The organism is Tsuneonella flava (genome assembly GCF_002870965.1).
In the GTDB taxonomy this organism is placed as follows: Bacteria; Pseudomonadota; Alphaproteobacteria; order Sphingomonadales; family Sphingomonadaceae; genus Tsuneonella; species Tsuneonella flava.
The window spans coordinates 1-57,671 of record NZ_PHSO01000011.1; the positions used below are offsets into that span (position 1 = coordinate 1).

Here is a 57,671-nt window from a genome sequence, read left to right on the forward strand (position 1 = left end):
GCCATAGGCGCTGACGGGGGACACTCGCCCAATGATTCAGCGGGTGCGGCTGAATCAACTTTCGCAACGACCAGCGCCGCTCAAACCGATCAGCAAGCTGCGGGTGCCGACACAGACTGGCTGGCAATTGGTGATGGTCCAACCGAATTCCTGTTTCCGGAAGTGGATCACAACCCGCGGGCACCATCGATCCGCGTCGTAATCCGCCATCGTGCCGACGAAACGGTTGAACTGATGGCCAATGGCAAGCCAGTCGACAAATATGCACTGGATGGGACGAAGGTGTCTGCGACGGGAACCTACGCCGTCACGATCTGGCGTGGAATTCCGCTGGGACAGGAAACGACTCACCTCACTGCCGTTGTCCGCGGCGGTGACGGCTCTGTCTCAACCGAACTTAGCCGCGACGTCGCTTTCGTTTCGGCCCCGTGGGATGCCGAACTCGTAACCGAACGCTCGCATCTGGTGGCAGACGGTAAAAGCCGCCCGATGATCGCCGTGCGACTGACCGATCGGCAAGGCCGCCCGGTGCGTTCGGGTGTATCGGGCAGCGTCACTATCAACGCCCCTTATCAAAGCGCCGCAATGCTCGATCAGATGCAGCTTCGCCAGCTCACAGGTCAGGGCACCGCCTCGCCCAATTGGGTGATTAAGGGCGACGACGGCATTGCGCTGATCGAACTCGCACCAACGATGGTCAGCGGGCCACTCCATCTATCGTTCAGCTTCACCGACCGCGACATCTCGCGCCAGCGGGAATTGGATGGATGGATCGTGCCCGGCGATCTCGACTGGACGGTGATTGGCCTTGCCGAAGGATCGCTCGGCGCAAAATCAATCGCCGACAACATGGAACGCACCGGCAGTTTTGACAGCGATCTGGGCGATGATGCCCGTGTTGCGCTTTATGCCAAAGGCCGTGTTCTGGGCCGCTTTCTGGTGACACTGGCATACGACAGCGCCAAACAGAAGGACGATCAGCGCCTGCTCGGGACGATCGATCCGAACGCCTATTACACCGTTTATGCCGATGGCAGCGACCGGCAGTTCGATGCATCGAGCCGTGAAAAACTGTACCTGCGGATCGAAACAGCGACATTCTATGCGCTCTATGGCGATTTCATGACCGGGTTCGACCAGACGGTGCTGGGTCGCTACCAGCGTACAGCAGCGGGCGCGAAGGCAGAGGGGCGCTTTGGCGCGCTACATGCACAGGGCTTCGCCGCTGAAATCGCAACCCGTTATACGCACGACGAGATCCAGGGTAACGGCCTGACCGGCCCCTATCGTCTCAGCAACCGCAATATCGTCGTGAATTCCGAACGGGTCGCTATCGAAGTGCGCGATCGCCTGCGTTCTGAAATCGTGATCAAGCGTCAGGAACTGACCCGCTATATCGATTACGACATCGACGTACTGGCCGGAACGATCAGCTTTAAAGAACCGGTGCTGAGCCGCGATTTCGACCTCAATCCGCAATTCATCGTCATCGATTACGAAGTCGACGACACCAGCGGGAATTCCGCCATGAATGCGGGTGTCCGCGCCGATTACACCATTGGCGGAGATATACTGCGGATCGGCGTAACCGGCCTTACCGACAAAGGTGATGGGGACCGCACCGATCTTGGCGCAATCGATCTTCGTGCTCGTTTCAACGGCACCACTGAAATTCGAGCGGAATACGGGGCCAGCCGCACTGCGAACACAAATGCCAGCGCATGGCTGATCGAAGCGGAGCACCGCACTGGCGATCTCGACGTGCTGGCATATGCGCGCTCGCTCGACAGTGACTATGGAACCGGCCAGCAAACCGGGGCCGAACTGGGGCGTCGCAAATTCGGCATCGACGCCCGCTATGCCATCACGGAGCGTTTCTCACTCACGGGTAGCACCTGGCATGATGATAGCCTCGCGGACGACAGCAGCCGTCAGGCGGCACAGATCACTGCAGGATATCGTACCAACAGTAGTGAAATACGCCTTGGTCTCGCGCATATGGCTGACACTCTGGCCGATGACACCCAAGCCAAATCCACTCTGCTAGAAGGCGCACTTTCGCACCACCTGCTCGACAACAAACTTGAAGTCAGCGCATCGACCAGCATTGCAATCGACAAAGACGAATCGATTGATTTGCCTGCACGTCATCGCCTGCTGGCGCGCTATTCACTGACGCAGTGGCTCCGCCTTGTCGGCAGCTACGAAATTGCCGATGGCGATACAATCAAGGCCCGTACATTTAATGGCGGTGTCGAAGTAAGCCCTTGGCTAGGTTCCCGCATACTTGGCACGCTGGGCCGACAGGATATCTCCGAACAGGGCAAACGCACTTATGCCGCCTTCGGAATGGCGCAGAACGTGCCTGTTACGCGCACACTTTCCGTCAATGCCACGATCGATGGCAACCGGACCCTGGCCGGCGGCGATCTCTCGCAACTTGTGAACGACGGTTACCCCGCATCAAGCGGCGGGCGCCTCGACAGCACCGACGCTCAGTTCGAAGACTTTACAGCGATAACTCTGGGGACATCGTGGCGCGATGGCCCGTGGGCTGCAACGACCCGTGGGGAATACCGCGATGCGGAATTCTCTACCCGCAAGGGACTCACAGCCGGTTTGTTGCGGCAGTTGAGCGAAGGTGTCGTGGTTGGTTCGGGCCTCACATGGACGAGCGCTGAGGGAGTTGGAGGAACCAGCACTCAAGTGATGGATGCCGCCGTATCGCTCGCCTATCGTCCGGCTGAATCGGAAGTCGCCATGCTTGGGAAGCTGGAATATCGCAGCGACATCGTAGAAAATGCCATAGAAGGCGATGCTGGAATGGCCGGAACAACAGCACTTACCATCAATGGTAATGCCCGTTCACAACGACTGCTCGCCAGTTTCTCAACCAATTGGACGCCGTACCAAAACGATAATGGGCACCTTGTTCGCCGCACGGAAGTCGGCCTGTTTATCGGCACACGTTACAACTTCGACCGGTTCGACAGCGTTGATGTCGGCAGCACGACATTTCTGGGAGGGCTTGATGCCCGGTTTGGAGTTGGAGATTACCTCTCGATTGGCGGCAGCGCGACTATTCGCAGCAGCCTCGACGATGCCAGCACAACTTTCTCGTTTGGGCCGCAAATCGGACTGGTCCCGACAAAAGATGCGCTGATATCGATTGGTTACAACATCACCGGGTTTCACGATCACGACTACTCGGCTGCGCGAAATACCGATCAGGGGTTCTATGCCTCTATCCGGATGAAGTTTGATCCCGACAGCTTCTCCTTCCTCGGCCTCGGGCGGAACCAATGACCTTTATGCGTAAAATTCAATCGCTGGCCGCATTCCTATTGGTAACGCTGGCCGCTCTGATGCCTTCCACCGCGTCGGCCCAGTCCAGCACCATGAGCTGGTCAGGCGCGGGGGTGGGGAATGGCAAAAAGGTGCCCAACCCCACCACAACAATCGCGAGCGATGGGACAAGCGTTGCGCTGAGTTACGCCACAACAACCAACGGCGGCTCTTTCGTGCCCGTCTATGACAATTCGTTTCTTACGTATTCGTCAGGGCGCTTCGGAAGTAGCTCCGGCGGTGTGTTGATCGCATTTGATAACGACAGCTGGGATCCTGCCGACAAAGTCGTAACCACAATTACAGTCGGTCGTGCCGTGACCGGATTGAGTTTTTCGATCAACGACATCAACCGCGGCACCGGCTCTGTTGGTTCGTGGGGCACGACATTTCGTGATGTCGTCATGGTCGAATATGATACCGGAAGTGGATCCTTCCAAAGTATTACAAATAGCTCTTCGCTGTGGTCGGCAGGAAGCGCCATCACGCAGAAGGGATCGACTTTCATCGGCGAGCAAACGTCTGATCAAACCTCGACCAGCGGCACACTTGACCTCCACTTCGGCGACGTTTCTGTAAAACGGATACGGATCACCTTTAACAGCGATACATCTGGCTGGTTCGATGCCGCTCAACCCGAAAGTCAGCAGATTGCTATATCTGCCCTCGCCTTCGACGCACCGGGTGCGGATCTCTCTCTCAGCAAAACACGCGTTTCGGGTATTCCAACAAATGGTGGATCGGTTACCTGGCGCCTGACTGTCAGCAACTCTTCGAGCTCATCCCTTTCGGCAAGTGGGGTTACGGTAAAAGACTATCTTCCCGCAGGTTTCACTTTCTCTTCCGCCAGCGGGACGGGAACCTTTGATCCGCAGAGCAATGTCTGGCGTGTCGGAAAGCCGATCGCACCGGGACAAGACGTATCGCTGGATATCACCGGCACAATCAGCGCCACGCCCGGTGCACCAATTACCAATTCCGCTGAAATCATAACCAGCAACGGGCCCGATAGCGATTCCACTTCTGGTAACGGCGCCACCACCGAGGATGATTACGCGAGCACCACGTTTACTGTCGCTGGAACGCGGGCAGCTGGCATAGCTCCCGCTCTCACTTGCCCGGCGGGCTCGGTTCTGTTCGACTGGGACTCAAAGAGTTGGGCAGCGGGGAGCACCAACAATTTTTTCCAGCTCGATGTAATCGGCCCAATCGGTTTCCAGATTTCCAATCCCGGAGACTGGCTGAGCGATCGGGCGTATGGAGGGCAAGCACCTGCCCTTCAAACGCTCAATAATGGCGGGAAGGTAGGCGAACGACTGCTGTTCGAATGGGTCGACTTGCCCAACCGAAACGCACAGGTCGTCACGCAAATCACTTTGCCTACGGTCATGCGGGGCGCGCAATTCATGATTGCCGATGTCGACTACTGGAACGGGCAATTCGCTGACTACGTCGAAGTTGAAGGGCTGTATCAGGGGGCCGCAGTCATCCCAACGCTAACCAATGGCGCCACCAATTATGTAATTGGCAACAGTGCTTATGGAGATGGATTGTCTTCTGACGGTGCAGTTGACGGCAATGTGATTGTGACATTCCACCAGTCGATCGATCAGATAATCATCCGATATGGCAATTATTCACTCGCCCCCTCCAATCCGGGGCAACAGGGTATTGCCATTCACGATATCTTGTTCTGTCGCCCGACCACCACGCTGGCGACAAGCAAAACCAGCAGAATCTTAAATGATCCAATCAACGGGACCAACAACCCAAAGCTGATTCCTGGCGCGACTGTCGAATATTGTGTTCTGGTGAAGAATACCGGCGACATTGTCGCAAACAATATTCGTGCAAACGACAGCATTCCAGATGAGTTAACCTATGTTTCCGGGAGCATGACATCGGGAGTAACATGTGTCAGCGCCACAACTGCGGAAGATGATGACAGTTCCAGTGCCGATGAGAGCGATCCGATCGGGGCTTCGATAGAGGGCGCAAATATCACGATGACCGCTGACAGTTTGGATAGCGGAGCAACGATGGCAGTGAAATTCCAGACGAAAATCAACTGAGCACGCCTCGCTGCTGATCGAAACCTGGCATTTACACTCTTTCGATATTTCCGGCCACCGATCCGGTTTTTGATCAGTTGTGAAAATGGGGAACGGAATTCCGCCTTCCCTGCGCGAAAGGCCATCATGTCACTTAATCAACTGCAGTTGATTGTCGCCGGGCTGGCTTGTGCGCTTCTGTACATCGTTTTTGCCCTGTTGCGGAAATCAGGTACCTTGAATTGGCTACCCAAGCTCCCACCCCTGCCCAAACCCAGACTGGCAAACTTTACCGTCCTGCTCCAGCGCATATCGAAACGCAGGAAAAAGGATGAGGAAGAGGTCGTCGTCAGCCCCCAACGGCTCCAGCGGCTTAAATGGACCGAACCGGAAGCCCCGCAAAGTGATGAGGACCCCGTTCTTACGGATGCTGTCTCTCCAGCAAAATCAGAGCAATCGTTTCCAGCTGAACGGTTTGATCATTATTATGAAGATGTTGAGAGGCGAGTTGAGCTGATCTTGGCGAAAGTGGAAGCCGGACATCTGTCGATCACCGAATTCGAACAATGCATACGCCTCGACATGGTCGATGTAAGACGCGACCAAGCCGAGCTGATGGAGTGGGAGAGTCAGTGCCACTTGCCAGACGGGCAGTTCGAGAAGGCACTGAGTTCAGTGGAAAGTGCGGCGGAATTGCTCGGACAATGTCTCGATTGGGCGATCAGCCTCCCAAAAACATAGAATATTCCTTATATATCAATCACTCGCATGCAATTCACCTCAGTCAACTAACTCTTAGTGAATTGCCAGTAATAACGATTGCACGAACCAGGTTCTGGTTTGGGGCTCGGCAGGGGTGCGCGTCATAACGACTGGCGGCGCACCAAATCCCCTGTCGCAGTTGTTGTTGGGGCAATGAGATGACGACACGGATCAAGCGAACGCGAACGATAACGAGCAACCAGAGCGGCAGCCTGCTTCCTATAGGCGCACTGGGCCTGCTGATCCTAGCCGGATTGATTGGTGGCGGCGTGGATATGAGCCGTGCCTATAAGGCGCAAACCCGCCTGCAAGCAGCATGCGACGCGGGCGTGCTGGCCGGTCGCAAAGCTGTGATGACAAAGGGGTTCGACGATTTCGCCAAGGACGAGGCGAAGGCCTATTTTCAGAACAATTTCAACTCTGCAGAGCAAGACGCGGTTGGCACTGTCTTCACTTCCAAATCCGACGACGACGGTAATACAATCGAAGGCGTGGCTTCGACCAATATATCATCTGTCATCATGCAGATCTTCGGCTTCAAGACGCTAGCGGTCAGCGTCTCATGCTCGGCCTCGATGGGTGTCGGCAACAGTGACGTAACGATGGTGCTCGACAGCACCGGATCCATGGACAATAGAATTGGATGGGGCGGCGACAAGAAAATCGACATGCTGCGCGACGCGATGAAGAACTTCTACGATACTGTCCAAAAATCAGTATCGGGTTCGAATGCACGCGTTCGCTATGCATTTGTACCCTACAGTTCATCCATCAATGTCGGGCACTTGCTATACGACAAAAATCCGAACTGGCTGGTCGACGATTATTGGGTTCAGTCGCGCAAGCCGCAATACGAGCGGATTTTCGACCATTGGGGCGATCCTGTTTTCAGCAACCAAACAGGTGAAAGCTCCGAGATCATAGATTCGACTCAATACTACAGCTCGACTGAGCACAAAAATCGCAACGATTGCAAAGCCAGCTTGCCCGCAGACACCAATTGGCAAAACAGTGGTGGCACCACGACAAATACTGATCCCCCATCTGTCAATAGTGCGGGGCAACTGGTTACCACCACCACTACAGCGCAAAAGCAGACGCGCAAGAGTTACACGTGCGAAGAGCGAACTTCCGGGGCATGGTGGTGGACCAAGAAGTATTATGTGGCGGTTGTATTAAATTACTCGCGCTACCTTTACGATCACGTCTATAAAATTCAGGATCCGGTGTATGTCGATGGCCCCAATCAGGTGGGTTGGACGTATCAGCGGCTGAAATACGATGTTCGTGATTACAAAGCCTTCAAGACCGTCACCACAAAGACGGGTGAGGGCTATCGGGGCAAAGCGGTCGATGTATCTTCCAAATGGGAGGGCTGCATTGAGGAACGTAAAACAGTTCCTGCATCGGAATTCGGGTTTGAGAAGTCGATAGGCATCACCCCAAGCGATGCGCTCGATCTGAACATCGATGCAGTGCCGGACCCATCTGATGACAACACGCGCTGGGCACCTATGTGGCCGGAGGTCGCATATCGTCGTACCGTTAAGGAAGATTCAAACACGCCGACGAGCGCCGATGTCTCCTCATACGGCCAACCTCAAAAGCCTTATTACACGTATTGTCCGTACAAGTCCCAGCTACTCAAAACCATGAGCAAGTCTGATTTTTACGACTACGCGGATTCTCTCATCGCGGAGGGCAGTACGTACCACGATCTTGGAATACTGTGGGGCGCACGCGTCAGTTCACCTCAGGGCATCTTTGCAGATACTGTGAACGAGTCCCCCGCCAATGGCGGCAATGTGTCGCGCCATATGATCTTTATGACCGACGGCGCGATGGTCCCCAATGTGGACATTCAGAGTGCCTATGGCATCGAGTATCTCGATCGCCGGGTTACCGGCCATGATGGCAACAGCGTGCTCACCGCTCGCCACACATCCCGCTTTCTCACTTTATGTCAGGCTGTGAAGGCGAAGGGCATTCGCTTGTGGGTGATCGCATTTTCAACTGGCCTGACCAACGACCTGTCGAACTGCGCGTCGGACAACAGCGCCTTCACCGCCAACGATGCCGACGAACTGAACCACGCATTTCAGGAAATCGCCAAACAAGTGGGCGAATTGCGGGTGACACAATGATTGAGCCTGCCACCCATCGCCTCACCGGCAGGATGCGCGAATTGCATGCGGACGATCGCGGCGTGACGATCATTGAATTCGCTCTGCTTGCACCTGTGTTTCTTGTCATGCTCGTCGGTACGCTCGATCTGGGGCAGATGATCTATGGTAACGCTGTGCTGAACGGCGCAGTGGAATCGGCCGCGCGCAGTTCCTCGCTCGAAACCGGCGACATTGGTGCGGCCGATCAAATGGTGGAAGATCAGGTTTCCTATGTCTTGCCCGGCGTAGACGTGAAGTCGACCCGCACCAGCTACTATGACTTCGCGGATATTGGCCGGGCAGAGCAATGGAACGATGCCAACGGCGACGGCACCTGCAACAATGGCGAAGCCTATGTCGATGAAAATGGCAACAGCTCGTGGGATGAAGACATCGGCGTCTCCGGCAATGGTGGCGCCAACGATGTAGTCATCTACACGGTGAAGGCCACTTACGATCCGATCTTCAAGGTGCCGTTCATGCCGGAATCATGGGCCAAACGCACGCTGACATCATCCGCGGTCCGCAAGAACCAGCCATTCGCCGACCAGACCGAATATGGCTCCACTGCCGGGACTTGCGACTAATGGCCGGTCAAATCACACGTCTGTGCCGCCGCTTTTCGCGTCTGAAGCGGCGATTTGTGGCAGAAACCGCTGCGGTAGCCGCGGTCGAATTTGCGATTATGTTCCCTGTGTTCATCACCCTGGGCCTGGTCGGCACCGAAATCGCGTATATGTCGACTGTGAACATGCGCGTTAGTCAGATCGCTCTGTCGCTAGCCGATAATGCGTCGCGTATCGGGCAAACCGATAACAGCAGCGTGAGCCCCAACGTGAAAGAAAGCGATATCGATTCAATCATGGCCGGCGCCCTGAAGCAGGGCGAATCTTTCGATCTTGAGCATAACGGTCGACTGATTCTGTCGAGCCTCGAACTGGATAGCGCGACGGGCAAACAATACATCCGATGGCAACGATGCAGGGGTGATCTGGCCCGCGAATCGACCTATGGCAACGACACCGACAAGAATGGATTGAACGGCACCGCCATCGACGGTGTCGGGCAATCCTCCGACAAAATCCGCGCCGGTCCGGATTCGGCGGTGATGATTGCCGAAGTCTATTATGATTACAAAGGGTTGTTCGGTAACTTGCTACCTACGAAACCGACATTTCGACAGGAAGCAATCTTTACAGTCAGGGATGATCGCAATTTGACGCCGGGTGTCACAGGCTCCGGTGGACTTTCCATTTGTAAATAAAGATTGCCAAGCCAGAAATGGTTGCGCGCTACCGCTCTTTGACTGCCCGGCTTATTACAGGTCAGCGGCATCCGGCGGTTCCGGTTTTATATCAAATGGCGGAGCGGGAGGGATTCGAACCCTCGATACGGGGTTACCGTATACACACTTTCCAGGCGTGCGCCTTCGACCACTCGGCCACCGCTCCGCATGCCTGATCGGCTGAAGGCGGGCACCTAGCGGCAGTGAGGGGCGCTGACAAGCACCACAATCCAGTTTAGTCACGGCAACGATGACAGGCACGTTCCGCACACCACCCTCCCCGGCCGAATTCGAAGCAATCGCTCTGGCTGCATTGAATCGGATTCCTGCTCCGTTTCGGGATCACCTGGGCGATATTGTCCTGTTAGTGGAGGAGTTTGCCGACGCGGAAACGCTGACCGAACTCGGCATCGACGATCCCTATCAACTGACCGGACTGTTCGAAGGGATCGGGCTGACCGACGCCAGCATTTCGGACAGTGGCCAGATGCCAAATCGCGTCAGATTGTTTCGGCAGCCGATTCTCGATGAATGGATTGCCAATGGCGAAGACCTTGAACACCTCGTCGCACATGTCGTGATCCACGAAATTGGGCATCATTTCGGACTATCTGACACCGATATGCATGCACTGGAGGAACAGGCGCGACAGATCTAAACCTTGTCTTTACGGGCAGGCGTGGCACATTCGACGGATGCTCATTCGCACTGCACTCGCTGCGCTTTTCATGCTCCAGCTTACCAGCCCGTCTCTGGCGACTGAATCCGATTCGTCTGCCCCGCCCGGGCCGAGCGAAATCGTCGCTCAGGCGCCGCCGAGCGATTGGGTGCCGATCCCGGCAAGCGACCTGCTGGTTATGACACTTGCCCCGGACGCCAAGGGCAAAGCACGACACGTTGTTATTCAGTTGATGCCTCGCCCGTTCAGCAAGTCATGGATCGCCAATATCCGCACACTGGCCCATGATCGCTGGTGGGATGGCCTCGCCATTACTCGGGTTCAGGACAATTACGTTGTCCAATGGGGCGATCCGAATGGCGAAGACGCCGCAAAGGCGAAAGCTCTGCCTACGGGACTGACACCCACCAGCGGAGCTGACTACACTGTAAGCATCGCCGCGCTGCCGCGGCCCAAAGATGCCCCGCCACCGATAATAACTTGCAGAGAGGGGCATAAATGCCCCTACTCAGATATGAGGAGGATATCCGGCGAACGAAATGAGCTGCTCAATACAGCTCTGGCGAAAGACGCCTATGCTCCGCGCGCAACTTTCCGCCAGGGTTGGCCCATAGCAATGGATATCAGCGCGATGCGCGCATGGCCGGTCCATTGTTATGGGATGGTTGGAGTAGGCCGCAATTACGCGCCCGATGCCGGAACCGGCGCGGAACTGTACACGGTGATCGGGCAAGCACCACGCCACCTCGACCGGAACATCGCTCTGGTGGGCCGCGTTATCGAAGGAATGGAGAATCTGTCCAGCCTCCCCCGCGGCACTGGTGCATTGGGATTTTATGAAGACCCGACGATGCACATAAAGATTGAGAGTATCCGACTCGCAAGCGACTTACCGGCGAACGAACAACCGCGTTTCGCATATCTCGATACCGACAGCATGACGTTTGCCCGCTATGTCGATGCGCGGGCCAACCGGCGCGATCCGTTTTTCATCGTGCCAGCAGGCGGTGTAGATATCTGCAACGCACCTGTGCCAGTACGACGCATAGCCGGGGAGCAATAATCGGCGGAATCTAACCCGGCAGACCGCCCGTCTGTCGCAATGCCTCGCCCAGCGCGAGCGCAGCCGATGACGCGAGATTCATCGAACGCACTTCGGCGCGCATCGGAATACGCACCCGCGCATGACATGATTGGGCAACGGTGTACGGCACTCCGGCGCTTTCCTTGCCGAACAACAGCACATCGTCCGCTTCGAACGCGAAGTCGTAGATCGACTGGCTTGCCTTGGTCGTGAACAGGATCAACCTGCTCTGCCCAAGCGAGGCGTGAAACGGCGTCACGCCACTATGGCGCGTCACTGAAACGTGATCGATGTAATCCATCGCCGCGCGTCGAACTCTGCGGTCATCCCAAGCGAAGCCCATTGGTTCGATCAGATCGACCGCCGTCCCCATACACGCACCGAGGCGCATCACCGCACCGACATTTCCGGCAATTTCAGGTTCGAACAAGGCAATACGCATATGATTACGCAGACGTTTTCAGAGCTTCTGCATCAATTCGATGCGATTGCCGAACGGGTCGCAGATATCGCCACGCACATAGCCATCCAGCGGAGATCCTTCCGAAAAGTCAATTCCATGCCCAGCCAGAGATTCCCGCAGCGCAGCAAGATCATCGACCAGCAATGCAGGATGCGCTTTTCGGGCGGGGCGAAACGGTTCCTCGACGCCGAGGTGGATGCTTACGCTATCTCCGGCAAACCAGCACCCACCCCGTTTCGCAAGGTCTGCCGGTTTCGGCACCTCGGCAAGTCCCAGAACTGCACCATAAAAGGCCAGCGCTTCGGGCTCACCATCACGCGGCATGGCAAGCTGCACATGATCGAGACCGACAATTCCCATCGCTTTAAATCCGATCTGCCTGCGCCACCGCATCGCTCGCGCGAAGGGCACTGACTGTCCGTGTCAAATGCGCCAGATCGGTAAAGTCAGCAGTCACTTCGTAAGTAACGAAAGGGCTTTCGGTTTGCGTTTGCGACAGGGTCACCACGTTCGCGTGCCCTTTGGCGAATATGGATGCCATTTCGGCCAGAGTGCCAGTGCGATCGTACAGCGTAACCCGTATGCCACCGACTGCACCCTGACTACGTTTGCCCCATTGAAGATCAACCCAATCGGCATCGACACCGTTCGCCAGTTCGAGACAGTCGATGGTGTGCACCTCGACCGTCTCGTTGGGACGGCGCAGGCCAACGATGCGGTCGCCGGGGACAGGGCGGCAGCATTCGGCCAGTGTAAACGCTACACCGGGAGTCAGGCCACGGATCGAAACAGCCCGTTCCTGACGCGGACGATGCTCAACTTCCGGCAATTGTGCTGTGCTTCCCGGCATCAGCGCTTCCATCACTTCCCGATCGGGCAATTTGGCAGACCCGATGGCGATCATCAGATCTTCTTCGTCTTCCAGCTCAAGCCGCGCGAGCGCCTCGCGGATGGCCTTCTTGCCGATCTTGGCAGGCATCTGCGCCACGATTTCATCGAACAACTGCTGCCCGAGAGCGGCGATCTCCGCCCGTTCCTTCATCCGCACCGCACGACGGATCGAAGCCCGCGCCTTACCCGTGACGACAAAGCCGAGCCACGAAAGCTGCGGCTCCGCACTCTTCCCCTTAATGATCTCAACCACATCGCCGTTGTTGAGCGGCGTGCGTAACGGCATGTGCCGCCCATTGATCTTCGCCCCGACGGTCTGCGCGCCGAGATCGGTATGCACTGCAAAGGCGAAATCGACTGCTGTCGCACCTTTGGGCAACTGGAACAGCGCACCTTTGGGTGTAAACGCGAAAATGCGATCCTGATAGATTGCCAGCCGGGTATGCTCTAGGAGCTCTTCAGGGTCGTTGCTCGCATCGACGATTTCGATAAGGTCGCGCAGCCAGCCGACCTGACCATCAGGACGATTACCCTGTTTGTAGGCCCAGTGCGCCGCGAGCCCGAATTCGTTGGTGCGGTGCATTTCACGAGTTCGCACCTGCACTTCCACCCGCATTGAATTCTGATAGATCAACGCAGTGTGCAGACTGCGATAACCATTCGTTTTCGGGGTTGAGATGTAGTCCTTGAACCGCCCCGGAATGAACTGCCAGGTGCGATGCAATACACCCAGCGCACGATAGCAATCGTCGACATCGTGCGTGATAACGCGGAACGCCATGATGTCGGTAACCTGCTCGAAGCTGACGTGGCGCTCTGCCATTTTCCGCCAGATCGAATAGGGATGCTTTTCACGTCCCGACACCTCAACCTGCAACCCTGCTGCGGACAGCGCCTGCTTGATTTCCAGCGCAATGGCATCGACCTGCCCACCATCCTGAGCCCGGATCTGCTCCAGCCGCCCCGTGATGGTGCGATAGCCTTCCGGCTCAAGCTGCTCGAATGCCAGCAACTGCATCTCGCGCATATATTCATACATACCCACCCGCTCTGCTAGCGGGGCATAGATATCCATCGTTTCGCGCGCGATCCGCTGTCGCTTCTCCGGCGATTTGATGAAGTGCAGCGTCCGCATATTGTGCAGCCGGTCGCCCAGCTTGACCAGCAGTACGCGGATATCCTCGCTCATCGCCAGCAGGAACTTACGCAGGTTTTCAGCCGCGCGTTCGTTTTCCGGCATCGCTTCGATCTTGGACAGCTTGGTCACGCCATCGACCAGTCGGGCCACTTCACTCCCGAAATTTGCCTCGATATCTTCGATTGTTACCAGCGTATCTTCAACGGTATCGTGCAGCAGTGCCGTGATAATAGTCTGTTGATCGAGCTTGAGATCGGTCATCAACCCGGCAACTTCGACCGGGTGGCTAAAATAAGGATCGCCGCTGGCGCGCTTCTGGCTGCCATGCTTTTGAACCGTATAGACATAGGCGCGGTTCAGCGCGGCCTCGTCCGCATCGGGATCGTAGGCTTTGACTCGTTCGACCAGTTCGTATTGACGCAACATTGCCTATAGGATGTGCGAATTGCTCGCACGAGAGCAAGCGGAAAGATGGCGCGCCCGCAACTATTTGCGCGCGCGCCGCCTAAACGGTCGAAAGATCAGTCTTTCAGCACGACCTTATCGACCGAGGCTTGTGTGACAGAATGGTAGCCAGCTCTTGTCTTGGCGTAGATGCGCTTGGCGATCGGTTGCCCCCATTCACCCTGCTCCATCAAAGTAGCGAATAGCGGACGGACGAATTTTGTCCGCCCGACATGCGAGAGGAAGCGATCCGCCTGTTCAACCGCAGGATCGAAACGATTGGCCAGCGCCAGATCGAGCCACAGGAACAGCTCTTCGTTGTTTCCGCTCGCGGAGAGGCCCAGCGCTTTGTCGAGAGCCCCGAGTTGATCCGCACTGCGCTTTTGCGGCAGGCTTTGCAGGAAGCGCTGGCGCTCCGCCGATGTCCAGCCGTCCCACGTGCTCCGCCCCGGAATTGTGCCCGCATCGGCATATGCCTTCGCAGACGCATCGACCGTTGCAAACGCAGCAGAGTCAGGTCGCAGCACGTTGGAAGGTAAGCCCGGATCGAAAATCCATTCGTGCAGCTTCAGCTTGTCCGCTTCAGCTTTGCTGGTGACGAGATGCGCCAGCATATCGTCGTAGATCATCTGCGATGTGGCGGGCTGAAACGCGTGCTTGTCGAACCATTGACGCAGCCATGCGTCGAACCGTTCGCGGCCCACCGCGTGTTCCAGCGTCCGCATGAATGCCGCGCCTTTGTTATATACGATCGCACTGCCCGCGCTGTCGGTTCCGTCAGGTTGATGCAGCGCCGTACCGGGCGCATCGCTGCCTACGCGATCAAGTGTTTCGATAATCGCTGTGTAATCGAGCGATGCCTCCTGCTGAGCGCGCTTTTTGCCATAGATTTCCTCTACGATGCGATTTTCGAAATAGCTCGTCACGCCTTCGTTCAGCCAGCCATCGCCCCAAACGGCGTTGGTGACCAAATTTCCCGACCACGAATGCGCCAGCTCGTGCGCGATCAGCCCTGTCAGACTGCGATCACCGGCGATGAATGTCGGGGTCAGGAATGTCAGCGTCGGGTTTTCCATCCCACCATAAGGAAAGCTGGGCGGCAACACGATCATATCGTACCGCCCCCAGCGATAGGGGCCGTAGAGTTTCTCTGCTGCACTCACCATCGCTTCGGTATCGGCCAGTTCGCTGGCTGCTGCGTCGAGCACTTTGGGTTCGGTCCAAACCCCTGTGCGCGGGCCAAGCGGGCGGAATGCAATATCCCCTGCCGCCACCGCGATCAGATAGGGTGCGACCGGCTTATCCATTTCATACGTAAACGCGCGACGATTGCCCAGATCCTCTGTCTCACCGACCTTAAGGCCCGACATGACGACAGTCAGCGGTTTCGGCGCAGTCACCCGTGCGCGCCACGTCTGGCGAATGCCGGGGCTATCCTGCGTTGGAATCCATGTGCGGTTGAGGATCGCCTGCCCCTGACTGAACAAGTACGGATATTTGCCACCCGCCGTCTGTTCCGGCGACAGCCATTGCAGCGCGTCTGCATCGCTGGCGGAATACGCGATCCTGACAGTCCGATTTTCACCGCCGGGACCAATTTGAATGGTCAGCGGCGCGCCTTTCTCGCCATCGGACTTTCCGACCGTGAACGGCAACGCCTTGCCCTGCCCGTCCGTCACACTGGCAATCGTCAGCCCCTTGTCATCGAGCACCAGCTCTTTCGCGCCAGGGGCGGCAAGCACCGACAAAGTCGCCGTGCCGCCTACCGATTTCGCTGCAAAATCGAGCGCGAGATCGAGATCGACATGCGTCACACGCGCCACCTGCGGCTGAGCATATGTCGAAGTGTCGAGCGCGTCAGGCGTCGTCAGGACAGGCGCAACCATCGGCGTGGTTCGCGCGCTGTCGATATTCCCTTCCATCGGAACGGTGGTGCAGGCGGTGGTGGTCAGCAACAAGGCAACTGCGGAAATGGCAAAACGCATCAGTAACTCCGATCTATCGGGCGGTCTGGATATCAACGGACGGGCAAGCGGTTGGTGCCGTTTGCATCAGCTCCACGTTGCCTCGGGGGGCAGGCTCATCAGAATGGCATCGATATTGCCGCCGGTTTTAAGGCCGAACAGCGTACCGCGATCATAGACAAGGTTGAATTCGGCATAGCGCCCACGCCATTCGAGCTGTGTGCGCTTGTCCTCTGGCGTGAATTCCGCGCCCATCCGGCGACGGACGATCCTGGGATACACATCGAGGAATGCCTTGCCGACGTCCTGCGTGAACGCGAAATTGCGTTCCCACGCGGCAACACCGCCATCGTCGCCATCGCATTCGAGATGGTCGTAGAATATCCCGCCAACTCCGCGCGAAACACCCCGGTGGGGAATGAAGAAGTAATCGTCCGCCCATTTGCGGAAACGGTCGTAATATGTCGGATTGTGCCCCGCGCAGGCGGCGCGGAAGGCTGCGTGAAACTGTTCGGTATCGTCGTCATACGGGATCGGAGGATTGAGATCGGCCCCTCCCCCGAACCACGCCTTCCCGGTGACGAGGAAGCGGGTGTTCATATGCACCGCCGGCACATGCGGATTGGCCATATGCGCCACCAGACTGATCCCGGTCGCGGTGAAACCGGGGTTTTCCTCGCTCGCTCCGTTTATCGTATCGGCAAAGCCGGGCGCGAAATTGCCGTGAACGGTCGAGACGTTGACCCCCACTTTCTCGAACACTTTGCCTTTCATCACGCCGCGCGTACCGCCACCGGGGCTTTCGTTGCCCTCTTCTTCGCGCTGCCAGGGGGTATATTCGAACGCAGCGTCTGATCCCGCTTCGCGTTCGATCGCTTCGAAAGCGGCGCAGATCTGATCGCGCAGACTTTCGAACCAATCCTTCGCGCGGGCGGTATAGGGTGTCCAGTCGGTCATGCGGACATCCTTGCCAAGCCTGCGCGACTGGGGCAAGAGGCTCAAATGGTTCCCTTTTCGTTCTGCGGCGAAGAATTCGCTCTATGCCAGACAAATGCGCTCTACTGGCCGCGCGAACGGGCGCTGCTGGTGGCGGACCTGCATCTGGAGAAAGCCAGCTTTTACGCCACGCACGCCGGGCAAATGCTGCCCCCTTACGATAGCCGGGAAACGCTGGAGCGGGTGGCACTGGCAATTCGTGAAACCGGCGCACGGCGAGTATTTACGCTGGGGGATAACTTTCACGACTCCGCCGGACCGGACCGGTTGGAACCGCACGCGGCAGGAATGCTTGCCGCTCTTACCCATGCGACCGACTGGGTTTGGATTACCGGCAACCACGATGCAGCGATGCCGCCCCGAATCGACGGGACGCTGGCAACCGAACTCGATGTCGGCGGAATGATCCTGCGCCATCAGGCTCAGCCGGGAGAAACCCGGCCAGAGCTGTCGGGCCACTTCCACCCGCGCCTTCACCTGACGGTGCGTGAACGTCGCATCCGTCGCTCGTGCGTGGTCGTATCGCGCAATTCCGTGGCGGAGGGCCGCGTGTCGGGACGGATGATCCTGCCTGCTTTCGGCGCGCTCACCGGTGGGATGGATGCCGCCGATCCGGCCATTCTGAAGGCGCTTCAGCCCGCCTCCGGCATCGATGCGATGGTGCAGGCAGGTGGCAAGCTGGCCACTTTTCCCCTGTGGCGTGCAGCCGCATGAGTGTTCCCCTTTGCGAATCCGTCGATAATCACTAAGTAGCCCGCACGACAAACAGGCAATTTCAGGAGACTGCCCCATAGCCCGTCCACCCCGGCGCTCGATGACGCCGCCCGTAAAGAGCGGCCCGCGCTTTGATAACATGATTCAGTCCGACAAGGTTCGCGTCATCGACGAGAACGGCGAGAACCTTGGCGTGTTGTACACCCGCGAAGCGATTGAACAGGCCGCCGACGTCGGCCTCAACCTCGTGGAAGTTTCGCCCAACGCCGATCCGCCGGTGTGTAAGTTCCTCGATGTCGGCAAGTTCCGGTACGAGGCGCAGAAGAAGGCCAACGCTGCACGTAAGACCCAGAAGACGCAGGAGATCAAAGAGATCAAGATGCGTCCGAACATCGACACGCATGATTATGACGTGAAGATGCGTAACGTGAACCGCTTCATCGAAGATGGTGACAAGGTGAAGGTAACGCTGCGTTTCCGTGGTCGCGAAATGGCGCATCAGGAACTCGGTATGGACCTGCTCAAGCGTGTTCAGGAAGATGTGGCAGAGATTGCCAAGGTCGAAGCGTTCCCGCGCCTCGAAGGGCGTCAGATGCTGATGGTGCTTGCTCCCAAGTAAGCTTCGGAACCTCCGGGTTTGCTTGTCGGTTACCATACCGAAGGTCGCAACCCGGAGACTTCTGCTCATGAGATGCCCGCATATTTCCATGCTGCTCGTCGGCACCCTGACGCTTGGCGCCTGCCAGCAGCAGGCAACCTCCCCCGAACAGCACGCAACGGCGGATTCGACCGCTCCCGTCGCCATCGCCAGCGAAGCGGCGACACCCGCCCCTGTCGCCGCCACCTTGCCATCCGCGGATGCCGCTCCGCAGCCCAGCCCCCCGTCGGATATCACCGATGCCTATCGCGGCGAGAAGGGTGCGCGAGGCGTTTTGCTCACATGGGCGCATGCCTTGGAGAACGGCAACTATGCTCTCGCCTGGGAGCAATTCGGCAATGACGGCAAGGATAGCGGCACCAGCAAGGCGCTCTATTCGGCGCAGTTCGACAAATACCGTCGCATAACCGTGGCGATGCCATCCGGCACCATAGAGGGCGCGGCAGGATCCAGCTACTACACAGCGCCCACCACGCTCACCGGTGAATTGCGTGGCGGCGGGGTCGAAGTGCTGAAGGGCGACGTGGTATTGCGGCGCGTCAACGACGTACCCGGCGCCAGTTCGGAACAACTCCACTGGTACATCTACAAAGCCGACCTGAAGCCTGTGAACTGACTGAAACTGGCGGCTGAACACCCTGACAGGCCAGATAGGTCGACATCCACCCGGCCCCCTCCTCCGCCCGACCTGAACCGGTCCGCTCCGGCAGGCAGGCAGGCGGGTTGCGGGCACGCGCCACCCCTCCTCTTTTCCGCAATCGCGATATAGTCCCCTCTTGCCGCGCCCACCGCACGCGCTAGTTTCTTCGCGGGCTTGGGGAGGTATCTGGGATGACTGCACGCCATATCGGCTTTGTGGCGGGGCTGCTCGCCTTTGGCGCCACACTGGTACTGCCGCCGCCTGCGGGAATGACCGCGCAGGCGTGGTCCGTGGCCGGGCTGGTGGTGTGGATGGCCGCATGGTGGATGACGGAGGCGCTCCCCCTTACAGTGACCGCGCTGCTGCCGTTTCTGGTGCTGCCGATGAGCAACGTCATGACTGCCAACGAGACAGCGAGCGAGTATTACTCCCCGATTTTGTTTCTCATCCTCGGCGGCGCATTCATCGCGCTGGCGATTGAGCGGACCGGGCTTCACCGTCGCCTTGCCCTCGCGCTGCTCAAAAGTGTCGGTGCGAATGGCGGGCAAGGCCGCCTGCTGTTCGCCTTTATGGTCGCTGCGGCGATCCTGTCGATGGCGATCTCCAACACCTCCACCTCTCTCATCATGATGCCGATGGCACTGGCCGTGCTGACCGGCGGGGGGATGGACGACAGCCACAAGGAAGGGCTCAACGGGGCATTGCCAATGGGCATTGCCTTCGCCGCCAGTATCGGCGGCCTCGGCACGATTGTCGGCAGCCCGACCAACGCCATCGCCGTGGGTCTGGTGGATCAGCTTACCGGCACCCGGATCACCTTCGCGCAATGGAGCCTGTTCGGGTTGCCAGTCGTACTGGTCGGGGTTCCGCTGGCGGCGTGGATTATCGCCAGAGTGCAGCAGGTCAGCGCTCACCCTTTCGACGTAGCGGGTGCGCGTCAGGCGATCGACACGCACACCCGCTGGTCCACTGCCGAGAAGCGCCTGGTGCCCCTGATCGCTGGTACTTTCGCGCTGTGGCTCGCGCAGCCGCTGCTCGAACCGATGATGCCCAAAGGCGCGCTGACCGATGGCACAATTGCCGTTGCTGCCAGCTTTCTGCTGTTCATACTGCCCGATGGAACCGGCCGCCCTCTGCTGACATGGCAAGAGGCAGACCGGGCACCGTGGGGCGTGATCATGATGTTCGGCGGCGGGCTGGCGCTGGCTGCCGGGATGGGCGAATCCGGGCTGGCCGAATGGCTGGGTCAATCCCTCCTGCCACTGGCCAGTGTGCCGCTGATCGTCGTCGCCCTCGCTGTTGTCGCGCTGATGATCGTCATCACCGAATTTGCCAGCAATGTCGCCACCGCCAGCGCGATCATGCCGGTCGTCGCCAGCCTCGGCATAGCCCTGGGAGTCGATCCGATCTGGCTGGCGATGCCCGCCGCACTGGCCAGTAGCTGGGGCTTCATGTTGCCCGCAGGCACCGGGCCGAACGCGATTGCGTGGGCCACCAACCGCATCGCCCTGCCCCGGATGATCGGTGCCGGGGCCGGGCTGGACGTAGCCGGGGTTTTCCTGATCGTAGGGGCCGTGTGGGCTATGCAAATCTTGTTTGGTTTCGGTTGAAAACAGTCCGTTGCAACGGTAGTTCGTTGGCCGACACGGGCTACCCGGCGGAGATGCGTTCCTGCGGAGGTTAGGGACGCCAGTGCCCCGGTGTGGCCCTAACCAGCTCCCGCCTTCCTGGGAGCGTGACGATAACAGGAAGGATGCCTCTCGATGGCCGACTCCAAATCTGCCTCCCGCACGCTCAAACCCAGCACGCTGATGATGGGTCATGGCTACGACCCCGCTCTCTCCGAAGGGTCGCTGAAGCCGCCGATCTTCCTGACCAGTACGTTCGCATTCGAGAACGCGGCGGCGGGCAAACGCCACTTCGAAGGGATCACCGGCAAGCGGCCGGGTGGCGCCGACGGGCTGGTCTATTCGCGGTTCAACGGCCCCAATCAGGAGATCCTCGAAGACCGCCTGAGCATCTGGGACGGGGCGGAAGACGCCTTGTGCTTCTCCAGCGGGATGACCGCGATTTGCGTGCTGATGCTGACCTATTGTGCGGCAGGCGACGTGATTATCCATTCCGGCCCGCTCTATGCCGCGACCGAAGGCTTCGTTGCCAAGACGCTCGCCAAGTTTGGCGTGAGCTACATCGACTTCCCTGCTGGCGCGAGCCGGGAAGAGCTGGACGACGTGATCGCCCGTGCCAGGGCGCAGGCCGCCGATCAGGGGGGCAAGCTGGCGATGATCTACCTCGAGAGCCCCGGCAACCCGACGAACGCACTGGTCGACATCGAAGCCGTTTCGGCGGCGCGCGACGCCGCGCTGGGTGCAGATCACGCCTGCCCGATCGCTATCGACAACACCTTCCTCGGCCCGCTGTGGCAGCGTCCGCTGGATCACGGAGCGGATATCGTGGTCTATTCGCTGACCAAGTACGTGGGCGGACATTCGGACCTCGTGGCGGGCAGTGTCGCGGGGGCGAAGAAGTGGATCGATCCGGTGCGAATGCTCCGCAATACGATGGGCGGGATCGCCGATCCGAACACCGCGTGGATGCTGTTGCGAAGCCTCGAAACGGTCGAACTGCGGATGAGCCGTGCGGGCGAGAATGCCGCTAAGGTCTGCGCCTTCCTCAAGGGGCATCCTAAGATCGAACGGCTCGGCTACCTCGGCATGATCGACGATGCGCGGCAGCAGGACATCTACGACCGGCATTGCACCGGTGCGGGCAGCACCTTCTCGGTGTTCATCAAGGGCGGCGAAGCCGAATGCTTCCGCTTCCTCGACGCGCTGCGGATCGCCAAGCTGGCAGTCAGTCTGGGCGGGACGGAGACGCTGGCCAGCCACCCGGCCAGCATGACCCACCTGTCCGTGCCCGATCCGCGCAAGGTCAGCCTTGGCATCTCCGACAACCTCGTTCGCATCAGCATCGGGATCGAAGACGCAGACGACCTGATCGCCGATTTCGAACAGGCGCTGGACGCGGTTTGAGGCGAAGGCCGGAATAAGGGCCGGAACGCATCTGCCCGGCATCGCGACAGAGGCCCGACCCACTCGATGGGCCGGGCCTCATAGCATTGATATAGCTTGCCTTTTTACGGGCTTACAGGCGTATCGTCGCCATTGGTGGCGGCGATAACGCCCAGTGCAACCACTGCGATCACACCGATAATGGCGATGATCCCACCGCTTTCCAAACCGTTGGTGTTCTTCGCAGGCGCAGACGCACGCTCAACAGGTTGGGCAAGCGCAGGTGCGGCGGCAAGCGATGCCGCCGCCATACCGGCGACAATGTAACGCGTGTATTTCATGGCATCTCCAAGCTTTTATAAATTGTAGAGATGCCACAGAGTAAATTATATTTATCAATTTATTATTCTGCGACCAGAACCATTAAAGCAAACATCGGATCATTTCACAATAACCCCGCCGCTCTATTACAGGTGACCGGCCCCAATAACCCCACCACTCGTCCGTTTCGCTCACCCCAGAGCATAGTCGCTGACGAACGCGTTGGTCTTGCGCTCCTGCCCAAAGGTGCTGGTGGGGCCGTGGCCGGGGATGAATGTTATGTCATCGCCCAGTGGCCATAGCTTCCGGGTGATTGAATCGATCAGATCCTGATGGTTGCCAAGCGGGAAATCGGTGCGCCCGATACTGCCCTGAAACAGCACGTCGCCCACAATGGCAAAGTGGCTGGGCCGATGGACGAACACGACGTGGCCCGGCGTGTGGCCGGGGCAGTGAATCACATCCAGCGTCAGATCGCCCACGGTCACGGTATCGCCATCGACCAGCCAGCGATCGGATTCGAACGGACGCCCTTCCATTCCCATCCGCTGGCAATCTTCCTCCAGCCGCGCGATCCAGAACCGGTCGTCTTCATGCGGCCCTTCGATCGGCAAACCCAGTTCCTCCGCCAGCATCCCGGCTTGCCCGCAATGATCCATGTGGCCATGCGTAATCAGCAGTTTTTCCAGCGTGACCCCGGCGCGCTCCACCGCCAGCTTCAGCTTGTCGATTTCCCCGCCGGGATCGACCAGCGCGCCCTTCATCGTCTTCGTGCACCAGATCAGCGAACAGTTCTGCTGATAAGGCGTAACGGGGATAATCGCAGCGCGCATCGGCGGCGCGGCAGAGGTGGTGGTATCGGTCATAGCGCGAATGTGAGGTCTGCGGCGCGCGGGTGCAAGCGGGAACTGGCCAGCAGTCCGCGCTTCGCTATGTCATGCGGAGCGATACCATGCGGATCGCTCCGCACGTGCGTTAGCCTTCGGGATCGCTGGCAGGTGTGCCCGCTGTATCGCTCGATTCCGTAGCCGCATCTGCCTTGGCTTCGAGTGGCTTGCGCCTGGCCACTTCCGCATCGACCAGTTGCATGAGCGCGGTGTACGGTTCTCCCTGCCGGATCAACATGGCATCGGTCGCCTTGTTGCCGAAGATAATACTCCGGGTCTTGGATTCGTTGAGGAACAGGTTGAGCCTGAGCGTCGTCTGGCCGGGCTGCATTTCTTCCACGAGGAATTGCGCGGTCTGGGTGTATTTCTTCTTCCCCAGACCCCAGAAGATGTTGAACATCAGCTTCGATTTGGCATCCGTATGGCCCGATATCGTGCCCGCATCCTTGCTGGCCTCGATACCGAGATAGCCAGCGGTCTGAAGCGCCGCGACCGCGCTGGAAAACACCACCTTGTCGGAAACCGGATAAGTTCGGGATTGGACTGCAGCCAGCTCCGAAGCCGATAGCTCCGGCAGCTTTTCCCTGGCGGTTACCTGCCCCGGCAAACACACCGCCATTGCCAACGCAGCAAGCGCGAGACTTAACTTCTTCATAATTATTGCCCCCTTCGATCGTCGAGGGGAAGATGCTGGACTGCTGCGCTGCTCCACTGTCAATGATGTTAACTAATTCATTGGCGTATTTGTTGTTCAATTCGAACGCGATAGCTGTATCTTTATGCGAACTACCGGGGACACCGGGGGAGATGTAAGTCACTCTCACAACCGCCCCCCTTTCCACACGACGCGGCCGACGATTTCGATATCGCGCAGCGCGAATTCCTGCGGCGGATAGGCATAGTTCTGGCTGAGCAGGACGACGCGGTCCGGCCCGGCCGCCGCCAGTCGCTTCACCATCAGGGCATCGCCCACGCGCACGACATGGATGCCGTCGCGCAAGGTGCGCTGCGCGGTATCGACGAGGATTTCGTCCCCGTCGTTGAGCAATGGCTCCATCGAATCGCCCATCACCGTGATCGCGGATAGCTGCGCCCGTTCCAGCCCGTGTTCGCGCAACCACCGGCGAGAGAAGCGGAAACTGTCGAACGGTTGCTCTTCGCTGGCCACCGCCCCGCTGCCCGCGGCGGCCTCCACCGGCAAGCGCGGCACTTCTACCCAGTTTGATCGGAAGGCCGGTGCCGTGTGGTATTTTTCCTCCACCCCGCCCAATTCGGTTTCGGCAACGCCGAAGAACTCCGCCAATGCACGGCGGTCCCCCTCCTCCAGTTTGCGCGGGCTACCCTTGCGGATAAACTGCTGCAAATAGCTGGAATTGCGCCCGATCATATCCGACAGGCCCGCCAGGCTCACACCCCGGCCAGTGGCCAGATCCAGCAACCGCTGCCGTACATCATGATGGGAACGTTCACTCATTGCCACTTCCTATACGTAGGATTTTTCCTAGACAAGTAGGATTTCGCACGCAAGCTAGGCTGCTCGATCGCACCATTCGACTCACTTTGACGAGAGCCCCCATGCTTATTCGCACCATCGAGAAGTTCCTCCGCACCCATGACATGCCGCCGACCCGGTTCGGCCGCCTCGCCGCCCACGATCCGCGCTTCGTGCTCGATCTGCGGATGGGGCGCGAACCGCGGGCCGAGACGGTGAAAAGAACGGAACATTTCATGAACACTTACCAGGATTCGACCCATGCAAGCTAAGCCCGAACGCGGCCCCGTCCGCCATCTTCGCAATGCACTGGCGCAGATTGCCGGGCCGGATGCGCGCTTTGTCCGCCATATCGAGCGCCCGTGGACCAGCGTTACATTCGAAGGCAGCCGCCACACCTTCGGCCTGCGCTTCGAGGGGTGTGACGCCATCGCCGCAGGCGAAGCGTTCATCGCTGCGCTGCCCGATCACGAGTTCGCCATCCCCGGCCAGCTGGTGGCGGAAGCGACTGTTGTTGAGGTCGATCATACGCTTGTTCCCATTCCTGTCCTCGCCCTGCGATGCGAGTTGCTGATGCTGAAGGACGCATAGGCCACCCCCGCTACAGCCATCTGAACCACTACCTCATCCACCCTTTCAGGAGAGCGGCGAGCAATGCAGCCGCTCTCCTTATCCCCTCCCCAAACCCCGACCCGGCGCCCTGCCCAATGGCAGCGACTCGCCTCCACCACCCCTCCCTTTCAGCACCCGACGCCCGCTATTCGGACGGTGTAAGCCGTCTGATTTGCCGCAGTTCGTTCCCCAAACCACGATGAAATGTGGCCAGACCGGGGCAAGGTGACTCTGCGGGGGTGCCGGTGGAGGAACCTTGCGGGTAAACCCGCCAGCGTTATGGACGGGATCTGTTTCAACATTCGCCACGGCGCACTGCGCGGTTTTGCATTCGCGGTTGCGCTGGCTCTGCCGGCATCGCTTTCCGCGCCGGTTCGGGCGGATGACAGCGCCGATGCATTTGCGGCCAACTTCGCCGGAATGGCGAAAGCGGCGCCCGGATTTGCGGCGGCATCGCATGCCGTCAACCTCTCCAGCTTCACTCCGCCAGTGGAAGACCAGGCCGCCGACGATGGTGACGACGATGCCGGGCAAGTGATCGGCAGCGGAGTCGCATCGTATTACGGGCGCAAGTTCAACGGCCGCCCCACTGCCAGTGGCGAACGGTTCGACATGAACGCGCTGACCGCCGCGCACAAGACGCTCCCCTTCGGCAGCAAAGTGCGGGTGACCAACCCGCGCAATGGCAAGTCGGTGGTGGTCCGCATCAACGACCGTGGGCCGTATTCGCATGGCCGCCTGATCGACCTGAGCCGCGCAGCGGCGAGCGAGATCGGCATTGTCGGACCGGGCAGCGGCACGGTCGAACTCGCCTTGCTCGACGACTGAGCCAACCCGGCAGAGCGCGCCGGACAGAGCGGGCCGCCTTCACCCGCCGCCCTCCGCAACCATACACCGCCATCGGCCAGAGCGCCCCAAGCCACCGTCGCGCCATGCCCGCCGGCACCGCTGGCCGCACACGCAGCGCGCCCCGGTGCCGCTCAGTAGCTTGCCCCCGCCCCCGGCTTGCGCGCCGCCGGTGGTTGCCAGCCCGAGGTAGTACCCGTCGCCCCGGCGGCAGCGCCCGTCGCATAGCGCGCGGGCGGCACCCAGCGCGTGTTGTCGTATTCGCGGATGCTCAGTTCGGGGCGCGACACGCCCTTGTGATCCAGCGTCCACCACTCCTCCCTGTTCCAGTTATAGGCGAAGACCTGTTCGTAGATGCAGTCGCGCAGTTCCCCGAAGGTGCCGTGCGAGTTGTCGGTTTCGATCAGCGCCTCGAATGGCGGGGCGTCATCCGGCCGGTGGGCGAGCATCTCGTCCACCTTGTCCTGCCAGGTGGGGCCGCCATCGTCGGGTTCCTCGATCATCCGCCCCGCCCACAGCTCGTCCGCGGCGAAGTCCTCGATCACCGGCATCGTGTGCAGTTCGACGTCGTCGGCATAACGATCGTCCTCCTTCTCCGCGGTTTCGGGGGGAGACATGGACCGCATGTTACACTGTCCTGGGGAAGAAAAGTCGCCCTTCTCCACACCGCCCTTTTCCGGGGTAGGCGCAGCGGGGGCCGGGGCCAGCGGCTCCCCACGGGCGAAGGCGGCGAGCACCGCTTCGAACCCATCGGCCAGCGCCGCCAGATCGGCACGTTCGGCCAGCCGGTCGAGCCGCGCGAGATGCGCCAGTAGCAGGCGGCTGTCATACCGGCGGCGCGTGGCCACCTCCTCCCCATGATAGAACACCGCCTCCTCCACGCCATCGAGCGCACGGTCGGCCAGCACCTCCTCTGCACGAGAGCGGGCGGAAAGCAGCGCCACATCCCACGCCCGCGCAAATTCGCGGCAGGCGCGCCGCGCGCGATAGGCGCTCTGATGGCTGACCCCCACCCGCTTCGCCGCCCGCCGCGCCGACCCGCCATCGGCCAGCGCGCGGAGGAATTCGGCCTGCCGCTCCCGCGTGAAGCCGGTTTGCGGCGCGCGGGTATCGTCACCGGGGAGCGCCGCGATCAGCGCGGGGAGATTGGGAATGGGCGCACCCGCCTGCGCGCGCCCGCCCGCGCCATCATCGGCGCCATCGCGGGGAGGAATGGGGTGTGGGATGGTCATGGTCCGGTTCTCCGTGTGGGAAAGTGGACCGGGTATTTATGAGGGATGTGGGGGTGTAGGAAAGGGGGGAGCCGATGCGCCCCGCCTCGACATGGGCGAGCCAGCGCTGGGCGTGCTCAAGCGCGGCGGTGTCGCCGGGAGCAGGGATCGGGAGTTTCTGGGTGGTAGGGAGGTCGGAGCGTTTCGGCATGGAGGAGCCTCGTGGGTTGCGCGTTTCGTGGACCGCCTTGGGTAAAGCGGGCGCGCAGTGAGGCATGGTTTGGGGCGTGTAGGAAAATAATATCTGACACCTCTTGAACTTGGCGATTAAGTCACCAAGATGGGGCGATCACTTCGGTGAGTCGTTTGTTAAGACTGTCAAGCCCAAGAATCGCGAGCAGCGCTTCGAGTAGTGCCATTGTGTAACCTCCGATCTGCTGACTCACCTGGCGCTTGGTTGGGATGATCTTCCGTAACAGGAATTTCGTTATCCCGATGACCACAGTATAACAGACTTCGTCGGACCTCTTCAGGTTAGAGCCGCTTGGCTCGCAGACAATGGTGAGGGGCGGGCCACGTTGATGAAGACGACAGGTGCCGCCCCCTCTCGCCCAGACGAATGGGAACCTACAGCCGGGGATCAGAAGCACTACCCGCATTTTGATGCTCCGCTTGCGTTGTCCGAAATCAGGAACATTGTGAATGATCCGAAGCGCGTCGCTCGCAACGCGTTCTTTCCGCTCATCCAATATGAAAAGCGGTGGCAGCCATTTCGAACCCCGAAGTCTGGAGGTGCGGTCGGGAACGGCACGATCAAACCAGAAAAAAAGTCTCGCAAAATTCGGTATGCAGCTCGACGCGACGCATACATTTTTGCACGGTATCGGCGATTGCTAGCGCCACTCTATGAGGAGAGACTTGCGAAGCTTGGCATATCCGACGTTCCAATCGCCTATAGGAAAATCATCGGAAAAGATGGCCGAGGCAAGTGCAATATAGATTTCGCCAAAGAGGTCTTCGATGAGATCGAATTAATGGGCGACTGTTATGCGATCACGTTAGATATCTCGCAGTTTTTTGAATCTCTTGACCATGAGAAAATTGAAGCTGACTGGTGCCAGCTGCTTCAAGTCCCTAATTTACCCGATGATCATAGAGCAGTTTTCAAAGCACTAACTGAATATCGCTGGGTCGATAGAACCGAAGCATACAGAAGGCTTGGGTATTTTGGCGTGAAATACACCAACACCGGAGTTAAAATTGAAGGCTATCGCATTCCTTTTAACAGTATGCCCACCCAGCTATGCAGTCCGAAAGAATTTCGTGACAAAATAGCCGGAGGGGGACTGAAACCCTCAATTATCAAAAAGAACGAAAATCCATTTGGCATTCCACAAGGAACGCCAATCAGCGACCTAATTGCCAACATATATCTTATGGAGTTCGATCAGAAGCTAAGCAGCCTTGCGACAGCTCATGGCGGGCGCGCCTTTAGATATTCTGACGACATCCTTCTTCTTGTTAAAGCTCAAACCGATGACGATGCAAGTGCGATTGAAGAAGACGTTCGCAAATCGATTTCCAGCTTTGGAAGTCAACTTTTTATAAAGGAAAGTAAAAGTAGCATTCATCGCTTCATAAAGACCGAAGATTCGCTATCTATTCAACATTTAAAGGGTTCGGGAAAAAATGGCTTAGAGTATCTAGGATTCCGCTTCGATGGGAAGAGAATTTACCTAAGGGATGCAACCCTTTCAAACCTAAAGCGAAAGATGACGTTTGTTGGACGCATAAGAGCCATTAAGCATAAAAGGCGATATGCAGACCGAGATTATTCGACCCTAAAATCTACATTCAATTTCGACGATTTCTTTCAAAATTTCATGAGAGTCGAGGATTTCGATCAGAACTCCTCAGTCCGTCAGTGGACGTTTTGGACTTATGCTCGAAGAGCAGTGGAAACTTTCGGAAATCGAGGAAAGCCGATTGAAAAGCAGCTAAAATTTTTGAAGCCCGATGGAAGGCGCCTGATCGAAGACGAATTACGATAATAGCATGGCCGCCATCACCCTCCCTCCGATGGAAGAGGATCGGCACAACACTATCACAACATCCCGCGCAAATACTGCCCCGTATAACTCCGCTCGTTAACCGCGACCTCTTCCGGCGTCCCTTCGGCCACGATCTCGCCGCCGCGGACGCCGCCGTCCGGCCCTAAGTCCACGATCCAGTCTGCCGTTTTGATCACGTCCAGATTGTGTTCGATCACCACTACGCTGTTCCCCTGGTCCACCAGACGGTGGAGCACTTCCAGCAGTTTGCGGACATCTTCGAAGTGCAGGCCGGTGGTCGGCTCGTCCAGAATATACAGCGTTTGCCCGGTGCTGCGGCGGGCGAGTTCCTTGGCCAGTTTCACCCGCTGCGCCTCTCCGCCCGATAGCGTGGTGGCCTGTTGCCCCACTTTGACGTAGCCGAGGCCGACTTCGTTGAGCATGTGCATCTTGTCGCGGATCGGGGGCACGGCCTTGAAGAATTCTTCCGCATCCTCGATCGTCATGTCGAGCACGTCGGCAATGCTCATCCCCTTGAACTTCACCTCCAGCGTTTCGCGGTTATAGCGTTTGCCGTGGCATTCCTCGCACGTGACGTACACGTCGGGCAGGAAGTGCATTTCGATCTTGATCAGGCCGTCGCCCTGGCACGCCTCGCACCGGCCGCCCTTCACGTTGAAGCTGAACCGGCCCGGTTTATATCCGCGCGCCTGCGCCTCTGGCAGGCCGGCGAACCAGTCGCGGATATTGGTGAAGGCGCCGGTGTATGTCGCCGGGTTGCTGCGCGGGGTGCGGCCGATCGGGCTTTGATCGATTTCGATCACTTTGTCGCAGAATTCGAGGCCGGTGACTTTATCGTGCGCCCCGGCCACCACACGCGCGCCGTTGAGCTGCCGCGCGGCGGAGGCATAGAGCGTGTCGATGGTGAAGCTCGATTTGCCGCTGCCCGAAACCCCGGTGATGCAGGTGAACGTGCCCAGCGGGATCGCGGCGGTGACATCGCGCAGGTTGTTGGCCCGCGCGCCGTGCACCGTCAGGTGGTGGCCGTTGCCCTTACGGCGGTGTTCGGGCACCGCGATCTTGCGCCGCCCGGTCAGGTAATCGGCGGTGAGCGATCCCTTAGCCTTGAGGATATCTTTCAGCGTGCCCTGCGCCACGATCTGCCCGCCGTGCACCCCGGCGCCGGGGCCGAGATCGACGATATGGTCGGCGGTGCGGATCGCATCCTCGTCATGCTCCACCACGATCACGGTATTGCCCAGATCGCGCAGCCGCTTGAGCGTTTCGAGCAGCCGGTCGTTATCGCGCTGGTGCAGGCCGATGCTCGGTTCGTCGAGCACGTAGAGCACGCCGCTGAGCCCACTGCCGATCTGACTGGCGAGGCGGATGCGCTGGCTTTCCCCCCCGCTCAGCGTGCCGCTGGTCCGGTCGAGGTTGAGGTAATCCAGCCCGACATTGTCGAGGAAGCCCAGCCGTTCGTTGATTTCTTTCAGAATGGCGCGGGCGATCTGGTTCTGCTGATCGGTCAGGTGATCGGGCAGCGCGAGGAACCAGTCCTTCGCCAGCGTCACGCTCATCTGCGTGGGGGTGGCGATGTCGGTCGGGCCATCGGCGCTGGGCACTTTCACCGCCAGCGCTTTCTCATTCAGGCGTTTGCCGCCACACGCCTCGCACGGTTGCGCGGTCTGGTACTTGCTCAGTTCCTCGCGCATCCACGCGCTTTCGGTTTGCATCATCCGGCGGTTGAGGTTGCCGATCACCCCTTCGAACGGTTTGTGCACGGTGTATTCCTTGCGCCCGTCCTTGAAAGTGAGCGCCACCGGCAGGCCGCCGGTGCCGTGCAGGATGATATCGCGCTGATCCTGCGCCAGATCTTCCCACGGAGTCGTCAGGTCGAAATCGTATGCTTTCGCCAGGCTGTTCAGCACCTGCATGTAATAGGGCGACGGCGGATTGCTCTTCGCCCAGGGCACCACCGCGCCTTTTTTCAGCGAAAGCTGTTCGTTGGGCACCACCAGTTGCGGATCGAACAGCAGCTTCTCCCCCAGCCCGTCGCACGTCGGGCAGGCGCCCTGCGGCGCGTTGAAGCTGAACAGGCGCGGTTCGATCTCTTCGATAGTGAACCCGCTGACCGGGCAGGCGAATTTTTCGCTGAACACGATGCGGTTGGCGGGGATGCCCGCCCCCTTCATCGCGCCGCCCGCGCTCGCTTCCGCCTCCCGACCCGGCACAACGCCATCGGCCAGATCGACATAGGCCAGCCCTTCGGCCAGCTTGAGCGCGGTTTCGAAGCTGTCGGCCAGCCGGGTTTCGATGCCGGGGCGCACCGCCAGCCGGTCTACCACCACTTCGATATCGTGCTTGTATTTCTTGTCGAGCGCGGGGGCCTGTTCGATTTCGTACAGCTCGCCATCGATCCGCACACGGGCAAAGCCCGCCTTCTGCCATTCGGCCAGTTCGCGGCGGTATTCGCCCTTGCGCCCGCGCACCACCGGGGCCAGCAGATAGAGCCGCGTGCCTTCGGGCAAAGTCATCACCCGGTCGACCATGTTGGACACCGTCTGCGCTTCGATCGGCAAGCCGGTCGCCGGGCTATACGGCACCCCCACCCGCGCCCACAGCAGCCGCATATAGTCGTAGATCTCGGTCACCGTCGCAACGGTCGAGCGCGGATTGCGACTGGTGGTTTTCTGTTCGATGCTGATCGCGGGGGACAGCCCGTCGATATGTTCGACATCGGGTTTCTGCATCATCTCCAGAAACTGCCGCGCATAGGCGCTGAGGCTTTCGACATAGCGCCGCTGCCCCTCGGCATAGATCGTGTCGAACGCGAGGCTCGATTTGCCGGACCCGGATAGCCCGGTGACCACGATCAGCGCATCGCGCGGCAGGTCGATATCGATACCCTTGAGGTTATGCTCGCGCGCGCCGCGCACGGAAATCGTGGTAAGTGCCATGCAGGCTATGTTCCGGTAATGTTCACGTTAGTCAAGGGGATGCGCGTGGCCTTCCCCGGTGCCAATGCGATGTGGGCGGCACGCGCGCGAATACAACCCACATGCGACAGGCCGACTAACAACACGGAACGATAAATCAGTCCGTCACCGCCCGGCGATAGAGGTGCCATGTCGCATGGCCCAGCACCGGCAGCGCGATCAGCAGGCCGAGGAACGCCGGGATCATTGCCACGAACAGCACCACCGCGATAATCAGCGCCCATGCCATCATCACCGGGCGGTTGTGGTTGATGACTGCAAGGCTGGTGATGATCGCAGTCAGAAAGTCGACTTCGCGGTCCACCAGCATCGGCAGGCTCATCACTGTCACAGCATAGAATGCCAGCGCCATCAGCCCGCCGATTGCGCCGCCCACCACCAGCATGGCGATACCCGCCTGCGTAGTGAAGATCGCCAGCGATTCCGATCCGATCCCGCTTTCGGCCAGAAAGATCGCGAATATCGAATGGGCAACGATCATCCAGAAACTGAACGCGACGAACACGATCACCCCCATGCTGATAATCTGATCGTCGCCGCGCCCGCGCAGTGCGCCCAGCACCGTGCCCCAGCTACGCGGCAGGCCCGCTTCACGCCGGCGGCTGACTTCGTAGAGGCCGACGGCCACGAATGGCGCGATCAGCGGGAAGCCCGCCGCCGCCGGGATCAGCCATGTCGGCGATTTCCACGCGAACAGCGCATAGCCAACGAACAGCCCGCCGCCGACATAGATCGATCCGAAAAACAGCCCGAACAGCGGGCAGGCCAGAAAATCACGCGCGCCCGCCGCCAATGCCGCCCATAAATCGCGCAGCGTCAGATCGCGCGCCACCGTGACCGGCGCGATCTGCGCCTGACCGACACTGGTCATCGCATACTCCCCCTCATCCCGCCCCGGTTATCCGGGGTCTTCGCGGGGCAAGCTGCATCAGATCGGCGCAGCGGGCAATACCCCGCGCGCAGGCTATCACCGCAGGAAGTTATCGCGCAGCAGAGAGACGACTTCCTTCGTCCGCCCGCTGAGCACTGCCTTCATCCCGAACAGAGCGGTGCTGGCCACTTGCCCCACTTTGACTTCGGGCGGCATCACCAGTTCGACCCGGTTGACCTTCACATCGAGCAGAGCCGGGCCAGGTTCGGCCAGCCATTTGTCCATCGCCGCGCTAAGATCTCTGGCCCGGTCCACCCGCCATCCGGCAATACCAATGGCCTCTGCCACCTTGGAAAAATCGGGATTTTCCAATCCGGTATAATGATCGACCAGCCCTTCCACCCGCTGTTCCATCTCCACGAAGCCGAGCGTGGAGTTGTTGAACACCAGCAGTTTGAGCGGCACTTTCTCCTGCACCAGAGTCAGCAGGTCGCCCATCAGCATGGTCATCCCGCCATCGCCGCACATCGCGATCACCTGCCGATCGGGATAGGCGATCTTTGCACCGATCGCCTGCGGATAGGCGCTGGCCATCGTGCCGTGGAGCAAGCTGTTGAGAAACCGCCGTTTCCCGTTCGCGGCAATATGGCGCAGCATCCACACCATCGGCGTGCCGACATCGGACACGAAAATCGCATCGTCCGCCGCCACCCGGTCGAGCATATTGGCGACGAATTGCGGGTGGATCAGAGTGTCGTCCGATTCCTCCCCCGCGTCGCGATATCCGTCGAGATCTTCGCGCCACTGATCGAGCGCCTTGTCGAGATGCGCGCGATCCGGCTTTGCCGCCAGCATCGGGGTCAGCGCGTCCAGTGTCGTCGCGCTATCCCCGACCAGCCCCATATGGATCGGCGCACGGCGGCCCAGATGGGTCGGGTCGATATCGATCTGCACGATCTTCGCCTGCGCGGGATAGTATTGCGTGTACGCGAAATCGCAGCCGAGGCAGAGCACCAGATCGGCGCGATGGATCGCCTCCACCCCCGCCTTGTTGCCGAGAATGCCGTTGACCCCGACATTATAGGGGTTGTCCGGTTCCAGCCATTCCTTTGCGCGGGTGGTGTGGACCATCGGTGCGTTGAGTTTTTCGCACAGCGCCACGATCTGATCGTGGGCATCGCGCGCACCGATGCCGGCATAGACAGTGACCTTTTCAGCGGCATCGATATCCTGCGCCAGTCCGGCCAGTTCGCTGTCGCTGGGCCGCGTGCGGGGATCGGGGCGATAGACCTGCCAGTCGGCCTTATCGTCGTCTTTCTCGGTGAACATATCGCCGTTGACGATCACTACGGCCACGCCGCGCCTGGTCAGCGCGGCTTGCGCTGCCTTGGCGACGATCCGCCGCGCCTGTGCGGGGTGGGAGATATATTCGCAGAACACCGAATGCTGTTCGTAAATCTTGTGCTGATCGACCTCCTGCGGGAAATCGAAGCCTTTCTCCCGCCGGTCCACGTCCGATGCGATCAGCAGGACCGGCGCACCGTTGCGGTGGGTTTCGTATATTCCATTCACGAAATGCAGGCTGCCTGGCCCGCAAGTGCCCGCACATACCGCCAGTTCGCCGGTCATATAGGCCTCGCCCCCGGCAGCGAAGGCGCCGACTTCTTCGTGCCGCACGTGAACCCACCGCAGGTTCGAACGCGAAACCGCATCGGTGAAATGATTGATCGTATCCCCCGGTATCCCGTAAATCCGCTTCGCCCCTGCCTGTTCGATTGCATTGACGACGATATCGGCAACGGTCTTTGCCATATTGGGGAGGCCTTTCCTGGTATGCTTGGAGCCAGCGTGGAAGTACGCAGCATTTCCTTTACGGATAACGCGCGCGACAGTTCCACAATGGCCCAGCTGTCTGCCCTTGGCCAGAGCGGTATGCCTGCCTATTGTCTTTGCTAATGGTCGCTGCCCTGCCCCGCCTGTTTATCGCTCTGCGCCCGCCGGTCACCGTGCGCAACGTGCTGATTGACACGATGGACGGCGTGGCCGCCGCCCGCTGGCAGGACGATGCACAACTGCACCTGACCTTGCGCTATATCGGGGAAACCGATCCGCGCGTGGCGGACGATCTCGTCGATGCACTCGGCCGGATCGATGCGCCGCGGTTCGAACTGGCAGTGCGCGGTGTCGGCTTTTTCGAACGCAAGGGGCAGCCTACCGCTCTGTGGGCAGGCGTGGCCCCCAATGCCGCGCTCGATACCTTGCAGAAGAAAGTCGAACGGGTGTGCCAGTCGGTCGGGCTGGAGGCGGAACACCGCAAGTTTACCCCGCACATCACGCTCGCCCGGCTGAACAGCGCGGCGGGGCCGGTGGCACCCTGGCTGGCGCAGCATTCGCGGCTGGCCGCGCCCGCCTGGCCCGTCGATAGCGTCCGCCTGTACGAAAGCACGCTGACACCCGGCGGATCGCAATACGATCCGGTGGTCGAATGGCGGCTGCGATGAACGCTCTATGGTCGACAAACTGCTGTTCTCTATCGACGAGCGACACGAATCCGGTTGCAACCGCAACCGATCCCGGCTTCAACCGTTGATACAGTATCTCCATGCCTGCCTTGTGCTCGCGCCTATTTGTCGCGGTCGTTCGGTCAGCGCCAATTCCGCATAATACAACAGGGAGCACCACCTTGATTAAGACACGCCTATTCGCTGCCGCCGCACCTGCCGTTCTGGGCGCCGCGATGCTCGGAGGATGTACCACGATGCAGGATTATTCCACCGCCGACCGGCCCGAAACCGCAGCCGACACTGCCGCTGAAAACGGCCCGCCGGCCATTCCGCAGGGCACCGGATATTTCGCGCAACCTTCCGATCTGCCGCTGCATGCGCCCGATTTCAGCAAGATCAAGGACAGCGACTACGCCCCCGCTTTCGAACAGGCGATGAAGATCCATTCCGCCGAAGTGCAGGCAATCATCGACAATCCCGCGCAGCCGACTTTTGAGAACACCATCGTCGCGCTGGAAAAATCGGGCCGGATGCTGGGCCGTGTCGCCACCGTGTTCTATGCGCTGACCGGCGCGAACACCAACGATACGCTGCAGGCGGTCGATGCCGAAATCAGCCCCAAGCTCTCCGCCCACTCCGACGGGATCACGCTGAACCCTGATCTGTTCGCGCGGGTGAAGGCGGTGTACGATGCGCGCGCTTCGCTCGGCCTCGATGCCGAAGACAGCAAGCTGCTGGAAGAAACCTACAAGGGGATGGTTCACGCCGGGGCGATGCTGACGCCTGAGCAGAAGGCGAAAGTGAAGGAAATCAATTCCGAACTTTCCACCATCACTACCGAATTCAGCCAGAAGCTGATTTCCGCCACCAAGGCCGCTGCGCTGGTGGTCGATGACAAGTCGAAGCTGGCCGGTCTGTCCGATGCCGAAATCGCCGCAGCGGCCAAGACCGCCGAAGAGCGCGGGATGCCGGGCAAATATGTGATCGCCCTGCAGAACACCACGCGCCAGCCGTCGCTCGGCGCGCTGACCGACCGGGCAGTGCGTGAAAAGCTGTTCAACAATAGCTGGACCCGCGCGGAAAAGAATGACGAGAACGACACCCGCGAAGCGGTCGCCCGCATTGTGGAACTGCGCGCGCAGAAGGCGGCGCTGTTCGGTGAACCCGACTGGGCCAGCTATGTCATGTGGGATCGCATGGCGAAGAACCCCAAGACCGCACTCGATTTCATGGAACAGATGGTCCCCGCTCTCGCTGCCCGCCAGCGCGCCGATGCGGCCATGCTGGACAAGGAAATCAAGGCCAATGGAAAGAACTTTGCGGTCAAGCCGTGGGACTGGGAAATGTACGCCGACAAGGTAAAGGCGAAGAAGTTCTCCTTCAACGAAGACGAAGTGAAACAGTACTTCGAAGTGCACCGGGTGCTGGAAGATGGCGTGTTCTATGCCGCCAACAAGCTCTATGGCCTGACCTTCAAGAAGCGCACCGATCTGCCGGTCTATAACCCGGACGTGAGCACATACGACGTGTTCGATGCCGATGGCAGCCAGCTGGGCATCTTCTACTTCGATCCGTTCCAGCGCGATAACAAGCGCGGCGGTGCATGGATGAGCAACTTCGTCGATCAGAGCCACCTGTTCGGTGACAAGCCGGTGATCTACAACGTGCTCAACATCCCCAAGGCACCCGATGGCGAACCGCAACTGGTCAGCTTCGACAACGTCGAAACCATGTTCCACGAATTCGGCCACGCGCTGCACGGGTTCTTCGCTAACGGCAAATACGCCTCGCTTTCGGGCACGGCGGTGGCCCGCGACTTCGTGGAATACCCCAGCCAGACCAACGAGATGTGGGCCAGCTACCCCGAAGTTCTGGCGCACTATGCCAAGAACTGGAAAACCGGCGCGCCGATCCCGCAGGCGCTGATCGACAAGATCATCGCTGCCAAGAAGTTCAACCAGGGCTACGATTTCGGCGAAGTCGTCGAAGCCGCGCTGCTGGATATGAAATGGCATGCGCTGACGCCGGAACAGGCCGCCGCGATCAAGGCACCCGCAGGTGTCGATGCGTTCGAGGACAAGAGCCTCAAGCAACTCGGCCTCGAAACCGATCTGGTGCCGCCGCGCTATCGCAGCAGCTACTTCAGCCACATTTTCTCCGGCCCGACCGGATATTCGGCTGGCTATTACAGCTATCTGTGGACCGAAATGCTCGACCGCGACAGCCAGAAGTGGTTCCTCGACCACGGCGGCCTGACCCGCGCAAATGGCCAGCATTATCGCGATACCATCCTCAGCCGCGGTGCTGCGGAGGATTACTTCAAGATGTACAAGGACTTCACCGGCCACGAACCCAGCGTCGAACCGATGCTGGAGGCACACGGTCTGGTGCCTGACAAGAAGTAAGGCTCAGGCTCAGGCTCAGGATCCATTGCTGGCGCCATTGAGGCGTCCAAATGGGTTCTGAGCCTAACCCACGACAAGTGCCCGCGCGCCCGGCTCTCCCAGCCAGCGCGCGGGTACACCCCACACACGCGCGATCACATCTTCCGACAAGGCCACCTGCGGATCGCCATCTGCCGCCTTTTCCCCGCAATCGAGCACGATAACGCGGTCGGCATAATTCATCGCCAGTGCCAGATCGTGCAGCACCAGCACGACCCCCACCCCCTCACGCGCCGTGCGCCGGAAATGCCCGATCAGCGCCAGTTGATGCGCGATATCGAGCGCCGCCAGCGGCTCGTCTGCCAGAATCCAGCGCGGTGTCCCTGCCAGCACCCGCGCCAGCAAAGCCCGTGCGCGCTCTCCGCCGGAAAGCTGCGAGACAGGCCGTTCCGCAAACGAGTCGAGATCGAGCGCGGAGAGCGCCGCCGCCACTTCCGCTTCCCCCCGGTCGCGATGCGGCAAGCGCCCCAGCGCCACGAGGTTCCGCACGGTCAGATCCCACGCAATCTCGCCATTTTGCGGGAGATAGCCGATGGCCTGCGCCCGTTCGCACGGCCGCATCTGGTCGAGCGGCCTGTGGTCGAGCGCGACCAGCCCGCCTTCGGTCGGCAACAGGCCCGCAAGGCATTGCAGCAAAGTGGACTTGCCCGCTCCGTTCGGCCCGCAGATCGCCGTCACCTGGCCGGTTTGCATCGCCACCGTCACTTCTTCAAGCCGCCCCTCTACGGTCAGCTCTGCCGCAATCAGGCTCATGCCAGCCCCCGTCGCATTTGCATCAGCAGCCAGAGGAAAAACGGTGCACCCACAAGGCTGAGCGCAATGCCCAGCCGCAGCTCGGTAACCAGCGGGAGTATCCGACACAGGCAATCGGCCACCAGCACCAGCAACGCCCCCGCCAGCGCACTCGGCAGCATCAGCGAACTGGGCCGCCGGTCCGTCAGCGGGCGGACAAGGTGGGGCACGATCAGGCCAACGAACCCGACGATACCGGCCACAGCGACCCCGCTCCCCACAGTCAGCCCCACGCCCGCCACCAGCCAGCATTGCAAATGGGCCGGCTCCATTCCCAGACTGCGCGCTGCGCTTTCGCCCAGCACCAGTGCATCCAGCCCGCGCGCCGCCATCATCAGGCAGACAATGCCCAGCAGAGTCAGCGGCGCTGCAATCCAAACATCGGGCCAGCCGCGATCGGTCAGCGCGCCCATCAGCCAGTTGACGATCTCACTCATCGCAAAGGCGTTGGGCGCAAGGCTGATCGCCAGACTGGTCAGCGCACCGGCAAGGCTGGCAATCATCATTCCCGCCAGTGTGAACAGCGCAATCCCGCCAGCGCGCCCGGCAATCGCAGCCAGCAGAGCCATCGCGGCGGCGGCCCCCACCAGAGCGAACAGCGGCAACAGATAAGGGCTGGCAGCATAGCCGAACCACAGGCTCACCACCGCGCCCAGCGCCGCGCCGGGAGCAATCCCGAACAGGCCGGGATCGGCCAGCGGGTTGCGTAAATATCCCTGCATCGCGGCACCGCTGGCACCCAGCCCCGCGCCGATGACAATTGCCAGCAAGGCCCGCGGCAACCGCAATTCCATCAGGATCACGACCGCGTTGGGCGTCGTGGCGGGATCGATCCACACGCGCCCGGCCATCAGCGACAACGGCACGGCAATCGCCAGCAGCAGCAACAGGATTTGAACCGGACGCGTCACGAAACCGCCCGCCGGACAGAGGCAAGCCGATCCGCCGCCCGCACGATAGTCGGCCCGCCGCAATAGAGCAGCGCGGGATCGAATGGCACGGTCGCCATGCCTGCCACACCGCGCAACGCAGGATGATGTTGCCCCCGGTCGTCGCCCGCCACCAGCAACACGCGCGGCGGATCGCTCAGCAACCGTTCGAGAGAGAGGTAATCGGCCTGCCCCATGCCGCGCTGCGCGCTCTGGTTGGCAAGGCCTGCATTGGCCATAAGCTGGCTCACCAGCGCTCCGTCCCCCGGAACGATTCCGCCGGGTTGCCACAGAATTGCCGGAACGGGCCGCCCCGCCCAGTGCCCCCGCGCGACAGCGGATTCGATCCGCCGGACAAGTGCCTCCCCGCGTTCGGGATGGCCTGCAAGCGCGGCGAGTTGCCGCACTTGTGCGATACTGTCCTGCACCGACATGGCGATGCCGACTGTTTCGACGCGCTTTCCAAGCCGGGCGAATGCCGCGCGGGTTGAAGGCGGCAGAAATGTTCCGCCGACCACGATCTGCGGATCGAGCGCAAGGACTTCCTCCACCGTTCCGCCCGTGGTGCCGTATGTGCGGGCGATGGATACGTCCATCGAACTCGCCCGTGGATCACGGCTGTAATGGCTCAACGCCAGCACCTGATCCGGCCCGGCGACTTCGGCCAGAATGGCGTCCGTACAGGGATTGAGACTGACGATGGTGGGGTGCACCACTTCCGGCCCCGGCGCAGCAGATGCAGTGCACGCAGCGAGCAGGAGAGACAGCATCGCCGGAAAGAGGCGCCCCACATTGCCTCGGCGCCGCCCGGATGAAACCGGACGGCGCCTGGCGCGATGGCCGCTTCTGTCAGTCATGAAGTAACGGCAACGGTATAGCCGCTGTTTGCGGGCACAGCGAAGCGATCACATCTTCAACCGCACACCGACATATCCGGCACGACCTTGTGTGCCGTAACCGGAAACCGTTTCGTAGTCGGCGTCGGTCACGTTTTCGACCCGCCCGAACAGTTCGAAGCGGTTCGCAATCGGCAAGCTGGCGCGGATATCGCCCACGGCATAAGGTGCCAGCCGCTTGGTATTGGTCGCATTGTCGAAGCTTTCGCCAACCAGCCGCACATCGCCGCCGATCACCAGCCCCAGCGGAGTGGTCCAGTCGAGCGATGTCGTCAGCGCATGTTGCGGACGGCGAGCAAGCCAGTTGCCGGTCGCCCGGTCGGTCGCTTCGACATAGCTATAGGCAATCTGCGTCCGCAGGTTGTCTGTCGGAGCAAGGCCGAATTCGATTTCGACACCCTGCGCGCGCGCCCGACCGACATTGTCATATGTGCCATATGGGCGATTGTTGCATATCCCGCCGATCACCCCGGAACACGAGATGAAATCGATCAGGTTTTTGCTATCCCGCCGGAACAGAGTGACTGCGGCATAGGTCGGCGCAGCGCGGTCGCGCCATGCCAGGCCGAGATCGTAGCTGGTGGCCTGTTCAGGACTCAGGCTCACATTGCCGTAGTCCGACAGCAACTGATACAGCGTCGGGGCCTTGAACCCTTCGCCCACGCTGGCGCGCAGGCGCAGGTCGTGGACGATTTCAAAGCTGGCATCGGCACCGAAGCTGGTTTCCCCGCCGAACCGTTCGTGTTCGTCATGGCGCACGCCGACATGCGCGGCATAACGCGGGGTTTCGATGCCGATCTGGGTGTAAGCCCCCCATGTGTTGGTGGATTCGTGCTTGCCTCCAATATCGGCAAACCGCGTCCATTCGCCGTTACCGCCGAAATTGACCACCAGCGGCCCGACCGCGCGCCATGTCCCGCGCACGTCTGCCCGGTCGAGATGGCCGGCAATCGTGTATGTCGGGTCGCTACCGAAGTCGGGATTGTAGTTTTCGCGGTGTGTATCCGCGAACGACCATGCCCCTTGCAGATAGAGCGTACCGCTGTCGTACACCGCGCCCGCTGCGCCCGAATACTGTTCGGTCTTCTGCGTTTCGTTAGTGTCGGCAAAGGTATAGCTCGGCGCAGGGAAGCCATCGACATCGAGATCGCCCTTGGCATAACGGCCACGCACGAACAGTTCGAAGCTGGGCGAGAGATAGGCCCGTGCCTCGCCATTGGCGGCGAACTGTTCGAACCCGTCAGGTTCTGTCCCGTTGCGAGCCGAGGAATAGCCATCGGTGCGATACCAGCTCGCCGATCCGCCAAGGAAATAGGCATCGCTGCCAATTCCGCCGGTGGCCTTGAGATAGGCGGTTTCGTTGCTGCCGTATTCGGCGCTGGCCTGAAGCCCGCGCTGCGCCCGCGTGGTCACTGCCAATACCCCGCCCATCGCGTCCGAACCCCAGATAGTGGAGTTTGCGCCACGCAGCAGATCGATCTTCTCGATATTGCCGGCCAGCAGGTTGCCGAAATCGAACCCGCCGCCGGGCGATGCCGGGTCCGACACCCGCACGCCATCGACCAGCACCAGCAGTTGTTCAGCGGACGCACCGCGGACCCACACACTGGTTACCGAGCCGGGCGCGCCGTTACGACTGATCGTCACACCGGGGGCGCGTTCCAGCACGCGGGCGATATCCGCGCCCTGAATCGAATCGATTTCGTCCGCACCGATCACAGTTACCGGCTGTCCGGTATCGACGACATTGCTGCCTGTGCCACTGGCGGTCACCGTGATCGTGGTCGGATCGGCCTGATAGGCATCTTCAGCCGCGAGAGCGGGTGACGCGACTGCAGCACAACTCAAAAGAAACAGATATTTAGACATTAAACCTCCGATAATGAACGAACACGTCGCTCATCAACGGGAGGCGCGGACATGCGCTTCTCGTCTGCCACCGGTAACACCCCGCCCGGCAACACGAACGACCGTCTCAGGCAGGTCTCCTGGCTCCCGGATCGATGCTCGTGGCCGCCTTCCCGATCTTGCGATCAGTGGTGAATGGCCATTCGCTCCCCGGTCACAGTTGCGGGGGCAGCGGGAGAATATGACTCCCTTCCCTCTTAGGCCCGAATAATCGGACAACCCATGACGATGGCGGGCCGATAGGCGCGGCAATTGCGAAAGGCAAGATCGCAAGCAGCGCGTTTACCACCTGGCAAGCACATCGTTTAACTCTGCCTTGCAATGTGTGCCGCCAAGGGACGGGTGCCGGAACCGCGCTCGCGAGATGCGCCCGCATCCGCTACGCGCCGCTAAGGCGCGGTTTTGAAAGTCGGCGCTGTCCCATGTGCTGCAGTAAAGGAATTCGCGATCCGTCAGCCCGCCACCTCTGCCCGCCGGAAACGGCGCAACCGCAGGCCTTCGCGCATTGCGGAGTGGCTGCGTGCGTTCGGCGGCGCGTCCGATGGCAATCATCGCGGTCGCCGGTTTCTGGCGCTGGCAGCCGCCATAGCGGTCCCGGCAATGGCCGCACCGGGCGAGTGGAACCGGTTCGATCTCGACCCTGCGAGTGTGCAGAACACAGCACCGATGCCGTTCGAAACGCCGGGCGAGAGCTTCCCCGGATCGGCATTCTTCTATCTGCAGGACGTTCCCGATCTGCCCGACGGGCAAAGCGAAGACGATCTGCCCCCGCCGCTGAATACTGGCGCGCACTGGGACGGCGAGCCGACGCCCGACCCGGCCACAGCGTTCGGCGCGCGGTTTGCAGCCAGACCCTTCAGCCAGATCGGCAGCGGGATCAGCAAGGCCCGCGCGCTGCGCTGCCTTTCAATGGCGGTGTATTACGAAGCCGCGAATGAAAGCACCGATGGCCAGCGGGCCGTGGCTCAAGTCGTGCTCAACCGCGTGGCCCACCCCAGCTATCCCGACAGTGTGTGCGGCGTAGTGTTTCAGGGCAGCGAGCGGCAGACAGGGTGCCAGTTCACTTTTACCTGCGACGGATCGCTCGATCGCAAGCCGATGACGGCGAAATGGAATCGCGCCACCGCCGTGGCGCAGGCCGCGCTGAGCGGATATGTATATCGCCCCATCGGCCTCGCCACACATTACCATGCGACTTACGTGCTGCCCTATTGGGCATCCAGCCTCGACAATGTCGGCACTATCGGACTGCACACATTCTATCGCTGGCGCGGCGCGGCCGGACGGCTGGCCGCATTTTCCGATGTCTATCGTGGCGGGGAACCGATTGCCGCCCCGCATCCGCGCACTCTCGCCCCCGCGCCCGATTCCGCGCCGGACCCGGTGATGCTGGCGCGCGCTTATGAGGCTTCGCACAAGCCCGCCGATGGCCTTGCGGCATCGCCCGCCGTGGCCAGCAAGGCCGCCGCTGGCACTGGATCGAGCGGCATCGCAGCGTCCGCACCACCGCCCACCTACGCACAATCGGTTGCCGCGCGCGGCGGCGACCGGATCTACAAAGCGAACGATCTGCCGACATCGAGCGGCGTGAAGGCCGAATACGCCAATTCCGGGCGCTGGATCGCACAGCCCAACTGACCGGATCGGGCGATATGTTTAACAGCGTGGAAAGCATGCTGTTTAGCATCCCACAAAGATCATTACGGCATAGCAATGACACCTCTCTCTCGTCGCAGAGGTGTAGTTCAGAACCAAGCCCTTCTGATAAAAGGATCGCTTCGCCCGATGTCCTATCGCTATGCCTTTGTCCGTCACGCAATCTGTTCGCCTGTGACGCGCGCGCTGACAGTCAGAGCACCGGCGCGGGCAGCGAATGACAATGACAATCATCACCGGGCATCGAACGAGGCGGTGCTGCAGGCGGCCTTGCGGCATTTCGGCCAGCACGGCCTGCGCGCAGCGGAAGTGGCGCGCAAACACGCCGAAGCGGCATTCTTCGCAAACGACCGACTCGCTTATGACTGGTGGCTGGCGATCTGCCGCACGCTCGACAAGCGTCTGGCGCGGCTGACCGAGGGCACCCTGTCGGTAAACTAAATCCGGCATCGGCGAGGCTGCCTCGGCTCTGGCCTAACAACGGCTGCCTGTAGCCAATGATGCTCCCCGATAAACGTCAAGCCGATCTTAACTATCCGGTGACCTCTTTGCGATAGTGCCTGCGTTGTGGTGGATCGAAAATTCCATAAAGCCGTAAGGCGCGTGTTTCCGAAGGGACGCCGGACTGCTCTGGATCAGAGAGTCAGACGCACCCTTGTACACTCACTCTATGCTCAGCCGGTCAGTCTCGCACTGGGGGCATTGTGCGGCATTGTCTCCACCGGGTTTTCCGCGTTCATTACCGGCAGCACAGCTCTCTATGCACTGTCGGCCACGTTGTGCATCGTGGCGATTGCACGCGTCACACTCTCTCTGATCCTCGCTGAACGTCAGCGCGACACCAGCACATATACGCTCGAAGTCATCTACGAGATCGGCGCATTCAGTTATGCCATTACGCTTGGCATCACCGCGGCACTGGCTCTCGTGCTAAAGGTCGATGTCGGGGTTCAGGTTCTGATGCAGGCCAACGCTATCGGATATGGCATCGGCATCTGCGCGCGGAACGCCGGGCGTCCGATGATCGCGATGGGGCAGCTGACGCTGGCCACCGGGCCGATCATTCTGGGCGCATTGTATGTGGGAACGTTGCCGTTGATCGCTCTGGCGATCACAATGGCCATGCTGATTCCCGCAATGGCCTCTATCGTCGCCAATCTCTTCCGAATGCTTCGCGAATCCATCGCCGCTGCGGAAACCAGTGCCAAGCTGGCCAGCAAGATGCAGACTCTGGCGCGAACCGATGTCGTAACGGGCCTTGCCAACCGTGCCGGGCTCAATCACGCAATGGTCGAAAAGCTGCTTGCTCTGCCCGATGATCGGATGCTGGCGCTGTTCTGGCTCGATCTCGACCGGTTCAAGGAAGTCAACGATCTGCTTGGCCACCCTGTCGGTGACCGGGTTTTGAGCGAAGTCGCGCGCCGCCTTAAAGAGGTCGCCCCAGATGGCGCGATCGTGTCGCGCTTCGGCGGTGACGAGTTCATTATGGTGTGCGAAATCGACACCCGCAGGCATTGTGAAGAACTGGCCGACGAAGTCCTGTCCTATGTCACCCGCGCCATGCGCGTCGATGGCGAGCGGCTGGAAATCCCTTCGTCGATGGGTGTGGCAATCCTGCCCGACGATGGACATGACACCGATACTTTGATGCAAAGTGCCGACCTTGCGCTCTATCAGGCGAAAGTGGGCGGACGTAATCAGGCCCGATTCTATGACAGTTCGATGAGCCGCGACCTCGTGCGTCGGCGCGAAATCGAGGCAGAATTGCGCGCCGCGATCCAGCGGGACGAACTGTCGATCTTCTTCCAGCCGATCGTCGATCTCGAAACCGGGCGTATCCGCACGTTTGAGGCGCTGGTGCGCTGGTTCCACCCGGAAAAGGGGGAACTGCGGCCAGACGAATTCATCCCTGTGGCCGAAGAAACCGGCGTTATCGTCACTTTGGGCAACTGGATCACCAAGCAGGCCGCCCGCGCAGCGGCCACCTGGCCCGAAGATGTTACGCTGGCGGTCAACCTTTCGCCGCTGCAAATCCGCGCACCGGGTGCCGCGATCGGCATTCTCGCCGCGATCCGCGAAGCAGGCCTGGCACCCGAACGGCTGGAGCTGGAGGTAACCGAAAGCCTGTTCCTCGACGATAGCGAGTCAACCAGCGCCTTTATCGAAGAACTTTCAGCAGTCGGCGTCCACTTCGCACTCGACGATTTCGGAACCGGCTATTCCTCGCTCGGCTACATCAACAAATTCCCGTTCAGCAAGATCAAGGTAGATCGCAGCTTCGTGTCCGGCCCCAAAGTCGGCCGCAAGAGCGACGCGATCATCCGCGCCGTGGCCGAAATGGGCGCTCAGCTCGACATGGCCATAGTCGCAGAAGGGCTGGAAACCATCGAACAGGTCCGCGCTGTGTCCGCTGCCGGATGTACTCTGGGTCAGGGATATTACTTCAGCCGGGCCGTTCCCGACTATCTCGCCGCGCTGTTGCTGGCACAGGAACGCAATCCGAAAAGCGTGAGCCGCGCCGCTGTCGGCTGAGCCGCGACCGCCGCTTTTCCCGCAGGAACAACGGTTTCTCACTGGCTTGATAAGCCCGTTTTCGACTTCATATTGCAATTGATAACTGTTAGCAAAGATAACTGGCGCCATTAGACCTTTTGCCGGTTGCATTCGCCCGATCACACGCCTACCCCGGCGCAAATTCGCTGGCCGCCCTGCCCGCGGGACGGGGCCGTGTCACCTTTGTTGGCCGTTCCCGCGCGTGTGAAGGGAAAGTCGTACTCATGGCTCGCAAGAAGATCGCCCTCGTTGGCGCCGGTATGATCGGCGGCACACTCGCCCACCTCGCTGCGAAGAAAGAAATGGGCGACGTCGTCCTGTTCGACATCGCCGAAGGTCTGCCGCAGGGCAAGGCACTGGACCTCAGCCAGTGCGGCCCGATCGAAGGGTTCGACGCGAAAATCACCGGCACCAACGATTATGCCGACCTCGCCGGTTCGGATGTCGTGATCGTCACCGCCGGTTCGCCGCGCAAGCCGGGCATGAGCCGCGACGATCTGCTGGGCATCAACCTCAAGGTGATGAAGGCTGTCGGCGAAGGCATCAAGAACAACTGCCCCGACGCATTCGTGATCTGCATCACCAACCCGCTCGACGCGATGGTCTGGGCGCTGCGCGAATTCTCCGGCCTGCCCCATAACAAGGTCGTCGGCATGGCCGGCGTGCTCGACTCTGCCCGTTTCGCGACTTTCCTCGCATGGGAATTCGGCGTTTCGGTGAAGGATGTGAACGCATTCGTGCTCGGCGGCCACGGCGATACGATGGTGCCGGTTACCAGCTACACCACGATCAACGGCATCCCGGTCAACGACTTCGCCAAGATCAAGGGCGTCGATCAGGGCCGGATCGACGAAATCGTCGACCGCACCCGCAAGGGCGGCGGCGAAATCGTCGGCCTGCTCAAGACCGGCTCGGCCTTCTACGCCCCGGCCACCAGCGCGATCGCAATGGCCGAGGCTTACCTTGGCGACCAGAAACGCATCTTGCCCTGCGCCGCGCACGTTGATGGCAAGTATGGCGTCAATGGCCTCTATGTCGGCGTTCCCGCAGTGATCGGCGCGAACGGCATCGAAGACGTGGTCGAAATCGAACTGTCGGACGAAGAAGCAAGCAACCTCAAGGTTTCGGTCGACGCGGTCGAAGAACTGCTCGTCGCCTGCAAGAACATCGATCCGTCGCTGGCCTGATCCGGCGGGCCTGAAACAGACGCATCCAGAGAGGAAAATTCATGTCCATTCTCGTCGATAAGAATACCAAGGTCATCACTCAGGGGATGACCGGCGACACCGGCACGTTCCACACGCAGCAGGCGCTCGATTACGGCACCCAGATGGTGGCGGGCGTTACGCCGGGCAAAGGCGGGACCGAACACATCGGCCTGCCGGTGTTCGACACTGTAAAAGAAGCCAAGTCGGCCACTGGTGCGACGGCATCGTGCATCTATGTTCCGCCGCCGTTCGCCGCCGATTCGATCCTCGAAGCGATCGATGCCGAAATCGAGCTGATCGTGGCGATCACCGAAGGTATCCCGGTGCTCGACATGGTGCGCGTGAAGCGTGCGCTCGATGGCAGCAAGAGCCGCCTGATCGGCCCCAACTGCCCCGGCGTACTGACCCCCGGCGAATGCAAGATCGGCATTATGCCCGGCAGCATCTTCAAGAAGGGTTCGGTTGGCGTCGTATCGCGTTCGGGCACGCTGACTTACGAAGCCGTGCACCAGACCACGATGGTCGGCCTTGGCCAGACTACCGCAGTCGGCATCGGCGGCGACCCGGTCAATGGCACGAACTTTATCGACGTGCTCGACCTGTTCCTCTCGGACGATGAAACCAAGTCGATCATCATGATCGGTGAAATCGGTGGCTCGGCAGAAGAAGAAGCTGCTGAATTCATCAAGGAACAGGCGAAGAAGGGCCGCAAGAAACCGATGGTTGGCTTCATCGCGGGCCGCACGGCGCCTCCGGGCCGCCGGATGGGCCACGCGGGCGCCATCGTTTCGGGCGGCCAGGGCGGCGCGGAAGACAAGATCGCTGCGATGGAAAGCGCGGGCATCCGCGTGTCCCCCTCGCCCAGCGAACTTGGCACCACGCTCGATGCGCTGCTGAAGGAACTGGCCTAGGTTGTGAGCCCCCGCGCAGGCGGGGGCCTCATGCCGCATTCTGCGAGGGATGAAGTCCGGTTATGTCTATATCCTCACCAACAGGCCGATGGGGGTCCTCTATATCGGGGTCACATCTGACCTTGCGGCGCGGATGGAACAGCACAAATCGGCGGCAGTCAGCAGCTTTACCAAGCGATACAACTGCCACCGGCTTGTCTGGTTTGCACAATTTGAGAACATTCATGACGCCCGTGCGTTCGAACATCGGATGAAGAAATGGAATCGGGCGTGAAAAATAAACCGCATCGTCGAAACGAACCCGCAATGGCGGGATCTGGCGAGCGACTTGTAACGAAATTCGGGCAGCCGGAGATCCCCGCCTTCGCGGGGACTCACGAAGGACAAGGCATTGCACCCAATGGGTAACGAAGCACACGATTTCCTCCCTGACGGTCAGGATTCCGGGCCGCAACCCGGTCCGTCCTGGGCCAACCCGCGCTGGCCGCTGGTCGGCGGTGAGAGCGAGGACGACCTGACGCAGGCGCTCGATCCGACAGCGATGAAGCTGGCGGTGAAAGCGGCTGCGACCAAAACGGGCAAGCAGATGGACGAAAAGGCGGTCGAACAGGCCGCCGACGATTCGATCCGCGCGATGATGCTCGTCCGCACGTATCGGGTCCGTGGCCACCTTGCCGCCAACCTCGATCCGCTGGGCCTCTCCAGTCATGAATTGCCGGCCGACCTGACGCCCGAGTTCCACGGCTTTTCCGGCGCTGCGCTCGATCGCCCGGTCTATGTGGGTGGGACGCTGGGCCTCGAATGGACGACCATCGGTGATCTCGTGGCGATTCTCCGCAAGAATTATTGCGGCAAGGTCGGCTTCGAATACATGCACATCGCAGATGTGGAGGAACGCCGCTTCATTCAGGATCGGATCGAAGGGATCGACAAAGTCATCACCTTCACTCCGGAAGGCAAACGCGCGATTCTTGCGGCGGTGATCCGCGGCGAACAGTACGAAGATTTCCTCGGTAAGAAATACGTCGGCACCAAGCGGTTCGGCCTCGATGGCGGTGAATCGATGATCCCCGCACTCGAAGCGGTGATCAAATATGGCGGCCAGATGGGCGTGCGCGAAATCATCTACGGCATGGCGCACCGTGGCCGTCTCAACGTGCTCGCGAACGTGATGGCCAAGCCGTATCGCGTGATCTTCCACGAATTTTCGGGTGGCAGCGCCAACCCCGAAGATGTCGGCGGTTCGGGCGATGTGAAATATCACCTCGGCACCAGCACCGACCGCGAATTCGACGGGATCAAGGTTCACATGAGCCTCGTGCCCAATCCCAGCCATCTGGAAGCGGTGGACCCCGTCGTGCTCGGCAAGACCCGCGCGCAGCAGGCTATTCGCGACGATCTGAAGAAGCACGAACAGGTTCTGCCTGTGCTGATCCACGGCGATGCGGCATTCGCGGGCCAGGGCATCGTGTGGGAATGCTTCGGCTTTTCCGGGGTGCGCGGGTACAATACCGGCGGCTGTATCCATTTCGTGATCAACAACCAGATCGGTTTCACCACCAGCCCGAAATTCGCCCGCTCCTCGCCCTACCCCTCCGATGTGGCGAAGGGCGTTCAGGCTCCGATCCTGCACGTCAACGGCGACGATCCCGAAGCGGTGACGTTCGCCTGCAAGATGGCGATCGAATACCGCCAGACATTCGGGCGCGATATCGTGATCGACATGTGGTGCTATCGCCGGTTCGGCCACAACGAAGGTGACGAACCGAGCTTTACCCAGCCGCTGATGTACGACCGGATTCGCCAGCACCCCAAGGTCAGCGTGCTCTATTCCGATCGCCTGCTGAACGAAGGCATGATCGAAAAGGGCGATCCCGATGCCATGCGCGAAGAATTCCGCGCGCATCTGGATGAACAGTTCGACGGGGCTGCGGATTACAAGCCCAATGCAGCCGACTGGTTCGGTGGCCGCTGGGCCGGGCTGAACAAGCCCGCCGATTCCGAAGAAGCGCGCCGCAATGTCGATACCGCAATCTCGCGCAAGCTGTTCGACAGCCTCGGCCGCACTCTTACGACTGTGCCCGACGATCTGACGATCCACAAAACGCTCGGCCGCGTGCTCGATGCCAAGCGCAAGATGTTCGACACCAGCGAAGGGTTCGACTGGGCAACCGCCGAAGCGCTCGCTTACGGCAGCCTCGTCACCGAAGGATACGGTGTGCGCCTGTCCGGGCAGGATTCGGGCCGCGGCACTTTCAGCCAGCGGCACGCTGTGTGGATCGACCAGAAAACCGAAGACAAATACATTCCGCTGTGTCAGCTGCCGCATGGCAAGTTCGAGGTGTATGACAGCCCGCTGTCCGAATACGGTGTGCTTGGTTTCGAATACGGGTTCGCGATGGCCGATCCCAAATCTCTGGTGTTGTGGGAAGCGCAGTTCGGCGATTTCGCCAACGGGGCGCAGATCATCATCGATCAGTTCATCGCCAGCGGCGAGGCCAAATGGCTGCGCGCCAACGGGCTGGTGATGCTCCTCCCGCACGGCTACGAAGGTCAGGGGCCGGAACACAGCTCGGCCCGGCTCGAACGGTTCCTGCAACTGTGCGCCAACGACAACATTCAGGTGTGTAACATCACCGTGCCGGCGAACTATTTCCACGTTCTCCGCCGCCAGATGCTGCGCCCCTTCCGTAAACCGCTTATCATCATGACTCCCAAGAGCTTGCTCCGCCATCCGATGGCGAAAAGCTCTGCCGAGGAATTCGTGGGCGAAAGCCACTTCAAGCGGATCATGTCGGACACGACCGAAATTGCAGATGCCAAGGTGAAACGCCTGGTGCTCTGTTCGGGTAAAGTCGCCTACGATCTGATCGAGAAGCGCGACGAGGAAGGGCTGGAAGACGTCTCTGTCGTCCGGCTTGAACAGCTATATCCCTTCCCCGGCGAACCACTGGCGATCCGCCTGAAGCGGATGAAGAACCTCGAGACGGTCGTCTGGTGTCAGGAAGAACCGAAGAACAACGGCGCGTGGTTCTTCGTGGAAAGCAAGATCGAAGATGCCTTGAACGAAGCCGGGCATACCGGAATGCGTCCGTGTTATGCCGGACGCGAAGTGGCGGCATCGCCCGCGACCGGCCTCGCCAAGCGTCACGCGGAACAGCAACGCTCGCTGGTGCAGGTCGCCCTTGGCCTTGCCGACGGCGGCACTGATGCCCGTGCCAAGCTCAAAGCTTCCGCCCGCAAGAAACCCGCCTGAGGAACAGGAACTTTTCAATGTCCCAAGAAGTCAAAGTCCCCACTCTGGGTGAATCGGTTACAGAAGCGACCATCGGTGAATGGCTGAAACAGCCGGGTGAAGCGGTCGCGGTCGACGAACCGATTGCCAGCCTTGAAACCGACAAGGTCGCGGTCGAAGTCCCCTCCCCCATCGCGGGCGTAATGGGCGAACACAAAGTCGCCGTTGGCGATACGGTCGAAGTCGGCGCGGTGATTGCCACCGTCGAAGAAGGTAGCGCGGGCGCCGCCCCCGCCAAGCCTGCCGCTGCAGCGCCCGCTTCATCGTCGGACAACGGCACGCTGGAAGACACTGTTCCGGCGCAGGCCAAGATCCACGATCCCGATGCCGCACAGACGCTGTCGCCCGCTGTGCGCCGCGCTGTGCTCGAACACGGGGTCGATCCGTCGCAGATCAAGGGCACCGGCAAAGACGGTCGCCTGACCAAGGAAGATGTTGTCGCCGCCGCGCAGGCGAAGAGCGCCTCGCCTGCACCAGCCGCCGCTACGCCGACCGCAGCCGCCGCTGCATCTGCCGGTGGCCGCAACGAAGAACGGGTCAAGATGACCCGTATGCGCCAGACCATCGCCAAGCGGCTGAAAGGCGCGCAAGACACTGCGGCGCTGCTGACCACTTTCAACGATTGCGACATGACTGCCGTGATCGAAGCGCGCGAAAAGTACAAAGACGTTTTCGCCAAGAAGCACGATATCAAGCTCGGCTTCATGTCGTTCTTCGCCAAGGCAGCCTGCCTTGCGCTGAAGGATATCCCTTCGGTCAACGCGCAGATCGATGGCGATGAAATCGTCTATCACGATTACGTCGATATCTCGGTCGCAGTCAGCGCGCCCAACGGGCTGGTCGTGCCGGTCGTGCGCGATGCCGACAAGAAGGGCTTTGCTCAGATCGAGAAGGATATCGCGGACTTCGGCAAGCGTGCGAAGGACGGTTCGCTGACGATGGAAGACATGAAGGGCGGCACCTTCACTATTTCCAACGGCGGCGTATTCGGCGGCCTGATGTCCACCCCGATCATCAACCCGCCGCAGAGCGCCGTGCTCGGCCTGCACCGGATCGAAGATCGCCCGGTCGTCCGTAATGGCGAAATCGTGATCCGCCCGATGATGTACATCGCGCTCAGCTACGATCACCGCCTGATCGACGGTCGCGAAGCGGTGACTGCGCTCAAAACCATCAAGGAAGCGATCGAAGATCCCACCCGGATGCTGATCGACCTGTAATCAATACGGTTCGCTCCTGCGGGGTATGCCAGCACCCCAACGCATTCAGGCAGCGAACCCATGCAAACGCCCATCGACAAGCTAAGGGCGAACGGAGTTGAAAATGGCGGACTACGATTACGACGTCCTGATTATCGGTGCCGGCCCCGGCGGCTATGTCGCGGCGATCCGTGCGGCGCAGCTTGGTCTGAAAACCGCCTGTGCCGAAGGGCGCGAAACGCTGGGCGGTACGTGCCTCAACGTCGGTTGTATCCCGTCGAAGGCGATGCTCCACGCCAGCGAGTATTTCGAAGCGGCCAAGGGCGGCGCGATGGCCGAAATGGGCATCGAAGTTACCCCGAAACTCAACCTCGGTCAGATGCACAAACAGCGGCTCGACGCTGTCGGAGGGCTGACAAAGGGTGTTGAATTCCTGTTCAAGAAGAACAAGGTCGACTGGCTCAAAGGCTATGCCACGTTCAAGGACGCGCACAGCGTGGAAGTGAACGGCGAAACCAAGACCGCCAAGACCGTGGTGATCGCCACCGGTTCGTCGGTCACTCCGCTGCCGGGTGTCGAAGTGGACAATGCCAAAGGCGTGGTGGTCGATTCGACCGGCGCGCTCGAACTGCCAGCCGTTCCCAAGAAGATGGTCGTGATCGGCGGCGGTGTGATCGGGCTGGAACTCGGCTCGGTCTGGCGCCGTCTGGGCGCGGAAGTCACCGTGGTCGAATTCCTCGATCAGATTCTGCCCGGCATGGACGGCGATGTGCGCAAGGAAGCGCAGAAGATCTTCAAGAAACAGGGCATCGAATTCAAGCTCGGCACCAAAGTCACCGGCTGCACGGTGAAGGGCAAGAAAGCCACGCTGACGCTGGAACCCGCCGCTGGCGGCGATGCGGAAACGTTGGAGGCCGATTGCGTGCTGGTGTCGATCGGACGCAAGCCCAATACCGATGGCCTCGGCCTCGACAAGATCGGTCTGGAAACCAACAAGCGTGGCCAGATCGAAGTCGACGGTGAATTCCGCACCGCTGTCGATGGCGTGCGCGCCATTGGCGATGTCATCCCCGGCCCGATGCTGGCGCACAAGGCGGAAGACGAAGGCATCGCCGTGGCCGAATGGATCGCCGGGCAGACCGGCATCGTCAATCACGACGTAATTCCCAGCGTGGTGTATACCTGGCCGGAAATTGCTGGCGTCGGCCTGACCGAAGATGGCGCGAAGGAACGCGGCGCAGTGAAGACCAGCAAGTTCCCCATGCTGGCCAACAGCCGCGCGAAGACCAACCACGAACCCGATGGTTTCGTGAAAGTCATCGCCGATGCCGAAACAGATCGCGTGCTGGGCGTGTGGATCATCGCCTCCGTCGCCGGAACGATGATCGCAGAGGCCGCTCTGGGAATGGAATTCGGCGCGACCAGCGAAGACATCGCCTATACCTGCCACGCGCACCCGACCCATTCGGAAGCGATCAAGGAAGCGGCAATGGGCGTGATGGGTAAACCGATCCACACCTGAGCCCATGCTCAGGCCCCATTACTGGCGCCATTGAGGTTTGAAGCAAAATGGCTCAGCGCAAGGAGAAAGGGCGCAGGAATATGTCAATATTTCAAGACCTTTTGACGCTGCGATGGGCCATTTTGGTCAAATCCCCCAACCTGACCTCATGCGGGGACGTTCAAATGGCTTCCATCTCAACCCAAACCGCCCTTGGAAAGGCATATAGCCTTCCCGGCGGGCAGTTTGGTCCGATATGTTCGCCATTTGGACGCCTCAACGGTGCCAGTAATGGGGCCTGAGCCTAAGGCCATCGCGACATAGGATTGCACCGCCCCATCTCTGTCTGCGTTATCGCGCTGTCCGCGACACTGCTTGTCAGCGGGTGGTGGATGGTGAGCGCGGGTGCGCCGATCAGTTATGCCTTTGTGAACCTTGCCGCCCTGATCGCAGGGCTGGTACTTGCGTTCGCAATCGCACGAGTTCCTGCAAAGGCTGCGCTGATCGCCCCTGCAGCTCTCGGCGCGCTGGCGCTGGCGTTCGGCCCTTCCATCGATGGCGTCCATCGGTGGGTCGCCCTGGGCGGGATCAGCATACATGCAACAATGCTGGCCGGGCCGTGTTTCGCGGTGGCATTCCAGCGGATTGGCGGATGGCCGGCTTCCCTCGCAACGGTTGCGTTCGCCGCTGTCACCGCTTTGCAGCCCGATTTCGGAATGGCGCTCGCACTGGCTTGCAGCGTTGCAGTGACTCTGCTCGTTCGGCGCGATTTACCAACACTGGTCGCTCTTGCCTGCGCGGCACTGGCGGCGGTGTGGGCAGCATGGCGCGGCGACCCGCTGTCCGCCGTGCCGTTCGTGGAAGGCGTGATGCAGCGCATGGCGAGCGACCACAGCCCAGCCGCACTGATTTCGCTGGCACTACTGGCGCTTGCGACAACGGCCCCGGCGCTGTTGCGCGAAGGGCGGCAAGCGGGTGGCCTTGCCTTCGCCGGTTACTCTGTCGGGCTTGTCGGCGCATCGCTGATTGGCCCCTTGCCCACGCCGCTGGTCGGATATGGCGCCGCCCCTATTCTGGGGTATTGTCTGGCTCTCGGCCTGCTCATCAGGCCGTCGAGCGCCACCGAACGCTAGGAACTGTCTACCAACTGGCGTATTGATACGCGGAGGGGGATAGGGGCACGGTATGGCAAATCACTGGGTACACAGACTTGCGGTCGCTCTGTGCGGAGCGTTGGCGCTGGTCGGGTGCAAGCAATCGAGCGAGCCGTTTGCGCCCCCTCCCCGCGCCAATGATGCCATCGAAATCCCCGATGAAAGCTCTGTCATCGCGGTGCCCATCACTGCTGATCTGTCGGGACTCGTCGATAATGTCGCGCGCCAGATACCGCGCACCCTTTACCAGATCGACCGCAAGGATCAGACCTGCGTTGCGTCCAAGAAGGTCAAGGTCGCCTTCGTCAAAGTTAAAACGCCCAAGATCAAGTGCGACATCGTCGGCACCGTGACCCGCGGGAACATGGCGATCTCCGGGCGCGGGCGGGACATCGTTGTGACCATGCCGATCCACGCCGAAGTCCACGCGAAAGATATTGCAGGCGTTCTCAAACAGGAAACTGCCACTGCCGACGCCAATGTGCGCGCGGTAATACGCTTGTCTGTCGACAGTCGCTGGAACCCGCACGGCACGATCCGCATCAAGTACGACTGGATCAATACACCGCATATCGACTTCCTCGGCCAGCGGATCGAATTCACGAAAGATGCGGACAAGGAACTGAAAGGCGTAGTCGCGAAGCTCGAACGCACTTTGCCACGCGAACTGGAGAAAATACACCTGCGGCGCGATATCGAACGGTTGTGGGGCGAAGCATTCACAGTGGTTCAACTCAACGAGAAAAACCCGCCAGTGTGGATGCGGATCGAGCCGCAGCAATTGCAGTATGGCGGCTATTCACTCTCCGGCAAGACGCTGAATCTCAAGCTGGGAATGACAGCCCGAACCCAGACTTTCGTTGGCGACAAGCCTGCACCCCCGGACAAAAAGCCACTGCCGCCACGCACACCTCTGTCGGAAACGCCCGGCAAGCTGGCATTCTTCATCCCGGTCGTGGCCGATTACGCAGAGCTGGAACCCGTTATCGCCAGGGCACTGAACAAACGGGCTGCCCGACCATTCAAAGTGCCCGGCATCGGCCCGGTGCAGGCCCGCTTCGGGAAGATAGAGGTTTACGGATCCACCGGCGGCCGCGTGGCCGTGGGCGCCACCTTCACGGCACAGCGGACCGACGGGAAATAT

The 57,671-nt window shown here is 60.3% G+C and carries 46 protein-coding genes, 1 tRNA gene, 1 pseudogene and 1 riboswitch (1 of these 49 running past the window's edge); of the genes and pseudogenes, 30 read left to right on the top strand and 18 right to left on the bottom strand.

The annotated features are described in order from the left end of the window. The 6 genes and pseudogenes from CV013_RS14510 to CV013_RS14535 all read left to right on the top strand — a co-directional run. Nucleotides 1–3,306 (top strand): annotated as a pseudogene (locus CV013_RS14510) (hypothetical protein); the annotation flags it as partial. Between the two features lie 59 nt (nucleotides 3,307–3,365). Then, on the top strand, nucleotides 3,366–5,417 hold the full coding sequence (locus tag CV013_RS14515; RefSeq protein ID WP_198591885.1) for a DUF11 domain-containing protein: 2,052 nt from the start codon (nucleotides 3,366–3,368) through the stop codon (nucleotides 5,415–5,417). Nucleotides 5,418–5,543: 126 nt separating this feature from the next. Further along, nucleotides 5,544–6,137 carry a hypothetical protein gene (locus tag CV013_RS14520; protein WP_102156425.1) on the top strand — a complete coding sequence of 198 codons (594 nt, stop codon included), beginning with the start codon at nucleotides 5,544–5,546 and terminating at the stop codon, nucleotides 6,135–6,137. A 179-nt stretch (nucleotides 6,138–6,316) separates the two neighbouring features. Next, entirely contained in the window at nucleotides 6,317–8,302 is a 1,986-nt protein-coding gene (locus CV013_RS14525; RefSeq protein WP_102156426.1) for a Tad domain-containing protein, read from the top strand. Next, nucleotides 8,299–8,910 (top strand): TadE/TadG family type IV pilus assembly protein, encoded by a 612-nt coding sequence (locus tag CV013_RS14530; protein WP_223805390.1) that lies wholly within the window; start codon nucleotides 8,299–8,301, stop codon nucleotides 8,908–8,910. The genes CV013_RS14525 and CV013_RS14530 overlap by 4 nt, the downstream gene beginning before the upstream one ends. Continuing rightward, nucleotides 8,910–9,587 (top strand): TadE/TadG family type IV pilus assembly protein, encoded by a 678-nt coding sequence (locus tag CV013_RS14535; RefSeq protein WP_223805389.1) that lies wholly within the window; start codon nucleotides 8,910–8,912, stop codon nucleotides 9,585–9,587. Before CV013_RS14530 ends, CV013_RS14535 begins: the two co-directional genes overlap by 1 nt. Nucleotides 9,588–9,683: 96 nt before the next feature. Here the strand turns inward: CV013_RS14535 and CV013_RS14540 are convergent. Continuing rightward, nucleotides 9,684–9,774, bottom strand: a tRNA-Ser gene (locus tag CV013_RS14540). An 84-nt stretch (nucleotides 9,775–9,858) separates the two neighbouring features. Between CV013_RS14540 and CV013_RS14545 the strand changes: the two genes are divergently transcribed. Beyond that, the gene (locus CV013_RS14545) at nucleotides 9,859–10,266 is read left to right on the top strand and encodes a metallopeptidase family protein (protein ID WP_102156427.1); all 408 of its coding nucleotides are present in this window, start codon (nucleotides 9,859–9,861) and stop codon (nucleotides 10,264–10,266) included. Between the two features lie 37 nt (nucleotides 10,267–10,303). Next, nucleotides 10,304–11,350, top strand: coding sequence for a peptidylprolyl isomerase (locus tag CV013_RS14550; protein ID WP_102156428.1), 1,047 nt, complete (start codon nucleotides 10,304–10,306; stop codon nucleotides 11,348–11,350). Nucleotides 11,351–11,360: 10 nt separating this feature from the next. Here the strand turns inward: CV013_RS14550 and CV013_RS14555 are convergent, their stop codons facing one another. The 5 genes from CV013_RS14555 to hemF all read right to left on the bottom strand — a co-directional run bounded on the left by CV013_RS14555 (nucleotide 11,361) and on the right by hemF (nucleotide 17,228). Then, nucleotides 11,361–11,813: a tRNA (cytidine(34)-2'-O)-methyltransferase gene (locus tag CV013_RS14555; RefSeq protein ID WP_102156429.1), complete on the bottom strand. Its 453-nt coding sequence runs from the start codon at nucleotides 11,811–11,813 to the stop codon at nucleotides 11,361–11,363. An 18-nt stretch (nucleotides 11,814–11,831) separates the two neighbouring features. Then, complete coding sequence (locus tag CV013_RS14560; protein ID WP_328587413.1) at nucleotides 11,832–12,227, bottom strand: VOC family protein; 396 nt, start codon at nucleotides 12,225–12,227, stop codon at nucleotides 11,832–11,834. After that, the gene (locus CV013_RS14565) at nucleotides 12,199–14,289 is read right to left on the bottom strand and encodes a RelA/SpoT family protein (RefSeq protein WP_102156431.1); all 2,091 of its coding nucleotides are present in this window, start codon (nucleotides 14,287–14,289) and stop codon (nucleotides 12,199–12,201) included. Before CV013_RS14565 ends, CV013_RS14560 begins: the two co-directional genes overlap by 29 nt. 95 nt (nucleotides 14,290–14,384) lie before the next feature. Next, on the bottom strand, nucleotides 14,385–16,292 hold the full coding sequence (locus tag CV013_RS14570) for a M1 family metallopeptidase (RefSeq protein ID WP_102156432.1): 1,908 nt from the start codon (nucleotides 16,290–16,292) through the stop codon (nucleotides 14,385–14,387). Between the two features lie 66 nt (nucleotides 16,293–16,358). Then, a complete protein-coding gene (gene hemF, locus CV013_RS14575) occupies nucleotides 16,359–17,228 on the bottom strand; it encodes an oxygen-dependent coproporphyrinogen oxidase (RefSeq protein ID WP_102156433.1) in 870 nt (289 codons plus the stop codon). Between the two features lie 45 nt (nucleotides 17,229–17,273). Between hemF and pdeM the strand changes: the two genes are divergently transcribed. The 5 genes from pdeM to CV013_RS14600 all read left to right on the top strand — a co-directional run bounded on the left by pdeM (nucleotide 17,274) and on the right by CV013_RS14600 (nucleotide 22,311). Beyond that, nucleotides 17,274–17,981 carry a ligase-associated DNA damage response endonuclease PdeM gene (pdeM, locus tag CV013_RS14580; RefSeq protein WP_102156434.1) on the top strand — a complete coding sequence of 236 codons (708 nt, stop codon included), beginning with the start codon at nucleotides 17,274–17,276 and terminating at the stop codon, nucleotides 17,979–17,981. A gap of 100 nt (nucleotides 17,982–18,081) precedes the next feature. Further along, nucleotides 18,082–18,600 (top strand): translation initiation factor IF-3, encoded by a 519-nt coding sequence (infC, locus tag CV013_RS14585; RefSeq protein ID WP_102156435.1) that lies wholly within the window; start codon nucleotides 18,082–18,084, stop codon nucleotides 18,598–18,600. Nucleotides 18,601–18,667: 67 nt separating this feature from the next. After that, nucleotides 18,668–19,255 carry a hypothetical protein gene (locus CV013_RS14590; protein WP_123640007.1) on the top strand — a complete coding sequence of 196 codons (588 nt, stop codon included), beginning with the start codon at nucleotides 18,668–18,670 and terminating at the stop codon, nucleotides 19,253–19,255. Nucleotides 19,256–19,470: 215 nt separating this feature from the next. Continuing rightward, nucleotides 19,471–20,889 (top strand): SLC13 family permease, encoded by a 1,419-nt coding sequence (locus tag CV013_RS14595; protein ID WP_102156437.1) that lies wholly within the window; start codon nucleotides 19,471–19,473, stop codon nucleotides 20,887–20,889. Nucleotides 20,890–21,042: 153 nt separating this feature from the next. Beyond that, nucleotides 21,043–22,311: a cystathionine gamma-synthase family protein gene (locus CV013_RS14600; protein WP_102156438.1), complete on the top strand. Its 1,269-nt coding sequence runs from the start codon at nucleotides 21,043–21,045 to the stop codon at nucleotides 22,309–22,311. A 104-nt stretch (nucleotides 22,312–22,415) separates the two neighbouring features. Here CV013_RS14600 and CV013_RS14605 read toward each other — a convergent pair whose 3' ends face one another. From CV013_RS14605 to CV013_RS14620, 4 genes are all read right to left on the bottom strand, one after another. Continuing rightward, nucleotides 22,416–22,631 carry a TrbC/VirB2 family protein gene (locus tag CV013_RS14605; RefSeq protein WP_102156439.1) on the bottom strand — a complete coding sequence of 72 codons (216 nt, stop codon included), beginning with the start codon at nucleotides 22,629–22,631 and terminating at the stop codon, nucleotides 22,416–22,418. Nucleotides 22,632–22,802: 171 nt separating this feature from the next. Beyond that, complete coding sequence (locus tag CV013_RS14610; protein ID WP_321196992.1) at nucleotides 22,803–23,477, bottom strand: MBL fold metallo-hydrolase; 675 nt, start codon at nucleotides 23,475–23,477, stop codon at nucleotides 22,803–22,805. A 109-nt stretch (nucleotides 23,478–23,586) separates the two neighbouring features. Then, a complete protein-coding gene (locus CV013_RS14615; RefSeq protein WP_102156440.1) occupies nucleotides 23,587–24,153 on the bottom strand; it encodes a hypothetical protein in 567 nt (188 codons plus the stop codon). A gap of 165 nt (nucleotides 24,154–24,318) precedes the next feature. After that, entirely contained in the window at nucleotides 24,319–24,972 is a 654-nt protein-coding gene (locus CV013_RS14620) for a S24 family peptidase (protein ID WP_102156441.1), read from the bottom strand. A gap of 101 nt (nucleotides 24,973–25,073) precedes the next feature. On the opposite strand from CV013_RS14620, the gene CV013_RS14625 reads away from it, so the two are divergent. The 3 genes from CV013_RS14625 to CV013_RS14635 all read left to right on the top strand — a co-directional run bounded on the left by CV013_RS14625 (nucleotide 25,074) and on the right by CV013_RS14635 (nucleotide 26,430). Beyond that, the gene (locus CV013_RS14625) at nucleotides 25,074–25,262 is read left to right on the top strand and encodes a hypothetical protein (RefSeq protein WP_102156442.1); all 189 of its coding nucleotides are present in this window, start codon (nucleotides 25,074–25,076) and stop codon (nucleotides 25,260–25,262) included. Then, nucleotides 25,252–25,581, top strand: coding sequence for a hypothetical protein (locus CV013_RS14630; RefSeq protein WP_223805388.1), 330 nt, complete (start codon nucleotides 25,252–25,254; stop codon nucleotides 25,579–25,581). The genes CV013_RS14625 and CV013_RS14630 overlap by 11 nt, the downstream gene beginning before the upstream one ends. Nucleotides 25,582–25,881: 300 nt before the next feature. Further along, the gene (locus CV013_RS14635) at nucleotides 25,882–26,430 is read left to right on the top strand and encodes a septal ring lytic transglycosylase RlpA family protein (protein ID WP_102156443.1); all 549 of its coding nucleotides are present in this window, start codon (nucleotides 25,882–25,884) and stop codon (nucleotides 26,428–26,430) included. A 152-nt stretch (nucleotides 26,431–26,582) separates the two neighbouring features. Here the strand turns inward: CV013_RS14635 and CV013_RS14640 are convergent, their stop codons facing one another. After that, the gene (locus tag CV013_RS14640) at nucleotides 26,583–27,680 is read right to left on the bottom strand and encodes a helix-turn-helix domain-containing protein (protein ID WP_102156444.1); all 1,098 of its coding nucleotides are present in this window, start codon (nucleotides 27,678–27,680) and stop codon (nucleotides 26,583–26,585) included. A 560-nt stretch (nucleotides 27,681–28,240) separates the two neighbouring features. Between CV013_RS14640 and CV013_RS14650 the strand changes: the two genes are divergently transcribed. After that, nucleotides 28,241–29,710 carry a reverse transcriptase domain-containing protein gene (locus tag CV013_RS14650; RefSeq protein WP_102156446.1) on the top strand — a complete coding sequence of 490 codons (1,470 nt, stop codon included), beginning with the start codon at nucleotides 28,241–28,243 and terminating at the stop codon, nucleotides 29,708–29,710. A gap of 53 nt (nucleotides 29,711–29,763) precedes the next feature. Here the strand turns inward: CV013_RS14650 and uvrA are convergent, their stop codons facing one another. The 3 genes from uvrA to CV013_RS14665 all read right to left on the bottom strand — a co-directional run bounded on the left by uvrA (nucleotide 29,764) and on the right by CV013_RS14665 (nucleotide 35,389). Beyond that, entirely contained in the window at nucleotides 29,764–32,667 is a 2,904-nt protein-coding gene (uvrA, locus tag CV013_RS14655) for an excinuclease ABC subunit UvrA (RefSeq protein ID WP_102156447.1), read from the bottom strand. 136 nt (nucleotides 32,668–32,803) lie between these two features. Next, nucleotides 32,804–33,577, bottom strand: a complete 774-nt coding sequence (locus CV013_RS14660) for a DUF2189 domain-containing protein (protein WP_102156448.1) — start codon at nucleotides 33,575–33,577, stop codon at nucleotides 32,804–32,806. Nucleotides 33,578–33,673: 96 nt separating this feature from the next. Further along, the gene (locus CV013_RS14665; RefSeq protein ID WP_102156449.1) at nucleotides 33,674–35,389 is read right to left on the bottom strand and encodes a thiamine pyrophosphate-dependent enzyme; all 1,716 of its coding nucleotides are present in this window, start codon (nucleotides 35,387–35,389) and stop codon (nucleotides 33,674–33,676) included. Between the two features lie 143 nt (nucleotides 35,390–35,532). Between CV013_RS14665 and thpR the strand changes: the two genes are divergently transcribed. Both thpR and CV013_RS14675 read left to right on the top strand, forming a co-directional pair. Next, the gene (gene thpR / locus CV013_RS14670; RefSeq protein WP_223805387.1) at nucleotides 35,533–36,078 is read left to right on the top strand and encodes an RNA 2',3'-cyclic phosphodiesterase; all 546 of its coding nucleotides are present in this window, start codon (nucleotides 35,533–35,535) and stop codon (nucleotides 36,076–36,078) included. 182 nt (nucleotides 36,079–36,260) lie between these two features. Then, complete coding sequence (locus tag CV013_RS14675) at nucleotides 36,261–38,486, top strand: M3 family metallopeptidase (RefSeq protein ID WP_223805386.1); 2,226 nt, start codon at nucleotides 36,261–36,263, stop codon at nucleotides 38,484–38,486. 63 nt (nucleotides 38,487–38,549) lie between these two features. On the opposite strand, the gene CV013_RS14680 is transcribed toward CV013_RS14675, so the two are convergent. Genes CV013_RS14680 through CV013_RS14695 form a run of 4 tightly spaced genes read right to left on the bottom strand, consistent with a single transcriptional unit; the run spans nucleotide 38,550 to nucleotide 43,011 of the window. Beyond that, nucleotides 38,550–39,278: an ABC transporter ATP-binding protein gene (locus tag CV013_RS14680; protein WP_102156450.1), complete on the bottom strand. Its 729-nt coding sequence runs from the start codon at nucleotides 39,276–39,278 to the stop codon at nucleotides 38,550–38,552. Continuing rightward, nucleotides 39,275–40,228, bottom strand: a complete 954-nt coding sequence (locus CV013_RS14685; protein ID WP_102156451.1) for a FecCD family ABC transporter permease — start codon at nucleotides 40,226–40,228, stop codon at nucleotides 39,275–39,277. Before CV013_RS14685 ends, CV013_RS14680 begins: the two co-directional genes overlap by 4 nt. Beyond that, nucleotides 40,225–41,103, bottom strand: coding sequence for an ABC transporter substrate-binding protein (locus CV013_RS14690; RefSeq protein ID WP_232806607.1), 879 nt, complete (start codon nucleotides 41,101–41,103; stop codon nucleotides 40,225–40,227). The genes CV013_RS14685 and CV013_RS14690 overlap by 4 nt, the downstream gene beginning before the upstream one ends. Nucleotides 41,104–41,151: 48 nt before the next feature. Beyond that, nucleotides 41,152–43,011: a TonB-dependent receptor plug domain-containing protein gene (locus tag CV013_RS14695; protein WP_102156453.1), complete on the bottom strand. Its 1,860-nt coding sequence runs from the start codon at nucleotides 43,009–43,011 to the stop codon at nucleotides 41,152–41,154. Nucleotides 43,012–43,103: 92 nt separating this feature from the next. Further along, nucleotides 43,104–43,289: riboswitch (cobalamin riboswitch) on the bottom strand. Nucleotides 43,290–43,452: 163 nt separating this feature from the next. On the opposite strand from CV013_RS14695, the gene CV013_RS14700 reads away from it, so the two are divergent. The 11 genes from CV013_RS14700 to CV013_RS14755 form a co-directional block, all read left to right on the top strand. After that, nucleotides 43,453–44,688: a cell wall hydrolase gene (locus tag CV013_RS14700; RefSeq protein WP_223805385.1), complete on the top strand. Its 1,236-nt coding sequence runs from the start codon at nucleotides 43,453–43,455 to the stop codon at nucleotides 44,686–44,688. 147 nt (nucleotides 44,689–44,835) lie between these two features. After that, complete coding sequence (locus CV013_RS14705) at nucleotides 44,836–45,147, top strand: hypothetical protein (RefSeq protein ID WP_102156454.1); 312 nt, start codon at nucleotides 44,836–44,838, stop codon at nucleotides 45,145–45,147. A 162-nt stretch (nucleotides 45,148–45,309) separates the two neighbouring features. Beyond that, nucleotides 45,310–47,238: a putative bifunctional diguanylate cyclase/phosphodiesterase gene (locus CV013_RS14710; RefSeq protein WP_223805384.1), complete on the top strand. Its 1,929-nt coding sequence runs from the start codon at nucleotides 45,310–45,312 to the stop codon at nucleotides 47,236–47,238. Nucleotides 47,239–47,483: 245 nt separating this feature from the next. Then, on the top strand, nucleotides 47,484–48,446 hold the full coding sequence (gene mdh, locus CV013_RS14715) for a malate dehydrogenase (RefSeq protein ID WP_102156455.1): 963 nt from the start codon (nucleotides 47,484–47,486) through the stop codon (nucleotides 48,444–48,446). A 41-nt stretch (nucleotides 48,447–48,487) separates the two neighbouring features. After that, nucleotides 48,488–49,378 carry a succinate--CoA ligase subunit alpha gene (gene sucD / locus CV013_RS14720; RefSeq protein ID WP_102156456.1) on the top strand — a complete coding sequence of 297 codons (891 nt, stop codon included), beginning with the start codon at nucleotides 48,488–48,490 and terminating at the stop codon, nucleotides 49,376–49,378. 49 nt (nucleotides 49,379–49,427) lie between these two features. Beyond that, on the top strand, nucleotides 49,428–49,652 hold the full coding sequence (locus CV013_RS14725; RefSeq protein ID WP_102156457.1) for a GIY-YIG nuclease family protein: 225 nt from the start codon (nucleotides 49,428–49,430) through the stop codon (nucleotides 49,650–49,652). 126 nt (nucleotides 49,653–49,778) lie between these two features. After that, nucleotides 49,779–52,634: a 2-oxoglutarate dehydrogenase E1 component gene (locus CV013_RS14730; protein ID WP_102156458.1), complete on the top strand. Its 2,856-nt coding sequence runs from the start codon at nucleotides 49,779–49,781 to the stop codon at nucleotides 52,632–52,634. 17 nt (nucleotides 52,635–52,651) lie between these two features. Continuing rightward, nucleotides 52,652–53,893, top strand: coding sequence for a 2-oxoglutarate dehydrogenase complex dihydrolipoyllysine-residue succinyltransferase (gene odhB, locus CV013_RS14735; protein WP_102156459.1), 1,242 nt, complete (start codon nucleotides 52,652–52,654; stop codon nucleotides 53,891–53,893). Nucleotides 53,894–53,996: 103 nt separating this feature from the next. Then, nucleotides 53,997–55,394: a dihydrolipoyl dehydrogenase gene (gene lpdA / locus CV013_RS14740; protein WP_102156460.1), complete on the top strand. Its 1,398-nt coding sequence runs from the start codon at nucleotides 53,997–53,999 to the stop codon at nucleotides 55,392–55,394. A gap of 305 nt (nucleotides 55,395–55,699) precedes the next feature. After that, a complete protein-coding gene (locus CV013_RS14750) occupies nucleotides 55,700–56,506 on the top strand; it encodes a hypothetical protein (RefSeq protein ID WP_102156461.1) in 807 nt (268 codons plus the stop codon). Nucleotides 56,507–56,558: 52 nt separating this feature from the next. Further along, on the top strand, nucleotides 56,559–57,671 hold the 5' portion of the coding sequence (locus tag CV013_RS14755; protein ID WP_102156462.1) for a DUF4403 family protein. It continues 372 nt past the right edge of the window; 1,113 of the gene's 1,485 nt are visible here — the first part of the coding sequence; the start codon lies at nucleotides 56,559–56,561; its stop codon lies beyond the right edge, outside the window.

Coding starts and splice junctions, on each gene's coding strand:
- infC (WP_102156435.1), top strand. CDS start 18,082: ATGACGCCGCCCGTAAAGAGCGGCCCGCGCTTTGATAACATGATTCAG.
- mdh (WP_102156455.1), top strand. CDS start 47,484: ATGGCTCGCAAGAAGATCGCCCTCGTTGGCGCCGGTATGATCGGCGGC.
- CV013_RS14640 (WP_102156444.1), bottom strand. CDS start 27,680: ATGACCATCCCACACCCCATTCCTCCCCGCGATGGCGCCGATGATGGC.
- CV013_RS14515 (WP_198591885.1), top strand. CDS start 3,366: ATGCCTTCCACCGCGTCGGCCCAGTCCAGCACCATGAGCTGGTCAGGC.
- CV013_RS14630 (WP_223805388.1), top strand. CDS start 25,252: ATGCAAGCTAAGCCCGAACGCGGCCCCGTCCGCCATCTTCGCAATGCA.
- CV013_RS14530 (WP_223805390.1), top strand. CDS start 8,299: ATGATTGAGCCTGCCACCCATCGCCTCACCGGCAGGATGCGCGAATTG.
- CV013_RS14695 (WP_102156453.1), bottom strand. CDS start 43,011: ATGTCTAAATATCTGTTTCTTTTGAGTTGTGCTGCAGTCGCGTCACCC.
- CV013_RS14555 (WP_102156429.1), bottom strand. CDS start 11,813: ATGCGTATTGCCTTGTTCGAACCTGAAATTGCCGGAAATGTCGGTGCG.
- CV013_RS14705 (WP_102156454.1), top strand. CDS start 44,836: ATGTCCTATCGCTATGCCTTTGTCCGTCACGCAATCTGTTCGCCTGTG.
- CV013_RS14605 (WP_102156439.1), bottom strand. CDS start 22,631: ATGAAATACACGCGTTACATTGTCGCCGGTATGGCGGCGGCATCGCTT.
- CV013_RS14625 (WP_102156442.1), top strand. CDS start 25,074: ATGCTTATTCGCACCATCGAGAAGTTCCTCCGCACCCATGACATGCCG.
- CV013_RS14570 (WP_102156432.1), bottom strand. CDS start 16,292: ATGCGTTTTGCCATTTCCGCAGTTGCCTTGTTGCTGACCACCACCGCC.
- CV013_RS14565 (WP_102156431.1), bottom strand. CDS start 14,289: ATGTTGCGTCAATACGAACTGGTCGAACGAGTCAAAGCCTACGATCCC.
- sucD (WP_102156456.1), top strand. CDS start 48,488: ATGTCCATTCTCGTCGATAAGAATACCAAGGTCATCACTCAGGGGATG.
- pdeM (WP_102156434.1), top strand. CDS start 17,274: ATGGTTCCCTTTTCGTTCTGCGGCGAAGAATTCGCTCTATGCCAGACA.
- CV013_RS14610 (WP_321196992.1), bottom strand. CDS start 23,477: ATGACCGATACCACCACCTCTGCCGCGCCGCCGATGCGCGCTGCGATT.
- thpR (WP_223805387.1), top strand. CDS start 35,533: ATGGTCGCTGCCCTGCCCCGCCTGTTTATCGCTCTGCGCCCGCCGGTC.
- CV013_RS14525 (WP_102156426.1), top strand. CDS start 6,317: ATGACGACACGGATCAAGCGAACGCGAACGATAACGAGCAACCAGAGC.
- CV013_RS14600 (WP_102156438.1), top strand. CDS start 21,043: ATGGCCGACTCCAAATCTGCCTCCCGCACGCTCAAACCCAGCACGCTG.
- CV013_RS14595 (WP_102156437.1), top strand. CDS start 19,471: ATGACTGCACGCCATATCGGCTTTGTGGCGGGGCTGCTCGCCTTTGGC.
- CV013_RS14660 (WP_102156448.1), bottom strand. CDS start 33,577: ATGACCAGTGTCGGTCAGGCGCAGATCGCGCCGGTCACGGTGGCGCGC.
- CV013_RS14520 (WP_102156425.1), top strand. CDS start 5,544: ATGTCACTTAATCAACTGCAGTTGATTGTCGCCGGGCTGGCTTGTGCG.
- CV013_RS14680 (WP_102156450.1), bottom strand. CDS start 39,278: ATGAGCCTGATTGCGGCAGAGCTGACCGTAGAGGGGCGGCTTGAAGAA.
- CV013_RS14665 (WP_102156449.1), bottom strand. CDS start 35,389: ATGGCAAAGACCGTTGCCGATATCGTCGTCAATGCAATCGAACAGGCA.
- CV013_RS14730 (WP_102156458.1), top strand. CDS start 49,779: ATGGGTAACGAAGCACACGATTTCCTCCCTGACGGTCAGGATTCCGGG.
- CV013_RS14535 (WP_223805389.1), top strand. CDS start 8,910: ATGGCCGGTCAAATCACACGTCTGTGCCGCCGCTTTTCGCGTCTGAAG.
- hemF (WP_102156433.1), bottom strand. CDS start 17,228: ATGACCGACTGGACACCCTATACCGCCCGCGCGAAGGATTGGTTCGAA.
- CV013_RS14615 (WP_102156440.1), bottom strand. CDS start 24,153: ATGAAGAAGTTAAGTCTCGCGCTTGCTGCGTTGGCAATGGCGGTGTGT.
- CV013_RS14650 (WP_102156446.1), top strand. CDS start 28,241: ATGAAGACGACAGGTGCCGCCCCCTCTCGCCCAGACGAATGGGAACCT.
- CV013_RS14635 (WP_102156443.1), top strand. CDS start 25,882: ATGGACGGGATCTGTTTCAACATTCGCCACGGCGCACTGCGCGGTTTT.
- CV013_RS14550 (WP_102156428.1), top strand. CDS start 10,304: ATGCTCATTCGCACTGCACTCGCTGCGCTTTTCATGCTCCAGCTTACC.
- CV013_RS14690 (WP_232806607.1), bottom strand. CDS start 41,103: ATGACTGACAGAAGCGGCCATCGCGCCAGGCGCCGTCCGGTTTCATCC.
- CV013_RS14725 (WP_102156457.1), top strand. CDS start 49,428: ATGAAGTCCGGTTATGTCTATATCCTCACCAACAGGCCGATGGGGGTC.
- odhB (WP_102156459.1), top strand. CDS start 52,652: ATGTCCCAAGAAGTCAAAGTCCCCACTCTGGGTGAATCGGTTACAGAA.
- uvrA (WP_102156447.1), bottom strand. CDS start 32,667: ATGGCACTTACCACGATTTCCGTGCGCGGCGCGCGCGAGCATAACCTC.
- lpdA (WP_102156460.1), top strand. CDS start 53,997: ATGGCGGACTACGATTACGACGTCCTGATTATCGGTGCCGGCCCCGGC.
- CV013_RS14620 (WP_102156441.1), bottom strand. CDS start 24,972: ATGAGTGAACGTTCCCATCATGATGTACGGCAGCGGTTGCTGGATCTG.
- CV013_RS14560 (WP_328587413.1), bottom strand. CDS start 12,227: ATGCGGTGGCGCAGGCAGATCGGATTTAAAGCGATGGGAATTGTCGGT.
- CV013_RS14590 (WP_123640007.1), top strand. CDS start 18,668: ATGAGATGCCCGCATATTTCCATGCTGCTCGTCGGCACCCTGACGCTT.
- CV013_RS14545 (WP_102156427.1), top strand. CDS start 9,859: ATGACAGGCACGTTCCGCACACCACCCTCCCCGGCCGAATTCGAAGCA.